Genomic DNA, 55,533 nt, shown 5'->3' with positions numbered 1-55,533 from the left:
CGGTCGTGCCGCCGCCGCTCCAGTCCACGCGCCCGCCGCGCGACCTGGTGCTGGTGCTCGACCGTTCCGGCAGCATGGGCGGCTGGAAGATGGTCGCCGCGAGGAGGGCCGCCGCCCGCATCGTCGACACGCTGACGGCCCAGGACAGGTTCGCGGTGCTGACGTTCGACTCGGTGGTGGAGGAGGCGTTCGAGGGCCTGGTGGAGGCCTCCGACCGCAACCGCTACCGCGCCGTCGAGCACCTCGCGCGGGTGGACGCCCGCGGCGGCACCGAGCTGCTGGAGCCGCTGCGCCGGGCCGTCGCCCTGCTGGGCGGCCGCGACGAGCGCGAACGGGTCGTGGTCCTGGTCACCGACGGCCAGGTGGGCAACGAGGACCAGATCCTGGAGCAGGCGGGCGGCGCCCTGTCGGCGATGCGCGTGCACACGGTCGGCATCGACCGCGCCGTGAACGCCGGCTTCCTCGGCCGCCTGGCCGGGCTCGGCGCGGGCCGGTGCGAGCTGGTCGAGTCGGAGGACCGGCTGGACGCGGCCATGGAGCAGATCCACCGCAGGATCGGCGCTCCTCTGGTGACCGACCTCTCCCTCAAGGGGCTCGAGCTCGAGCCGGACACCGTGACGCATCTCGGGTCGATCTTCCCGGGCGTGCCGCTGCGCGTGTACGGGCGCCACCGCGAGGGCTCCTCGCTGACCGTGCGCGGCCTGGCGGCCGGAGGGCCGTGGGAGGAGCAGGTCACGGGAGTGGCGGTGGACAATCCGGCCATCCAGGCTGTGTGGGCCCGCGCGCACCTGCGGGAGCTGGAGGACCGCTACGCCATGGGCGAGCACGACCTGGAGCCGCGGATCGTGCGGACGTCGCTGGAGTACGGCGTGCTGTGCCGCTTCACCGCGTACGTGGCGGTCGACACCAGGCAGGTCGCCGACGGAGGGCCGGAGCACCGCGTCATCCAGCCGGTCGAGCCGCCGAGCGGGTGGGAGCTGCCGCAGAACCCGCCGACGATGGGCTTCATGGCGCAGGCGGCGGTGATGGCCGCCCCGCCGGCCGCCCCGCGGATGCGGATGCCGGACCCCGGTCTCGGTTCCGCCGACGCGTCACCGGACTTCCTGACCGGTGGGCCGGCGGGGGGCGGAGGAGGGTTCGCCGGGCCTCCGAGGCCGGCCCCCTTCGCACCGGGCGGGCCCCGTGGTGGCAGGGCGCCAAAGTCCGCGCCGCGTCCCGGTCACCCGCTGGACTCGGTCCGGCCGCAGCTGGTGGCCGAGCTCGACCGGCTGAAGGCGCTGCCCATGGCCGACCTGCTCTACCTGGCGGACCTGGGCTCGCGGCTGGCGGCGCTGGCGGCGTACCTCGGGGGCAACGCGGAGCTGGAGACGCTGGCCCGCGAGCTGGAGGCCGCCGAGCAACCGGGCGCCGACGCCCAGGCCCTGCACGACCGGGCGGTGGAGGTCCTCACCACCCTCGTGGGCGGCTCCGGCGGGTCCGGCGGCCCTCGCCGCGGACCGTTCTGGAAGCGCTCGTAGACCTTCTCCCGGGGGCCCGGCCGGGCCCCCGGGAGAACGGGGTCACAGGATCGGGGTCCACTCATCGGCGCGGTGGTGCGCGACGTCCCCTCCCGCGTGGCCACCTGGCTGGTACGGCGCTGCGCCACCGGCCGGGTGCCGCTCCACGCGGGCCAGGCGGGCCTGGGGGCCGAGATCGGCGCGACCAGGGTGAGCGTCAACCGGGCCCTGCGCGGGTTCGAGCGGCGGGGGATGATCGAGATCCGGGCCGGCGAGGTGGTCGTGCTGGATCCGCGCGCGCTGTCCCGCCTGGCGGCCCTCCCGGCCCCGGACCAGGCGTCGTGATCATGAACGGTGGGTGGCGGGCAAGGGCCGGGAAATTCACGGGAAGGCGTCTGTCCGACCCGGTCGCGCTGTTCTATCGTCACTGAGCATGGCGACCTCTCGCGCCCCGCTCCGCTTCGCCGAAGCAGTGTCCGCCACCGTCTCGGAGAGCGCCGGATCCGGCTTCTTCTTCGACTACGACGGCACCATCGCCCCGATCATGCGCGACCCTGGCGCGGTGTTCCCCGTGGCCGGTGCGCTGGAACGGCTGCAGGTGCTGGCCAGGCTCGTGAGCAAGGTCGCGATCGTGTCCTCCCGTCCGGCCGCGTACCTGCGGGACCGCTTCTCAGACGCTCCCCAGCTGCGCCTGTTCGGCCTGTACGGCATGCAGACCGTCGAGAACGGCCGCGTGCGCACGGACGCCGAGGCCGAGCCGTGGGCCCCGGTGATGCGGCGGGTGGCCGAGGAGGCCGCCCGCGACCTGCCGCGCGAGATCCTGATCGAGGACAAGGCGCTGATCGTGGCGCTGCACTACCGCTCGGCCCCGGCGCTGCGCGGCGCGGTCGAGCGGTGGTCGTCCCGCAAGGCGGCCGAGCTGGGGCTGCGGGAGCAGTACGGGCGCATGGTCGTCGAGCTCAGGCCGCCCGTCGAACGCGACAAGGGCACCGTCGTCGCCCGCGAGATCGAGACGCTGACCCGCGCCTGGTACTTCGGCGACGACCTGTCCGACGGCCGGGCCTTCGACGCGTTGCGCGGCAGGGAGGAGCGGGACCCGGCCTTCATGGGCGTCCGGGTCGCGGTGGCGAACACCGAGACGGGCGACGAGCTGGCCCGCGTGGCGGACTTCACGGTGGAGTCCCCCGAGGACACGCCCGCCCTGCTCGACCACGTGATCAGCGCCTTCCCCGGCCGCCCACCGGTGGTGGGCGCGGGCTCACGCCACCGGTAGGCGGCCACGGGCCCGCCCACGTGCTCGTACCCTGGTGGAGTGACTGCACTTGTCCTGGACGGCGGCCTGTCCACCCAGCTCGAACGGCTCGGCGCCGACCTCGGCGACGAGCTCTGGTCGGCGCGGCTGCTGCTGGAGCGGCCCGAGGTGATCCGGCGCGCCCACGCCGACTACTTCGCCGCGGGCGCCGACGTGGCCACGACCGCCAGCTACCAGGCCACGATCGCCGGATTCGTCCGGCGCGGCCTGGACGTGGCGGCGGCCGAGCGGCTGATCAGGCTGTCGGTCGAGCTGGCTGCGCAGGCACGCGACGAGGCCGGGCACGGGCTGGTGGCGGCCTCGGTCGGCCCGTACGGCGCCTTCCTGGCCAACGGCGCCGAATACACCGGCGACTACGACCTCGACGAGGACGGCCTGTTCGACTGGCACCTGCCGCGCTGGGAGATCCTCGCCTCGGCCGGGGCCGACCTGCTGGCCTGCGAGACGATCCCGTCCTATCCCGAGGCCCGGGTGCTGGCCAGGCTGCTGGCCCGCACGCCCGAGGTGAAGGCGTGGGTGAGCTTCTCGTGCCGTGACGGCGAGCGGCTCAACGACGGCACGCCGATCACCGAGGCGGCCGCGCTGTTCGGCGGAAACCCGCAGGTGGTGGCCGTCGGGGCCAACTGCACCGCGCCGCGCCACATCCCCGGGCTGATCTCGTGCCTGGCGGGCGGGCTGCCCGTGGTGGTCTACCCCAATTCGGGCGAGACGTGGGACGCCGGGCACCGCCGGTGGCTGGGGCTGGCCGACCCGGTGGAGTTCGGGCAGGCGGCCAAGGAGTGGCAGCTGGCGGGCGCGTCGCTGATCGGCGGGTGCTGCCGTACGACGCCTGAGCACATCGCGCAGATCCGCGCCCACCTCTCCTGAGACCCTGAGACCCTGAGACGCCCTCTCCTGAGACGCGACGGGACCCCGCGCGGGCGCGGGGTCCCGGATCCCGGAGGTGAAGCCGTCAGGCGAGCGCCGACTCGGGGCGGCGGCGGGCCAGGACGTTGTCCAGGGCCAGCGCGCCCCCGCCCGTGAAGCCGACGGCCAGGCTGGCCGCGGCCAGCGCCAGGACGAACTCGTAGCCGCCCTCGCCGGCGCTGAACCCGCTCGCGCCGTGCACGAACACGATGGCGCCCACCATGTCGAGGGCCAGCAACGTGCCGGCGATCGGCAGCGCGGCGCCCAGGATCAGCGCGAGCCCGCCGGCCACCTCCAGCACGGCGACGGCGGGAGCGGCCACGGAGGCCAGCGGGATGCCCGCGGACTCGAAGAACTTGGTCGTGCCCGCGATCCCCATGGTCGCGAACTTCTGGTAGCCGTGAACGAGGAAGATCACGCCGATGGCGATCCTCGCGAGCAGCAGGACGACGGGGCGCGCCTGGCCGATCATGCGATCTCCTTATAAGAGTGGTTCAGATTTGAACAACGACCCTAGCATTGATTGTTCAAATCTGAACGACAGTAGACTGAACCGGTGACGGACCCCCGATGGCTTGACGCGACGGAGATGGCGGCGTGGCGCGCCTTCCTGTCCACCGCCCACCTGCTCGAACGGCGGATCGAGGAGCAGCTCAAGGCCGCGGCCGGGCTGACGCATCCGCAGTACGAAATTCTGACGCGGCTGTCGGACACGCCGGGCCATCAGATGCGCATGACCGAGCTGGCCAAGGGCGTCGTGGTGTCGAAAAGCGCGCTGACGTACCAGATCACCCAGCTCGAGAAGGCGGGCCTGGTGGAGCGCGCCACCTGCCCCGGCGACGAGCGCGGGGTGCTGGCGGTGCTCACCGACGCGGGCGTGCGCTGCCTGGAAAGGGTGGCGCCAGGTCACCTGGAGGTCGTGCGCGCGTACCTGATCGACCGGATCAGCCGCGAGGAGCTGTACACCATGACCACGGCCATGCAGAAGACCGAGACGGTCTTACGCGCCTCCGGGTGAGCTCACCCCTTGGCGGCGGCGCGCGCGGCGCGCTCCAGCTCGACCTTGGCGCTCGCGGCGTACTTGTCGACGTATTCCTGCCCGGACAGCTCCATCAGGGCGTACATGATCTCGTCGGTCACGGCGCGCAGCACCAGCCGGTCGTCCTCCATCCCGTAGTAGCGGGAGAAGTCGAGCGGCTTGCCGAACTTGACGCCCGGCCGGATCCCGAACTTGGGCAGCGGCCGCCCCGGCGGCATCATCTCGTACGTGTTGATCACGGCCCACGGGATGACCGGCGCCCGTGACTCCAGGGCGAGCCTGGCCACGCCGGTCTTGCCCTTGTAGAGGCGGCCGTCGGGCGAACGGGTGCCCTCGGGGTAGATGCCGAGGATGTGGCCCTCACGCAGGATGCGCAGGCCGGTGCGGAGCGCCGCCTCGCTCGCCTTGCCGCCGGAGCGGTCGATCGGCACGGTGCCGACGCCGCTGAAGAACAGCCGGGTGAAGAAGCCCTTGACGCCGCGCCCGGTGAAGTAGTCGGCCTTGCCGAGCGAGATGACCTTGCGGCGGATCTGCAGCGGGCCGAAGAAGTGGTCGGCGAACGACAGGTGGTTGCCGGCCAGGATCGCGGGCCCCTGTTTGGGCACGTTTTCCGAGCCCTCCGTCCACGGCCTGAAGATGGCGAGGAGGAACGGACCCAAGATGGCCTTGACCACCCAGTAGAACACTCCGGCACCTCTTCTCCAGCGCGTTACGTGTGAGCAGAGTCATCTTCCCACCTTGAACACGATGCTCCTACACCAGCTCTCGCACAAACACCCCGGAACGTGCGACGATCGGGCCGTTCCCGGAGGAATCTTCCCGGAATGAAACTGCATGGAGGAGCTGTTATGCCGCTCATGCCAGGCGCGGAGCCCTACCACCATCGAGCAGGCCAGGTCGGTGTGCTGCTCTGCCATGGGTTCACCGGCTCGCCACAGTCGCTGCGGCCCTGGGGGGAGTTCCTGGCCGGGCACGGGGTGAGCGTCTCGCTGCCCCGCCAGCCTGGGCACGGCACCACGTGGCAGGAGATGAACAGGACGCGCTGGGAGGACTGGTACGCCGAGGTCGAGAAGGCGTTCGCGGACCTCCAGGGGCGCTGCCCGGACGTGTTCGTGGCGGGGCTGTCGCTGGGCGGCTGCCTGGCGCTGCGGCTCGCCGAGGTGCACGGCCCGGCGATCGCCGGCGTGATCGCGGTCAACCCCTCGATCACGAACGACGTGCCGCTGCTCAAGCTCGCTCCGCTGCTCAAGTGGTTCGTGCCGTCGGTGCCCGGCGTCGCCAACGACGTCAAGAAACCCGGCGTGACCGAGCTGGCCTACGACCGCACCCCGGTGAAGGCGGCGGCGTCGCTGCCCTCGCTGTGGTCGCTGGTGCAGGCCGACCTGGCTAAAGTGACGCAACCACTGCTGGTCTTCCACAGCACGGAGGACCATGTGGTCAAGCCGACGAGTGTGGCGATCATCCGTGCGAAGGTCCCACAGGCCACGATCGAGGAGCTAAGCGATAGCTACCATGTTGCGACGCTTGACAACGATGCCGACAGGATCTTTGCCGGGAGCCTCGACTTCATCCGGACACATGCCTCGGTACCCTTGCAGAGGGACTGATCGCACCCAGGGGGAAGTCGCGATCGCTGTGGAGAGGCCCATCTAGGTGACGCCCCAGAGTGACGAGGACGAGGTCTGGCGGCAGATCGTCGCGTCCTTCAACGACAGCGCCGAGCGCGACTCGGCCGACCAGCCATGGCCGGACAGCGAGAACGTCCCCGCCGAGCCCACCCGCCGAGTGGTGAAACCCTCGGAGGAGCCCGAGCTCGACGAGGAGTCGTACAAGGACCCGGCGGACGACGAGGAGGAGGCGGACGAGGGCCACTTCGAGCCGCCCCCGCCGCCCCCGCTGCCCAAGCTCGACCTGCCCACCAAGCTGGCGTGGGTGGCGCTGTTCGGCGGCCCCGCCTATCTCCTGGTGGCCGCGATGGCGAGCTGGCACATGGAGGGCTGGGCGCTGTTCACGGCCGTGGCGGCGTTCATCGGCGGGTTCGTGGCGCTGGTGGTGCGCATGGGCGACGGCCCGCCCAACGACTCCGGCTGGGACGACGGCGCCGTGCTGTAGGGGCCCCGCCGCTAGGACTTCGCGGTGGTGGTCTTGGGCGCGAACGACTCGACCACGTCGGTGTAGCGGTCGCGGGTGTCGACCGCGTGCCCGACCGCCCACACCGTGCCCTTGCCGGGCAGGTAGGCCACCGCCTGGAGGCGTACGCTGCTGCGGCCCCGCATGGCCCCGCCGCGGATGGTCGCGCACTCGCCCTTCTCGCAGCGCAGCATGAACGGCTCGGCGGCCCGCGCCCGGTCGTAGCCGGTGATCCAGTAGCGGCCCTTGCCGTCACCGGTCACGCCGTAGAGGCGGGCGTCGGAGACGGGCGTCGGCTGCTCGCTCCAGCGCTTGCCGTTCCAGGTGAGCACGAGCGGCGAGACCTCGCCGGGCCCGCGGTAGACGCCGCCGACGGCCACCGCCCGCTTGGCGCTGTCGACCTGCAGGTCACGCAGGTAGCCGCCGGGGATCGAGGGCACCGGCATGGACTCCCACGAGCCGCCCGAGTAGTGCATGATCAGCGGCTCGGAGCCGGTGTCGCCGACGGCGAACCCGCCGGCCACCGCGTAGAGCGCGCCCTTCTCCGTGGTCTGCTGCACGGTCCAGGAGTTGCCCTGGCCGGTGAGGATGAGGCCCTGCTGGTCGCGGCTGCCGACCGCCACCACCCGTCCCGGCTTGGCGTCCACGCCGCCCAGCCAGTCTCCCGCCCGCAAGAGCGGGGTGGGGCGGCCGTCGTCGCCGGGGATGCCCTGCGGCCTGATCCGGTCGAACCCGCTGACGTCGCCGTGGGCCAGGTACGGCAGCCCGTCGTGCCCGTCGCCGACCGCCCACACGTCGGACGGCCCGGCGACGGCCAGCCCGCGCAGATTGCCGGCGGCGGTGGCGTCGCGGATGGAGACCTCGGACCAGCCGCTGCCGTTCCAGTGGCGGACGGTGCCGCGGTTCTTCCAGACGTCCCAGATCTCCTGCTGGCCGACCGCCCACACGTCGTTGGAGGAGACGGCCAGCACGTCGGACAGTGAACCGTCGGCCTGCAGGCGCGCGCTTGTCGACTGCTGCCACGCCTCCATGGTGGCGGGGCGGCGGGGTTCGGCATGCGCGGCGGGCGTGACCTGCGTCAAGGCCACGGACGTCGCCAAGATGAAGGAGAGCGCACGCCGCTGATGGCGACGGGTCATGAGCAAATGCTACGGGCTGGGGGGCCGGTCTTGCCCGTTAGTGCCCAACTCGCAACTCTGCGACAACAGGCAGATGGTCACTGGCCCCGGCCAGATCGGCGATCGGGGCGTCCACTCCCCCGCACGACACGACACGCGCCTCGCGCGCCGCGAACACGCCGTCGATGCGCACGGAGGGCCGCGCCGCGGTGAACGTCAGGCCGTCGCCCTTGGGCGCCACGGCGTGGCAGTCGGCCAGCCGTCCGGCCAGGTAGCGCCAGGCGGGCTGGTGCGCCTGCTCGTTGATGTCGCCGCCGAGCACGATCGTCGCGCCGAACCGGGTGGCCGCGCGCTCCATCAGTGCCATGGCCTCGGCGGCGTGGTGCACCCTGGCCGGGCCGTTGAGGTCGAGATGGAGCGAGCCGACGGCCAGGCGGACCTCCTCGATCTCCACCACGGCGAGCGCGAGCGCGCGCCGTTCCAGCCCCACGAAGGCCCGCAGCGCGCGGCTCTCGGCGTGCAGCACGGCGACGCGCGGCCCGGCGAGCACGGCCACGCCGCCGACCCGGCCGGGGGTGGCCACGCGCAGGCCCGCCGCGGCGGCCAGGGCCTCGCGCCTGGCCCGCCAGCGGACGACCTTGGGCGCCTCCTGCAGGCACAGCACGTCGGCGCGCATGGCGGCGATGACCCTGGTCAACGCGGGCACGCTGTCGCGCAGCCCGCGTACGTTGTACGTGCCGACCCTGATCGTCAGCGCTGCCTGGCCAGGTCGGCCGCGCCCACCACCCCCGCGGAGGCGCCCAGCTCGGCCAGCCGGATCTCGGCGAGCGGCCGGTGCCCGCGGCCGGTGAGCTTCTCGGCGAAGGCCTGGCGGGCCCGGTCGATGAACAGGTCGGCGGCCCGCGAGACGCCGCCGCCCACGATGAAGCAGCCGGGGTCGAGGACGGAGGCCAGGTCGGCCATGCCCTGGCCCAGCCACTCGGCCAGGCTGGCGAACGCCGACAGCGAGGCCTCGTCGCCCAGCCGGGCCGCCTCGGTGATCTCCTCGCCCTCGATCTTGCCGCCGGCCAGGCCGAGGAGGATCTTCGCCTGCTCCGGGTGGGCCTCGGCGATCTCCCTGGCGTCCTTGACGAGGGCCTGGCCGCTGGCGTACTGCTCCCAGCAGCCGACGTTGCCGCAGCCGCACTGGCGCCCGCCCGGGAGCACCTGCATGTGGCCGAACTCGGCGCCCATGCCCCAGCGGCCGCGGTAGAGGGCTCCGTCGACGACCAAGCCGCCGCCGATGCCGGTGCCGAGCGTGATGCAGACCACGAAGGACTGACCGCGCCCGGCGCCGAACCTGCTCTCGCCCCACGCCATGGCGTTGGCGTCGTTCTCGACCACGACCGGCAGGCCGACGAGGCCGCTGATCTTCTTCTGCAGCGGCTCCTCGCGCCAGGCGAGGTTGGGGGCGAAGCGCACAATCGAGCGGGTCTCGTCGACGAACCCCGCCGCGCCGACCCCGACGGCCTCGATCTGCCTGCCCGCGCTCAGCTCGCGAACGACATCGGCCACCGTCTCGGCCACCAGGTCGGGGCGGTCGGCGGCGGTGGGCCTGAGTGTGTGTTCGACGATCACGCCCTTGTCGTCGACCACACCGGCGGCCACCTTGGTCCCGCCGATATCGACACCGATCGTGAGCATTGGCCCCTTTTCTCCCTATCCCAGATCTATGTGTTCCACGTTGCCGCCACCCTCCGGCCGGGTGGCGCGGCGGTCCGGCGTGTCCTCGCGCGGCCCGCGGGGGGCGGGCCTGCTCAGCGAGTCAAGCGCGCCGCGGAACGCGGCGAACAGCTCCCCGCCCGCGGCCATCAGGTGCCCCGTCACGTCGGCGCCCGACTCGCGCTGGGCCGCGATGGCCCTGCACCACGGGCAGGCCCGGCAGATGTACTCGTCGTGGGGCTCGGACACCGCCTCTTCCCACACGTCGCGCTCCCTGCGGGCACCCCCGCCGGTGAACGAGTTGAACACGCTCTTGCCGACCTGGCGGGTGGCCCGCCCCTGGATCGACTCGAACAGCTTGCGTGCCTCGTCGGCGACGGTCCCGATCGGGTCTCTGTCGTTGCCGGTGTTGCTCTCGGTCATCTCGCCCTCCCTACGTATGGGTCGCTCATCCTCCTCAACTCATCAGGACGCGGATTCGCTCCCCGGGCTGAAACCTACCCGCAGCACGCCGTCGCGGAGCGCGGCCCCGGTGATCTTCCTGCGGGCCAGGGCCGCGGGCAGGGCCAGGATCCTGCGGTAGGGCCCGGCTGTCACGATCAGCTCGTCGCCCTTGCGGGCCAGGTCGACGTCGCCGCGGTCGGCGCCGGGCAGGGCCAGGACCAGCTCGTCGGCGTCCATCCGCAGCGGCGGATCGACGGCGTGGGCGGCGAACGGGTCGGACTCGGCGTACATCGCCTCGCCGACCTCGGCCAGCGCGTCCTTGCCGACGGGCTCGGCGGGCAGGTAGGGGATGACGTGGATGGGCAGCGGCGCGAACGACTGCTCCGCCTCGGCCAGCAGCCTGGACTGCGCCGCCGCCCACTGGGCGCGCCACTCGTCGGCGCCGTCGGAGGGGAAGACGCGGTTGGCGATGACGGCGTCGACGCGGTAGCCGTACAGGTTGAGCGAGGTGAGGGTGCGCCTGGCCTCGGCGAGCACCACGGACTCCGGCGTGAGCACGAGCCGCACGGAGGCGTGGTCGCCGGTGAGCAGCTCGCGCACCTCCATGAGGCCGCGGTGCAGGCGCTCGCCCGCGCTCATGACCTCCTCGCCGGGCGCGCTGACGTGGGCGACGCTGCGCACGAACGGCGAGACGAGCCTGACGAGCCTGCGGCCGACGGGCATGAGCTTGCTGACGTGCCAGTCGAGCGCCTCGGGCAGGGCCAGCAGCCGCAGCGTCTCGGCGGTGGGCGCACAGTCGACGACGATCACGTCCCAGCGGCCCTCGCGGGCGTGCTCGCGCAGCTCCAGGAGGGCGATGACCTCCTCGGCGCCGGGCAGCACGGTGATCTCCTCGGAGGTGATCTCGTCGAGGCCCAGCTCGCTCAGCACGCCCCTGGCGTACTGCTGCAGCTCGCCCCAGTGGCGCTCCAGCGACTTCTGCGTGTCCACCTGGTGGAGGTGCAGGCCCGGCGCGATCTCGCCGGGCTCGACGTCGAGCGCGTCGGCCAGCGAGTGGGCGGTGTCGGTCGAGACGATCAGCGTCTTGAGCCCGCGCCTGGCGGCGAGCGTGGCCGTCGCGGCGGCGGCCGTGGTCTTGCCGACGCCGCCCTTTCCGGTGAAGAGCAGGACCCTCGGGCTCAACTCAGCTGCCTTCGACGCGCTTCTTGAGGCCCTTGAGCGCGGTGTCCACGATCACCTTCTCGGCCTTGCGCCTGATCATGCCGATCATGGGCACGCTCAGATCGACGGTGAGCTCGTACGTCACGTCCGTGCCCCTGCCCGTGTCGGCGAGCAGGTAACTCCCCCGCAGCTCGGAGACCATCTTGCCCGGCTCGACCACCTGCCAGCTCACGTGGTCGTCCTGCCAGGTGTAGCCGAGGGTGTAGGTGTCACTGATCATCCCGGCGTCGAGGACGAAGCGCACCGTCTCCGGCCTGCCCTGTCCGTCGGTGGTGAGGACCTCGGCGCTCTTGACCTGCCCGGCCCAGTCGGGGTACGAGGGGAAGTCGGCGATGACCGCCATGACCTCGGGCCGGCCTGCGCTGATGGTGGTGCTCGAAGTGGTGCGATCAGCCATGCGACCACCGTAATGCAGAATCCCCTCGTTGCGGTGGATCGCCCGGCGCGGCCCACCGCAGGCCGGGTCACCATTCGAGGACGAAAGGCACGCCCCTTCCTCTGAAGTGGCCCACGTTCACGCATTCGGTGCGCCCGATGCGCGTGCGCGCGTAGAGCGGGTTGTGCACGTGGCCGAAGAGCGCGTAGCGCGGCTGGGTCCGCTCGATGGCCGCCAGGGTGGCCTCGCTGCCGCGCTCGAACCGCCTGGCCACCACGTCGTAGAGGAGCTCGGGCACGGCCGGCGGGATGTGGCAGCACAGGACGTCCACCTCCCCGACCGCCTCGACCTTGGCCGCGTACTCCTCGTCGCTGATCTCGTACGGCGTGCGGTAGGGGGTCTGCAGCCCGCCGCCCACGAACCCGAACCGCAGGCCGCCGATCTCCGCCACCTGCCCGTCGAGCACCTGGAGGCCGGGCCTGAGGTAGTCGCCCCACAGGCGCGGCAGGTCGACGTTGCCGTAGGTGAGATAGGCCGGGGTGGGCATGGCGGCGAAGAGGGTCTCGTACTGGGAGCGGACGTGGCGTTCGATGTGCTCGCGCGGGTCGCCGTCCAGCGTCGCCCACAGGCGCGCGGACATGGCCCTGGCCTCGTCGAACCGCTTGGCCGTGCGCAGCGCGATGAACTCGGCGGCCCGCTCGGCGCCGAACAGGGTGGGGAAGATCCCCTGCGCGTGGTCGTCGTAGTCGACGAAAAGGATCAGGTCGCCCAGGCAGACCAGCGCGTCCGCCCCGTCGCCCGCCCTGGCCAGCGCGTCGACCCTGCCATGGACATCGCTGACGACATGGACCCTCATGGGCAAATCCTACTGAGGGTGGCTGCTAGCGTGAGCTGTGAGACTACCCGCCCGTAACTTGACGCGGTAACGTCCAGGCGGTCCCCGAAGAGGAGTTGATCCGTTGCGCGAGTACAGCGTTCCCGTCCTGGTCGATGTGCCTGCCTCCGCAGGCCTGTCCGACACCGTGTTCAAGCGGGCCGAGCAGGAGCCGGGCGCCGTGATCATGCGCCGCAAGACGGACTCCGGCTGGCCCGTGGTCACCGCCTCCGAGTTCCGCGACCAGGTGGTCGAGGTGGCCAAGGGGCTGATCGCGGCGGGGATCTCGCACGGCGACCGGGTCGCGCTGATGTCGCGCACCCGTTACGAGTGGACGCTGGTCGACTACGCCATCTGGACGGTCGGGGCGGTCACCGTGCCGATCTACGAGACGTCCTCGGTCGAGCAGGTCAGGTGGATCCTGACCGACAGCGAGGCGAAGGCGGTGTTCGTCGAGCTGGACGAGCACGAGGAGACCGCCAGGGAGGCCGCGCCCGAGCTGAAGCAGGTCTGGCGGGTCGACGGCGCCCTGGAGGCGGGTGACGTCTCCGACGCGGAGGTGGATCGGCGGCGCGAGCAGGTGGGCATCGCCGACCTCGCCACGGTCGTCTACACCTCGGGCACCACCGGACGGCCCAAGGGCTGCCGCATCACCCACGACAACCTGCTCTTCACCGCCCGCAACGTGCTGCGCGGGCCGCTGGAGCCGCTGTTCGCCACCAAGGACCCGGCGGCCCTGCTGTTCCTGCCGCTGGCGCACATCCTCGCCCGGATCATCCAGGTGGTGCTGATCGAGGCGGGCGCGGTCATCGCGCACACCCCCAACATGAAGAACGTCGCCCCCGACCTGCAGGACTTCAAGCCCACGTTCCTGCTGGGCGTGCCTCGCGTGTTCGAGAAGGTCTACAACGGCGCCGAGCAGAAGGCCATCTCGGGCGGCAAGGGCAAGATCTTCGCCAGCGCGGTGGACGTGGCGATGGCCTCGAGCCGCGCCTCCGCCGCCGGCGCGCCGCTCGGGCTCCGGCTGAAGCACCTGCTGTTCGACCGGCTGGTGTACACCAAGCTCCGCGCGGCCACGGGCGGCCGCCTGTCGGCCGCCGTCTCCGGCGGCGGCGCGCTGGGCGAGCGGCTCGGCCATTTCTTCAAGGGCGTCGGCATCGAGGTCTTCGAGGGCTACGGCCTGACGGAGACCACGGGGCCGTGCACGGTCAACATGCCGTACGGCAACAAGATCGGCACGGTCGGCAAGCCGCTGCCCGGCGTGAGCCTGCGCATCGGCGACGACGGGGAGATCCTGGCCAAGGGCCGGAACGTCTTCCCGGGCTACTGGAAGAACGACGAGGCCACGGCCGAGGTGATCGACGCCGAGGGCTGGTTCCACACGGGCGACATCGGCGAGCTGGACGCCGACGGCTACCTGCGGATCACGGGCCGCAAGAAGGAGATCCTGGTGACGGCGGCAGGCAAGAACGTCGCCCCGGGGCCGCTGGAGGACGCGCTGCGCGCCCACCCGCTGGTCTCCCAGGCCATGATCGTCGGCGACGGCCGGCCCTTCGTCGCCGCCATGATCACCCTCGACCCCGAGGCGCTGCCCGACGGGGCCTCCGCCACCGAGCTGCGCACGGACCCGGCGGTGCTGGCGCAGGTCCAGGAGGCGGTCGACCGGGCCAACCTGCTGGTGTCGAAGGCCGAGCAGATCAAGAAGTTCACGATCCTGGACCGGGACATCACCGAGGACAGCGGGCACCTGACGCCCACGCTCAAGGTCAAGCGCAACCTCGTCATGCGCGACTTCGCCAAGGAGATCGACGGGCTCTACGACGGGAAGCACTGACGGCTCAGTCGCCGTCGTGGTCACGCGGGGCCGGGCGCCTCGGCGATGAGGAGCTCGCCCACGTGCCCGGCCAGCTCCTCTCTGGCCGGCTGCGGCAGGCCTGAGTCGCTGACGAGCACGTCCGCCTCGCGCAGCTCGGCGATGGTGCTGATGCCGACCGTGCCCCACTTGGTGTGGTCGGCGGGCACGACGAGCCGGCCCGCCGCCTCCACGAGGGCGCGGTCGGTCTCCGCCTCCATCATGTTCGGGGTGGTGAAGCCGGCCCTGACGGTCATGCCGTGCACGCCGAGGAACAGCAGGTCCACGTTGAGCCGGTGAATCGCGGCCACCGCCACCGGGCCGACCAGGGCGTCCGACGGGGTGCGCACGCCGCCGGTGAGCACGACCGTCTGGTCGCCCCTGCCGGCGTGGCGGAAGACCTCGGCGACGCGCACCGAGTTCGTCACGACGGTCAGGGCCGGGACGGCGGCCAGGCGGCGGGCGAGGGTCCAGGTGGTGGTGCCGGCCGAGAGCGCCACGGTGGCGCCGGGCCGTACGAGGGCGGCGGCGCGGCGGGCGATGGCCCGCTTCTCCCCCTCCTGGCGCACCGATTTGACCGCGAAACCCGGCTCGTCCGTGGAGCCGACGCTGGTGGCGCCGCCGTGCACCTTGGCCAGCAGGCCGCGCCCGGCCAGCAGCTCCAGGTCGCGGCGGATGGTGATGTCGGAGACGCCGAACGCGCGCACCAGCTCGACCACGCGGACGCCGCCGTTCTGCCTGACGAGCTCCAGAATCGCCTGCTGACGCTGCTGGGCGAGCATCGCATCACCAGATCCCGACAGGTTCCGACACCGGTTCGATCGCATCATGACACGGCGTGGCCGCTGGGCAAGGTCATAGAAATGTGCGTTGACAGTTGGAAATGTTGGGTTTTCGCTGAATGAAGGTGAGTGAAGTCGGGGGGATTTGAAGGGTCCGGCTAGGAGGAACCCATCATGGACCAACGTCTGCCGATCTCCCGTCGCCATCTCCTGCTCGGTGCCGCCGCGCTCGGCGTGCCGGCCGCCCTCGTCGGCTGCGGCTCCGACGACACCCCGGCCCCCGCCGGCGGCAAGACCGCCGGCAACCTGGGGACGGTCACGATCGGCTCCAACGCCTCCGACGAGATCCCGAAGAAGTCCCTGGATACCCAGGTGAAGGCCTTCACGCAGGCCACGGTCAAGATCAACACGGTGGACCACAACACGTTCCAGGAGAACATCAACCGCTACCTGCGCGGCACGCCCGACGACGTGTTCACCTGGTTCGCGGGCTACCGGATGCAGTTCTTCGCCGCGCAGGGGCTGGCGACCGACGTCTCGGACGTGTGGCGGGAGATCGGCGGCGACTACACGCAGGCGTTCAAGGACCAGTCGACCGGGACCGACGGCAAGCAGTACTTCGTGCCGGCCACGTACTACCCCTGGGCGGTCTTCTACCGCAAGAGCGTCTGGCAGGAGAAGGGATACCAGCCGCCGGCCACGCTGGACGAGTTCACCGCGCTGGCCAGGAAGATGAAGGCCGACGGGCTCATCCCGATCGCGTTCGCCGACAAGGACGGCTGGCCGGCGATGGGCACGTTCGACATTCTCAACATGCGGATCAACGGCTACGACTTCCACGTCTCGCTCATGGCGGGCAAGGAGTCGTGGACCGACCCGAAGGTCAAGCAGGTCTTCGACACCTGGCGGGGGCTGATGGAGTACCACCAGCCGGCCGCGCTCGGCCGCACCTGGCAGGAGGCCGGGCAGTCGCTGGCGCAGAAGAAGACCGGGATGTACCTCCTGGGGATGTTCGTCGCCCAGCAGTTCCCCGAGGCCGACCGCGCGGACCTCGACTTCTTCACCTTCCCCGAGATCAACCCGGCGTACGGGACCGACTCGATCGACGCCCCCATCGACGGCTACATGATCTCCGCCAAGGCCAAGAACGTGGACGGCGCCAAGGCGCTGCTCAAGCAACTCGCCCAGGCCTCCTCGCAGAACATCGCCACGAAGCTGGACCCGGGCACGCTGGCCGCCAGCTCCAAGGCCGACACCTCCGGCTACAGCGCCCTGCAGAAGCGCGGCGCCGAGCTGGTGTCGAAGGCCACCCACATCGCGCAGTTCCTCGACCGCGACACGCGGCCGGACTTCGCCTCCACCGTGATGATCCCGTCGCTGCAGTCGTTCGTGAGCAAGCCCGGCGAGATCGACTCCCTGCTGGCGAGCATCGAGAAGCAGAAGGCCAACATCTTCCGCTGATGGCAGTCAAAACCCGCCGCTACTCCGCCCGCGACGTGACCATCCTGGTCATCGGGCTGGGGATGGCCATCGTCGTCAACGTGGGCCTCATCTGGGGGCCCACGCTGGCCTCCGTCGGGCTCTCCGCCACCGACTGGAACGGCATCGGGCCGATCGAGTGGGTGGGCGGGCAGAACTACCACGACCTGGCGGCCGAATATCCGCCGTTCTGGTCGGCCGTCCGCAACAACCTGCTGTGGCTGGGCTTCCTCGGGCTGGTCGCGACGCCGTTCGGGCTGTTCTGCGCGGTGCTGCTGGACCGGCGGCTGCGGCTGTCGCGCGTCTACCAGAGCGCGCTCTACATGCCGGTCGTGCTGTCGCTGGCCGTCGTGGGCTTCATCGCGCAGCTCGTCTACTCCTCCGACTACGGCGTGCTGAACGCGGTGACCGGGCTGACCGTGGACTGGCTGGGCGACAGCTCGATCAACATCTGGGTCGTCATGGTCGCGGCCGGGTGGCGGCACGTCGGCTACGTCATGATCATCTACCTGGCCGGGCTGAAGGCGGTCGATCCGGCGCTGAAGGAGGCGGCGGCCATCGACGGGGCCGACGAGCGGCAGGCGTTCTTCCGCGTGGTGTTCCCGACCCTGCGGCCGGTCAACGTGATCGTGCTGGTCATCACGGTGATCGAGGCGCTGCGGGCCTTCGACATCGTCTACGCCATCAACAAGGGCAGGAACGGGCTGGAGCTGCTGTCCGTGCTCGTCACCGAGAACATCGTGGGCGAGGCCAGCAGGATCGGGTTCGGCTCGGCGATCGCGGTGATCCTGCTGGTGATCTCGCTGGGGTTCATCGTCACCTACCTGTCGCAGATGTTCAGGGAGGAACGATGACGCTCACGGCCCCGCCCGCCGCTCCCCCGGCCCAGGAGCGGCGCGCGACGTCCCGGCGTCCGGTGCGGCCGCTGCGGATCCTGCTGCACGCCTTCCTGACGCTGGTGGCCCTCGGGTGGCTGCTGCCGCTCGCGCTGGCCGTCTACGCGTCGCTGCGCCCGTACGAGGAGACCGCCCGCCTGGGCTACTTCTCGCTGCCCGAGCACCTCACGCTCGGCTACTACGGGCAGGCGTGGTCCCAGGCCGAGCTGCCCCGCTACTACCTCAACACGTTGATCATCGTCGTGCCCGGCGTGCTGATCACGTTGTTCATGGCCTCGTTCACGGCCTTCGCCATCGCGCGGCTGCGCATTCCCGGGCGCAAGGCGCTGCTGATCGTGTTCACCGCCGGGAACCTGCTGCCGCCGCAGGTCCTCATCACCCCCCTCTACACCCTCTACACCCTCGTCCCGCTGCCCGCGTGGCTGTCGGACTCGCAGTCGCTCTACGACTCCTACCTGGGGCTGATCCTCGTCCACGTGGCGTTCCAGTTCGGCTTCTGCGTGTTCGTCATGGCGAACTTCATGCGCACGATCCCCGAGGAGATCACCGAGGCGGCGCTGGTGGACGGGGCCTCGGTGTGGAAGCGGTACTGGCGGCTGACGCTGCCGCTGTGCCGTCCGGTGCTGGCGGCGCTGTCCACGCTGCAGTTCACCTGGATGTACAACGACTTCCTGTGGGCGCTGGTGCTGATGTCGTCGGGCGACAAGCTGCCGGTCACCTCCGCGCTGAACAACCTGCGCGGCCAGTTCTTCACCGACTACAACCTGCTGGCCGCCGGGTCGGTGCTGGTGGCGCTGCCCACGCTGATCGTCTTCCAGCTCCTGCACAAGCAGTTCGTCGCCGGTCTGACGCTGGGGGCCACCAAGGGCTAGAGGAGGGTGCGGAAGCGGGCGGCCACGTGCTCCCACGCCCAGTCGCGGGCGATCCAGTCGCGGCCGCCCGCGCCCATCTTGCGGGCCTTGTCAGGGTCGGTCAGCAGCTCGACGATCGCCTGGGCCACCTCGCCCGGGTCCTCTCCGTCCACGACCAGCCCCGTCTCGCCGGGCCGCACGGCGTCGGGCGCGCCGCCGGACGCGCCCGCCACCACCGGCAGCCCGGTGGCGGACGCCTCCAGGAACACGATCCCGAGCCCTTCCACGTCCACCCCCTTCCACCGGGTACGGCACGGCATCGCGAACACGTCGGCGGCGGCGTAGTAACCGGGCAGGCTCGCGGCCGGCACCGTGCCGGTGAACCTGATCGACTCCCGCCCCGCCGCCAGGCGTTCCAGCGTCCCGCGATGGGGGCCGCCGCCGACCAGCAGCAGCACCGCCTCCGGCACCGAGCGCAGCACCCGGGGCCAGGCCCTGATGAGCTGGTCCTGGCCCTTCCTCGGCACCAGCCGCGACACGCACACGACCACCGGCCTGCCGTCCAGGCCCAGCTCGGCCTTGGGCGCGTCGGGGCGGAACTGGCCGACGTCCACGCCGGGCGCGAGCCGTACGAGCTTGCCCGGCGGGACGGCGGCGACCAGGCGGCCGCGCGTGTACTCGCCCAGGTACGTCACCACGTCGGCGTGCCCGCCGATCCTGCGCAACACGGCGCGGAAGCCCGGCGCGCTCGCCCACGACGCCTCGTGTCCGTGGGTGAGCATCACCACGCGCCGCGCGCCCGCCCGGCGCAGGCGGGGGGCGAGCAGCCCGAGCGGCGCCGCCGCCCCGAACACCACGGTCTGCGCGCCGTGCTCGGCCACCAGCCTCGCCGCCCTGCGGGCGACGGCCGGCGTCGGGAGCATGAGCCGCGTCGGATGCCGCACGATCGGGAACGGCTGGAGCTCGTCGAACTCCTCGCAGCCCGGCCAGGCGGGCGCGTAGACGACCACGCCCGGCGTGCGCAGCGCGAGGCCGTGCACGAACGACTGGATGCCGCCCGGCCTGGGCGGGAAGTCGTTCGTGACGACGAGCACCTTGGGCCCCGCACCCGGCGTCGCGCCGGTCGCCGCGCTTGTCACCGCACGGGTCACCGCGCGTGTCACTGCACGTGTCACCGCACGGGTCACTGCACGGGGACGCCGTTCAGCTTGGCCCATGCACGGGCCATCGCGATGCGCTCGGGGCTGGAAGGATGGGACGCATAGAGCACATATTCCACCGCATCCGGCGACAAGTCGGAAATATTGGTGACTGCCAGGCGTTTCTGCATCGCTATGAACGTGGCCGGATCGTGCGTGAGGTCCAGCGCGTGCAGGTCGGCCCTGGCCTCGATGTGGCGGCTGATCAGGTTCTCGGCGGGGCTCATGAGCAGCGAGCCGAAGGTCATCAGGCCTATGACCGCGCCGACCGCGCGCGGATCGCCCAGGCCTGTGACGCCGGTGCGGCGGCGTACCAGGTCGAACACCCAGAACAGCAGGATCGCGCCCAGCGCGGCGCCCAGGGCGCCGATGAACGTGCCGTAGAGCACGTCGTCGGTCTTGGCGTGGCCCAGCTCGTGCGCCACGACCAGCTCGACCTCGGCCTTCGGGGCCTTGAGCAGCGTGTCGTAGACGACGATGCGGCGCGTGGCGCCGAACCCGGACACGTAGGCGTTCAGCGCCGTCGTCCTGCGGGAGGCGTCGGCGACCAGCACGTCCTCGACCGGCACGCCGTCCCGCTTGGCCATGTCCAGGAGCTCGGTGCGGAGCTGGCCCTGCTGCATGGTCGTGAAGTCGTTGAACAGCGGCTCGAACACCACCGGGTAGACGAACGACGCCAGCACCGTCAGCGCGAACGCGCCCACGGCGGCCGGGATCCACCACCGCCTGAACTTGCGGGCCAGCGCCACGAGCACCAGCAGCATCAGGCTGAGCATGAACGCGTCGACACCGATGTTCTTCAGCCGGTCGCTTGCCCATGACCCCCAGGTCTGGATGGACAGGCCGTAGCCGCGCAGCAGCGTCTCGCCCCAGATGGCGATCGGCAGCTTGATCAGCTGGGTGAAGAGGGTGATGACCACGACGCCCAGCACCACGCGGACCCACCAGGGGCCTTTGAGCCACGCCACCAGCTTCACGCCGAGCGGGGTGGCGACGAGCAGGCCGGCGATGATCAGCGTGAGGGCCAGCGAGAGGTAGCCGGGCAGGGTGCTGGCCGCGTCGAACGCCTCGGACCTGGCGATCTGCGCGGCGGTGAAGTCGCGGGCCGGGTCGGGTGGTCCGGAGGTCAGGAGGTGCCAGGGGGTGCTGAAGGCGGCCACGGCCGCGATCACCAGGCCGAGCAGCACGGCCGCCACCGCCGCCTGCCGCCTCAGCCGGTGCTCGCCGTCGGACTCCGGCGGCCCTCCCCCGTTCACGGACACACCCTCACCATGCCCCCGCCTTCCGCCGCCGCTCTCCCCCTTCACGAACACACCACCGCCGGCCACCGGACCCGCGCTCTCCCCTTTGACGGACGCGCCACCTCCGGACACCGGGCTGACGCCCTCCCCCTTTACTGACGCGCTCTCACCGTGACCGCGCGCCTCGCCACTCAGAGCCGCGGTGCCTTCGGCCTCCTCACCCTCCTTCGACGCCTCTTGCGACGCGTCGTCCACGTTCCGCCGTTCGCTCATCTGCCTCCCCCTCACGCGAGCTGGTCTCGCACGTAGTCGCGCCACCGTGCCGTCAGCGCGGCCGCGGAGAGGCCGAGCGCGGCGAGTGCTCGGTCTACGCCGCCCGCACGGGCGTCACGGTAGAGCCTCACCAGCGTCCTCTCACCGAACCGGTCAGCCAGGAAGCGACACGCCAGCCAAGCCTCCTGGTACGCCCGGGCGAGCCGGACGGGGTCCCGCCCGTCAGCCGCGAAAGCCGCAGGTCCGGGCAATTCCCTCGGCAGCCTCCCGGCCCGCACCTCGGCGGCGAGCTCGGCGGCCGCGGTCCTCACGGGGAGCCCGGAGTCGCGGTAGCCGACGTAGTCGGCGAACCCCTCATAGAGCCATGGGGGCAGGCGGTCGGTGCCGGCGACGACGTGGGTGAGCTCGTGGGTGAGTACGACGTCCTTGCCGGTGGAGTTCAGCTTGGCGAAGAACTCGGGGACGATGATCACGCGCCCGCGATCGGCCACCGCCGCCAGCCCGTCGACCCGCCCAACCCCGGCCAGCCCGGCCGCCTCGGCGGCGGACGAGGGAACGACTACGAGCGGTCGTACTGACCTTCCGAGCACGGCCGACACCCGCCGCCCCGCCCGATCAGCCCTCCGTGCGACGTCGCCGAGCTCGGCGGGTGCGGTGTGCCGGCCGACGACCACGGACCGCGCCCCACGGGCCACGACCTCGCCGTCACCCCACAGGCCGCGGACTCCGGCGGGAAGGATGGGGGAATCGGGGGTGGGGGCGCTGGCGGGGGCGACGGCGAGAAGCAGGACGGAGACGATCGCGGCCCGCCGACTCACCTGCCCTGACACGATGCCCGATCGTAGCCGCCCGCCGGCCCATGACCGGCCACTCCGCACCCCGAACTGCGCGCCCTTGAGAGCCGTCCACCCGCACCGCATGCGGTGGCTGCGTGCCAGAGGACCGCACACCGCGCCATCGGACGGGGAGCCTGGCCCGTGAGCCGTGACCCGAGCGTCATGAAACCGAGGGCCGTGAGCCGTGTGACCGTGTCGCCGAGGGGCCGTGGAGCCGAGGGGCCGTGGAGCCGAGGGGCCGTGGAGCCGTGGGTTGGGCGGCTGTGGGGCCATGTGCGGCGGGTGGTGCCGCCCGTGCTCCGCCGTAAGAAAAATGAAAGTAACAATGGGAGAGCCCCGCCCGGAGGAGCCGGGCGGGGCTTCTTCACATGCCGGGACGAACAGCGCCGACGAACGACGCCCGCCGCCATCCACCCAGCTTGTCGATGCGAACCCGTTCGCCTGTCCGAGGCGAGTGGACCATCTTGCCCTTGCCGACGTACATGCCCACGTGGCCGAGCCCTCTGAAGAACATCAGGTCGCCGGGCCGGAGGTTCCGCCACGAGATCTTGTTCTTGGTGCGGGCGAACTGGCTGGCCGCCACGCGTGGGAGCTTCACCCCGGCCTTCTTCCAGGCGAACTGGACGAGGCCGGAGCAGTCGAACGAACCGGGGCCTGTGCCTCCGTACCGGTACGGGTCACCGACCTGGTTCTTGGCCACGGCGACGGCCTTGCGGGCCTTCGCCTTCTGACGGGCGGCCTTGGCCGCCCTCAGCGCCGCGGCCGAGGTCGTCTTCGAGGTTCCGGCGGTTGCGGCCGCCTTGGTCGTCGAAGCCGAATCGGTCGTCGCAGCCTGAGCCGTTGGGGCATGGAGGATCGCACCTCCGGCCGTCACGGTCATCGTGAGCGCTACGCCACTCAGGGCAATGCGGGACAGACGGGGGTTATGCAGGGAGGTAGACAGGATTTCTCCTTGACTCTTCCACGAATGCCTACCGGGTTAGCTGACGGATTCGGGCCTGGAAGTCGCCCTACGGCGCGATGTGCGCGCCGATTCACCCCCTGATCCCTGGGGAACTGGGATCGCTGGGTCCCCGGCTCCGTGCCTCCTGGCTGCACGGATTCGGCAGGCCAACCGTCCCGACCAATGTGTTGATATGGGGACATTTGGGCGGTTGACCAGCGGATCTTTATCTGTCTCACACCGGGAAAGACCGGTGCGGGTTCGCGGGGGACATGGCTTGTTCACCGCGACGTCGCCAGAAGCTACGCCGAAGGGTCAAGGATCGGCAAAGCGGGACACCGCTTGTAAAGATCAGATAGTGGAGTCAGTAAGGAGGGAAATCCCTGCTGGAACACCAGGTTCCGTTACCAAAATGTGACGCTGCTCACATTTGTTTTCGCGCCCGTTTGTCAGGCCCCAAATGTCGCGTTTGTCACACTTGTTGTGACTCGTCAGGCGTGCTGGATCGTTCCCATCGCCCATCAACCGAACCTCGTTCGGCTGATGCGATCAACGATCCGGCGTCGTAGCTACGGGCGGATGGCGCCCACGAGGCGGCCGCCGTACGCCGAGAGTTTGACGACCTTGACCACGTCGCCCGTCTGCGGCGCGTGAACGATTTTCCCGTCGCCGGCGTAGATACTGACGTGACCCAGGCTCGAGCTGAAGATGAGGTCCCCCGGCTGGAGGGCGCTCAGTGAGACCTTGCGGCTCGCGCCCCAGGCCCACTGCTGCCAGGTCGTGCGCGGCAGCGACACGCCCGCGGCGCGCCACGACGCCTGGGTCAGGCCGGAGCAGTCCCAGCCGCCCGGACCCGTCCCGCCGAACACGTACGGCTTGCCCACCTGGGCGAAGGCGAAGCGCAGGACGGCGGCGGCGTTGCCCGAGGCCGGGCCCGTGTACTGGATGCCGACGCTGTTCGGGTTGCCGGGGTTGTAGGCGCCCAGCTTCTTCAGGAGCTTCTTCTGCTCGGAGATCAGCTTCATGATCTCCGAACGCTCCTTCTCGACCCCGTCCCGTTCCCGGTCGGCCGCCTCCAGCGCCTCTTCCGCCTTGTCGCGCTCGACCTTCAGCCCGCGGTTCTCCCGGTCGAACGCGGCCAGCTTCTCCGCCCGCTCCCGCGAGAGCTGCCCGGCCAGCGCCAGGCTCATCAGGAAGTCGTCGGGGCGGTCCGCGCTCACCAGGCCGGGCAGGGAGGTCACGTCGGTGCCGAGCTTGTAGCTGTCGACGGCCATGCCGATCACCTGGGCGCGCAGGTCCGCGACCGTCGCCAGCTTGGTCTTGTAGCGGTCGTTCAGCTTGGCGTAGGCGCCCTTGGCGGCCTTGTAGCGCTCGGTGGCCGTGTTGAAGCGGTCGACGACCTTGTCGGCCTTGTCGTTGAGCTTGTCGAGCTTGGCCTTGGCCTGTCCGAGGGTGGGCCGGGGATCAGCGACGGCGGCTCCCATGGGGGACAGGACCAGCCCGAACGCGAGACCCGCGGCCACCGGCACCCTGCCAAACCTCACTGTGTCGCCTCCCAGGGATGATATCTGGGGCGAATAGTACAGAAGTGGCGGGTGAGGTCACACGTTATCCGCCCAATTCGTAATATCCCTGGCACAGCGCGGCAAATCCGCACGTAAGGGGTGCAGGTAATCTAGGCCCGGCCCAGCCTGCGCAGCAGCAAACCAGACGGAACGGGTCTGGCTCCCATCCGCCTGACGGACTCGGCCACCTCGCGGTCCGACGACACCACGGCCATGGCCCGGCCGGGCGGCTCGGCGCGTACGAGCTGGCGGATCAGATCGTCGGCGATCTCCCCCGGCTGGCTGAACAGCACCCGCACCCCGCGCGGCGCCACGACCTGCACCGGGGAGTTGAGCTCGGCCCCGTCGAACACGACGGTGACCTCGACCCTGGTCTGCGCCACCAGCCCGCCGAGCCCGGTCATGAGCCGGGTGCGCTGGTCGGCGAGGGTGAGCGTGCCGTAGCCGGTCTTGGTCACGTTGTAGCCGTCGATGATCAGGTGGACCTGCGGCAGGGCCAGGAGCTGGTCGAGGAGCTGCGGGTCGTCGTCGGCCAGCGCCCGCGCGGGCACCCCCCGGACGCCGGGCCGCTCGCCGGTGACCGCGGCGACCGAGTCGGCGGGCCGGCTGATCATCGTGGGCAGGGCGAGCTCCCTGCGCAGCCCGGCCGAGGCGTCCTGCAGCGCGTCGAGCAGCACCCGGATGCGGGCGTCCTCGATGCTCCTGCCCTCGCGGGCGGCCCGGCGCGAGGCCTCCAGCTGCTTCTCCACGTCGGCCAGCCGCTCGCGCAGCCGCCGCAGCTCGGACTCGCCCGCGGTGCCCGCGGCCGTGGCGGCCGACCTGGCGTCCTCCGCCGCGTGCTCCATCTCGTCGGCCCGCTGCACCGCGCCCTTGGCCCGCTCGCGGGCGTCGTGGAGCTTGCGCCTCAAATCAGAATTTTCCGCCCGGGCCGCCTTGATCTGCTCGCGCAGCCGGTCGGCCTCCTCCTTGGCGGCGGTCTTCTGCGCGGCGAGCTGCTCGCGGAGCCGGGTGACGGCCTCCTCGCGCTCCGACCCCTCGGCCGCCACGGCCGACTGCACCAGGTCCGTACGGGCGACCTCGATCATCTCCGCCCAGCCGGGCGGGCGGGTGAGGTAGGCGGCCGCGGCCACGAGCACGGGGTCGGCGGCCGGTGGGACATTTCCCTCGGCCAGGGACGCCACCAATTCGGGCCAGCCGGCCTCCACCGATTCGGCCACCAGCTCGCGGAACTTCTTGTCGTTCTCGAGCTGCGCCGCGATGGGCGCGCTGCCGAGTTTGGCGCGTTTTCGGGGGTCGAACTTGGCGATCCCGCGAAGGGGCGGCGGTATGGAGGCAGCGGGCATCGTCCCGAGGACCTGGGACGCCAGATCGACGACATTGAGCCGCACCTGCTCGGGAAGCGGGCGAGACAGGCCTTCACCCGCTGAACTCATCCCACTTGTCCCTTCGTGACATGCCCTTTCAGACAAGGGTACGGCTGCCGCGTACCTGACCGTAACGGCCACCTCTCTCTAGACAAGCGCTTGGTTGGGGATATACGACTGAGCCGGGACGGGTGTTCACCCAGGAGGCCGACCATGGCAGAAGAGATCCGCACCTCCACCCGTGACCTGGTGGAACTGCGCGACAGTCTGGCCCGCTGGCTGCGCGGGAGGGTCGGGGCGAGCGCCTCGGTGTCTGAAGTGTCCAGGCCCGCCGAGAACGGCATGTCCAGCGAGACCCTGTTCTTCACCGCGACCTGGGACGAAGGGCGAACGCGCTGCGTAGCCAGGCTCGCACCTGCGGTAGAAGCCGTTCCCGTGTTCCCCTCGTATGATCTTCGGGCGCAGTTCGAGATCATGCGCCTGGCCAGGCAGAAAGCTGGGATCCCAGCGCCCAGGGCCCTCTGGTTCGAGCCGGACCCGGAACACCTGGGCACGCCGTTCCTCGTCATGGAGCGCGAGGACGGCGACGTGCCGCCGGACGTGATGCCGTACACGTTCGGGAGCTGGCTGCTCGACGCGGCGCCCGCGGACCGGCGCAGGCTGCAGGACGCCGGTGTGGCGGTCCTGGCGGCGCTGCACCGGGCGGAGTTCACGCCCGCGGAGCTGGCCCCGTTCGGGGCCGCCGGGTTGCGCGCGCACGTCGAGGCGCAGCGGGAGTACTACGAGTGGGCCCACGGCGAGCGGCCGATCCCGGTGCTGGACCGGGCCTTCCGGTGGCTCGAGTCGCACTGGCCGCAGGAGCCCGGGCCGGACGTGCTGTGCTGGGGCGACGCCAGGATCGGGAACATGATGTTCAGGGACTTCACCCCGGTCGCGGTGCTCGACTGGGAGATGGCCGCGGTGGGGCCGCCCGAGCTGGACCTGTCCTGGATGATCTTCCTCCACCGCTTCTTCCAGGACATCACGGTCTCCGCAGGCTTTCCTGGCATGCCCGACTTCATGCGCAGCGAAGACGTTTGCAGGAAATATCAGGAAATCACGGGGTACGAGCCTCGCGACATGGACTTCTACGAGATGTACGCGGCGCTCCGGCACGGCATCGTCATGGCCAGGGTGTGGCAGCGCCGGATCCACTTCGGCGAGCAGCCCAGGCCCGACGACCCCAACGACCTGGTGCTGCACCGGGCCACGATCGAGGAGCTCCTGACCCGCTGACTACGTGCCGGCGTCGTAGACCAGCAGCGCGACCTGGACCCGGTTGTTGAGGTCGAGCTTGGACAGGATGCGCGAGACGTGCGCCTTGACCGTGGGCACGCTCATGTAGAGCTCCCGCGCGATCTCGGCGTTGGACCTGCCCTGCCCCACGGCCAGCGCCACCTCCCGCTCCCGCTCGCTGAGCCGGCCGAGCAGCTTCCTCGCCCGTGAGGTACGGTCTCCCGCGGCGCCGTCGGACACGTGCGTGATGAGCTGCCGCGTCACCGCGGGCGACAGGATCGGCTCGCCCGCGGCCACCTTCCTGATGGCCTGCACCAGGTCGCCCGGCGCGATGTCCTTCAGCAGGAACCCCGCCGCCCCCGCCCGCAGCGCCCGCAGCACCTGCGCGTCGGCGTGGAACGTGGTCAGCACCACCACCTCGGGCGGCGCGGACGTGCCGCGCAGCGCCTCGGTGGCGGTGAGCCCGTCGACGCCCGGCATGCGGATGTCCATCAGCACCACGTCGGGCCGGTGCTCGGCCACCAGCGGCGGCACCTCGGACCCGTCGCCGGCCTCGGCCACGATCATGATGTCCTCGGCGCCGCCCAGGATCATCGACAGCCCCGCCCGCACCATCGCGTCGTCGTCGACGATCAGCAGCCTGATCATGCGTCCTCCCGAGTCGTCTCCACCGGCCAGGGTAGCCACGCGCGCACCACGAACTCGCCGTCCTGCGTCGCGCCGTGCTCCAGCCGCCCGCCCGCCAGCTCGGCGCGTTCGGTCAGCCCGATGAGCCCGGCCCCGGCGCCCGGGATGTACGGGACGTGGCGCACCCCCACGGGATTGCGCACCTCCGCCGACAGCCCCTCGCCCCGCGTGCCCGAGACGGCGACCGCCACGGGCGCCCCGCCCGCGTGCTTGCGCGCGTTGGTGAGCGCCTCCTGGACGATGCGGTAGACGTTGCGGCCGAGCCCTTCCGGCGCGTCGCCGCCGGCGCGCAGGTCGAGCCGGACGTCCATGCCCGCATGGCGGCACTCCTCGACCAGCGTGGGCAGGTCGGCGAGCGTGGGCTGCGGCCGGTCGGGCACCGGGTCGTCGTCGCCGCCCGGCCCCGCGTGGCGCAGCACGCCGATGACCTCGCGCAGGTCCTGCAGTGCCAGGTGGGCGTTGGTCCTGATCGCCCCGGCCGCCCTGGCGATCTCCTCGGCGGGCGCGTCCGGCCGGAACTCCAGCGCGCCGGCGTGCAGGCTGAGCATGGAGATGCGGTGCGCGAGCACGTCGTGCATCTCCCGGGCGATGCGCTCGCGTTCGAGCCGCTTGGCCTCCTCCGCGGCGCTGTCGGCCCGCTGCCTGAGCGACCAGACGAGCTGCCGCCGGGCCCTGACCACGACGCCCCACGCGAACACGGTCAGCATCAGCGCCAGGGACAAGGCCACCATCTCGCCGCGCTCCGCGTCGGTGTGGTATCGCAGCAGGATGAACGGCACGAGCGTGACGAGGGAGAACAGCATGACCGGGCCGGAGACCTTGAACGGCCGGTGCACCGCCACGGTGAACAGCCCGACGACCGAGGCCCCGCCGGCGAGCTCCAGATAGGACGAGAGCAGGGTGGCCACCAGCGCGAACCCCACCGGCCAGCGCCGCCGCAGCCACACCGCCACGCACGACAGCGCGCCCACCACCTGCTCCAGCAGCTGCAGCGGCTCCGGCTCGTCCTGGAGCTCCGGCAGGGTCATGACCGTGATGCCGCACGCGAGCAGGAACATGACGATGTCGACGATCCAGTCGCGGGTCGAGCGGCGCACCCGGCCGCCCTCCCTGCCGTCGCCGAGCAGCACCGACGGCAGCGCCCACCGGTATTCGTGCGTCACGTTCATCGAGATTAGGCCCTGCCGAGGGTACGACGACAGCGACCAAAGTAGCTGCCGCGCGAGACCTACGGCCGACGCGGCCCCCGTGACCCGTGGACGACGCTGGGGACCATGAAAATGGTGCTGACGCTGCTCGGCTGGCTGCTGCTCCTGCAGGGAGTGGGCGGCCTGCTGAACACCCTGTTCGGTTGGTGGCGGTGGGCGCACGACCTGCTCGTGGTCAACCGGCTGCCGTTCCTGGAGGGCTACGAGGTGTTCGCGGCCATCGTGATCGGCGTGCTCGGGTTCGTGCTGCTGGCCGTGGTCGACTCGGGCAAGAACGCGGAGAGCGGCAGATGAACGCGGGCACGCCGGCCGGGCTGCGGCCGCCGCGCAACCAGGCCGATCCGCGGGCGGTCGCCTGGTGGACGGTGCAGGGGCTGATCCTCTTGGTGCCGGTGGCCGCCGCCGCGGTGGCGGCGTACTGGATCCTCACCTCGCGGCCGGTCTGGCTGGGGGCGTGCGTGGCGCTCTTCGCGGCGGGCTGCGTGGCGCTGGCCGTCCTGGCGCCGCGGGCCACCTACCGGGTGGAGCGCTGGGAGGTCACCGACCAGGCGGTCTACACCCGCAAGGGGTGGCTGACCCACACCTGGCGGGTGGCGCCGATGTCGCGGATCCAGCGGGTTGACACCGCGCGGGGGCCGGTGCAGCGGATGTTCGGGCTCGCGGACGTCACGGTGACCACGGCCTCCTCCGCGGGGGCCATCAAGATCGAGGCGCTGGACCACGCGGTGGCGGCCGAGCTGGCCGAACGCCTCACCGCCCTCACCCAGGCCACGCCGGGGGACGCCACGTGAACGACGACCCCCTTCTTGAGGAGGGCTGGCGGCGGCTGGCGGGGCGGAGCCTCCTGGCCTCGGCGGTCAAGTCGCTGGCGATCGTCGCCGGCGTGGTGGCCGGTCTCCTGCGCTTCCTGACGAGCCGGGACTGGCCGATCGGCGGGATCGCGGCGGTCTGCGCGGCGGCCGCGACGCTGGTCGTCTCCGCCGTGGTGGCGTATGACGTGGCCAGGCTCCGTACGACGCGCTGGCGGCTCACCCGGGAACGCCTCGAACTGCGCTCGGGCATCACTCTCCGCCGGCACCGCTCGATCCCGCTGGACCGGGTCCGCAGCGTGAACCTGCGGGCCGACCCGGTGGCGCGGGTGTTCGGCCTGACCGTGGTCAAGGTGGGCACGGGCGAGCACGCGGCCGAGGGGACCGAGCTCGTGCTCGACCCGCTGGCCAGGCACGAGGCGGAGTCGCTGCGCCGTACCCTGCTGCGCCAGGACGAGCGGCCCGCGGCCGGCGACGGGCCGCTGGCGGAGCTGCGCTGGTCGTGGATCCGGTACGCGCCGCTGTCGCTGTGGTCGTTCACGGGGGCCGCGCTGGTGCTCGGGGCGCTCTACAAGGCGCTGAACTCGTTCGGGGCCAAGAGGCTCGTCACAGAGGCGGCCGACGGGCTGTGGGACTGGGTGACGGCGCGGCCGCTGGTGGCGGTCCCGCTGATCCTCGCGGTGAACCTGGCCGTCGGCGTCCTGGGCGCCGTCCTGCTGTTCGCCGAGTCGTGGGGACGTTACCGGCTGGAACGCGAGCCCGGCCGCCTCCGCCTCCGCCGCGGCCTGCTGACCACCCGGTCCCTGACCTTGGAGGAGCGCAGGCTGCGCGGCGTGGAGATCAGCGAGCCGCTGCTGCTGAGGCTGGGCGGCGGGGCCCGCGTCAAGACCATCGCCACGGGGCTCGGCAAGGCGGACGAGCACGAGACCGAGGACACCGCCGCCCTCACCCCTCCCCTCCCCCGCGCCCTGGCCTGGTCCCTCGCCGCCAAGATCGCCAACACCCCCGCCGCACCACCGACTCCCGTCACGCCCCGGACGGATGCGCTCGGCCTGCCCGGCCACGGCGCGGCCCCGGGCCGGCACCGGGCGACCGAGCGTGACGCGGGCGAAGCCGCCGGACCGGACGCCGCCGCGGGCGGGCCGGCGATGGGCACGCTGGTGCCGCATCCGGCGGCGGCCGGGCGGCGGCGGATCGTGCGGGCGCTGGTGACGGTGGCCGTGCTGGCCGCGGCCGCCGGCCTGGCGTCCTGGCTGCTGCCGTGGCAGTGGTCCCGGGCCGCCGTCTGGGCGATCCCCGCGCTGGCGCTGCCGTTCGGGATGTGGCTGGCCGTGGAGAGCGCCAGAAGCCTCGGCCACGCGCTCGGCCGCCGCCACCTCCTCACGAGGCAGGGCGCGGTGGTACGCAGGACGATCGCGCTCGACCGCAGAGGCGTCTCCGGCTGGACGATCACCGAGTCGTACTTCCAGCGCCGCAGCGGCCTGCTGACCGTCTCCGCCGCCACCGCCGCGGGCAAGGGCCACTACGACGTGGTGGACGTGGACCGCGACGACGGCCTGGAGCTGGCGGCGCTGGCGGTTCCGGGCCTGCTCGAACCGTTCCTGGTCCGGGAAAAGAAATGAGCCGCGTGATCCCCCTCGGTTTGCCCATGCCCCTGTACTGGACAAACGTGATCGCGCGGCTCAGGTCCTGCAAGACATAAAGGTATTTGTCGCGCTTGCAAGCGGGTTGCAGCTCCATTAACCGTTGACAGGATGCTCCGTCAGGGGGATGTTTCCCGCGCGCGGCCGTCACCGAGGAGGGGCGCCACGCCCCTCCTCGACCGGGTCTGCCTAACTGCCCGCGGGCTGCTTCGCCAGCTGGGCCATGAACGCCTCGGCCACGGTGACCACGCCGTCCATCGCCTCCTTCTGCGGCATGAACACGACCTTGGGCGAGGTGGCCGGCTCCTTCTCGGGCCGCTGGTGGCCGGAGAAGTCGATCCTGACGACCACCGGGCCCTTGCGCATCAGCACCGTGCCGGTGGACGCGGAGACCTCGCGGCTGTGCCGGTTCTGGATGAACTGCTGGTACGCCTGATCGCCCATCCCCTTGATATCGGTGAGCTTGCCCCAGGAGATGCCGCCGATGGACGACTCCTCGAACTGCTTGTCGCCGCCCCGCTCGCTGGCGTAGTAGCTCACGGCCGCGCCCTCGTCGGCGGCGCCCGCCCGGTTGGTGAACCGGTGCACGGTGATCAGGACGCTGCGGATCTTCCTGATCCCCTCGCCCGCGCCGGGCACGTCCAGGTTCAGCCAGCGGCACTCGGTCTGGGCGTCGGAGCCGGCCTCGGTGCCGCGCGCCCTGGTGGTGGGCTCGGGCACGAGCCGCGTGGCCACCTCGGTCACGGCCCCGCACTCTCCGGGGAAGGCCGCCAGGACGGTCGGCGAGGGCTCGGGGCTCGCGCTCGTACTCGTACTCGGCGAGGCGGGGGCCTGCGACGGCTCCGGCTCGGCCAGCACGTTCGGGTGCTGCGCCTGCCAGGCCGCCATGCCCTTGGCGAAGAAGCCGGCCAGCCGGCTCACCTCGCGGATCGCGTTGTCCTCGGTGATCGACTGCGTGGTCTCGCTGGTCAGGATCGCCGCGTCCTTGCGCTGCTGGCCCGCCTGGTACTTGATCTCGATCGTCATGTCGCCGACCCGGGCGTTGGCCTGGCCGTAGGAGTACCACAGCAGCTTGCCGCTGCGGCGCCAGGTGTACTGGGCGTGCGCGGCGTCACCGACGCCCTGGATCTCCTTGATCGGGGAGACGTACTCCTTCTCGTCGGGCTTGAGCGAGGGCTTGGCGGTCGCGGCGTACCTGTCGCCGCCGTAGTCGACCTCGTACGAGTTCTGCGCCATGGACCTGCCGGTCTTGGCGCCGTCGGCCTTGTGCTGTTCGATCCGGACGTCGATCTCCCTGCTGCGCCAGAACTCGCCGAACGAGATGCGCCGGTTCTCCCATTTGCAGGTGAAGGAGATCGTGTAGTCGCCTTCCCTGGAGTCCTTGGTGACGGTCGCGCCGGGCACGAGCCGGTCGGCCTCCTCCGCGGACAGCATGGCGCACACGTCCAGGCCGACGGGCGCCGAGGAGGCGGCCCGCGACGGCCGCTCGCTCTGCGCCGCGGGCGGCTGGGAGGGGCGCGAGACCTTGCTGACCACGAAGTACGCGCCCACCCCGCCCATCGCGACCAGCACCACGATGGCGGCGGCCAGCGTGGGCAGCAGCCAGGCGGGCCGCCGGGGCGGCGGTGGCGGTGGCATCGGAGGCAGGGTCGGCGGCTGGGTGGGCGGCTCGAAGCGCCTGCCCGGCACCTGGTAAGGGGTGGTGGACGGCTCCCACTCGCTGCCGGGGTTCACTGGGACTCCTGGGGTTGCCCTGACTTGCGGGGAAACATGCTAGTCATCCCCCTTGCAAGGTACTTGCAGCACTCCAGCCCATTCTGGCAGCGGCCCCTCCCCGACGGCGCCCACTTCGAACGGCACGGTGCTCCGACGGGCTCACTTCGACAGGGCGGCCGAGACCAGGCGGGCGACGGCGAGGGCGGGCTCCTTGTCCGCCGGGGCGCTGACCGGAACGTTCTCGCGGTGCCAGACCACCTCGCCGAGCACGTTGCTCGTACGGAAGAGCACCGTGCTGTCGGACGAGCCCGTCGCGTCGCTGTTGATGTAGGCCTTGAAGCTGTTCTGGATGATCGCCGACTCCCCGACCTCCGGGACGTCGGAGACCGAGCCGCGGACCTCGCGCATCACGGTGCCCTCCGCGCCGGTGCGGCCGGTCTTCTCGCTGGCGAAGCGGCGCTGCGCCACCTGGGGGCCGCCGAGATCGCCGTCGGGCCGCTCCGCCCAGGCGCGGACGACGATGCGACGGCGGCCGTCCTCCCCGCCGTCACGCAGGATCCACTGGCACTCGCCCGGCCGGGTGGCCTCGCGCGACGGCTTGGCCTTCATGATCCGGGCGGCCTGCTCGTCGGTGAGCAGCTTGCAGGGATCGGGCGCCTTGGCGAACCTCCCGGTCTCAGGCCCCTTGCCCAGTGCGCCCGCGGCGTACCAGCCGCCCGCGCCCAGCACCACGGCGGCGGCCAGCACGACGGGCACCAGCCACCGGCGGCGCCGGGGCACGGGGGCGGGCCCGGCCAGGGCGCTCAGCGCCTGGCGGACCTGGGCCGCCGTGGGGCGGGCCGCCGGGCTCTTGGCGAGCATGGCCATGAGCAGGCCGCCGAAGTCGCGGCCCGCCCTGACCGGCGACGGCGGCTCGTGCAGCAGCACCGCCGCCGTCACCGCCGCGGGCAGCGCCCGCTCGAACGGCGCACGCCCCTCCACCGCGGTGTAGAGGCTGGCGCCGAGCGACCACAGGTCGGACGCCGGGCTGGAGGGCTCCTCGTTGAGCCGCTCGGGCGCCATGTAGCCGGGCGAGCCCGCGCCGCCGAACCTGCCGCCCTGACCGCCCATCGGCGTCGCGATGCCGAAGTCGGTGAGCATGGCGGAGCCGTCGAAGTCGAGCAGGATGTTCGCGGGCTTGACGTCCTGGTGGAGCATCCCGTGGGCGTGGGCGACCTCCAGCGCCGACAGCACGCGCAGCCCGACCGCGGCCACGAACCCGGGCGGCAGCGGCCCCTGATCCTTGATCACCTTGTCCAGCGAGCGGCCGGTGACCAGGTCCATGATGATCCACGGCTGGCCGCCCTCCAGGACGACGTCGTGCACCAGCACGATCGCCGGGTCACGCAGCCGTCCGGCCGACCTGGCCTCGTGGATCGCCATGTCGGCGAACTCGGCCCGCTCCCGCGGGGTGAGCCCCTCCGGCACGCGTACCTGCTTGGCCGCGACCTGACGGTCGAGGATCTCGTCGATGGCCCGCCACACCGTGCCCGCGCCGCCCTGTCCGAGCCGCTCGATGAGACGGTAGCGGCCGGCCAGCAGATAGAGGTCATCCGGCATTGCGCAACGCCTGCTCGCTCGTCTGCGCCGCTTTCAGCGCCCGCTGCTTGATCTCCTCGTCGGTGGGTTTGTCCCCGAGGGTGGTGAACTGCACGGTGACCACCAGGTTGGCCAGGCGGTAGTAGATCTGGGAGGTGTGCACGCGGCCCGTGGGGCCCTTCAGCTCGAAGCCGAACGCCTCCTCGCCGACGCCGGCGATCTCGCGGACCGGGGTGCGCGTGGCCCGCTGCGAGGTCTTCGCGCCGATCTCGTCCCAGGTCCAGTCGACCGTGCCGGTCCTCGTCCACCAGCTCTTCTGGCCCTTGAAGAGCGCGCCGGCCGTGGCCGGGGTCATCGACCACGGGTCGACGGTGTCGGAGTCCTTCTGCACCTGCAGGCCCACACCCGTGTTGGCGAGCGTCCAGCCGCACTTGGGGCCGTCGCCGTCGGAGCTCGCCTGCGCCTTGGGCGGGCTCTGCGTACGCAGCAGCGCGCCCACCTCCTCCTGGCTGATCAGCTTGCACACGTCCATGGGCACGGTGAACGCGGCCGGCACCGCGCCCGCCCGGTCCCTGAGGACGAGGAAGGCGGTCGCGCCGCCCGCGCCGAGCACGAGCGCCGTCGCCGCGGCGATCCAGATCGCGGCCCTGCCGGGCCGCTTGACCCTGGTCGGCGCGGTCACGTCCTGGTTGACGGGCAGGTGCGGGGCATGCCCGCCGGCGGCCACCTGCCGGAGCGCGGACACGATCACCCGGGGGTCGGGGCGGGCGGCCGGCTGGTGCGCCATCATGACCGCCAGCAGCGGCCCCAGCGGCCCCGGAGCGGCCGGTACGGGCTCCGTCAGCGTGGCCCGCACCCGCTGGGCCGCCGACCCCCCGTAGGCCGGCGCGCCCGTCAGCGCGACGTAGAGCGTGGCGCCGAGCGACCACACGTCGCTGGCGGGCCCGCCCGGCTCGCCGGCCAGCCGCTCGGGCGCGATGAACCCGGGCGAACCGATCATCAGCCCCTGCTCGGTGAGCGTGGCCTGGCCCTCCTGCCGGGCGATGCCGAAGTCGGTGAGGACCACCCGCCCGCTCTCGGTCAGGAACACGTTGCCCGGCTTGACGTCGCGGTGCTGCATCCCCAGCGCGTGTGCCGCGATCAGCGCCTCCAGCACGTCGGCGCCGACCCGCGCGGCATGATCGGCCGGCATGGGTCCGAACTCGCGGACCGTCTCACCCAGCGTGCGGCCCCGCAGCAGCTCCATGACCAGCCAGGGCCGCTCCTGCTCGACGACCACGTCGTGCAGCGCCACGATGCCGGGATGGCGCAGCCGCGCCGTGGCCTGCGCCTCGCGCACGGCCCGCATCACCGAGTCGGAGCGCTCCTTGGGCGACATGCCCTCGGCCAGCGTGAGCTCCTTGACCGCCACCTCGCGGTCGAGCATCTCGTCCCTGGCCAGCCACACCTTCCCCATGCCGCCCGCGCCGAGCGGGCGCAACAGGGCATAGCGGCCGGCAAGTCTTCCCGAGGACATACAGGGAAGGGTAACTAAGGATCAAGAGCGGTGGTTATTCGTTCCTGTCGGTCTCCCTCTCTATGGTCTTGGAACGTGGACGCGGTTCAAGGCACTCTCGACGAGCTCGGCACTCCGCTGAGCGAGGTCACTTTCGTCGTTTTCGACCTCGAGACGACCGGCGGCGCCCCGTCCGACGACGCCATCACCGAGATCGGCGCGGTCAAGGTGCGGGCGGGCGAGGTGCTGGGCGAGTTCTCGACGCTGGTCGACCCAGGAGGGCCGATCCCGCCGTTCATCTCGGTGCTGACCGGCATCACCGACGCGATGGTCGTGGCCGCGCCGCGGATCGAGGCGGTGCTGCCGAGCTTCCTGGAGTTCATCCGCGGGGCCACGCTGGTGGCCCACAACGCCGGCTTCGACACCCGCTTCGTCAAGGCCGCCTGCGCCGCCCACGGCTATCCCCCGCCGGCCAATCCGGTCGTCGACACCGTCGACCTGGCCCGCCGCGTGCTGACCCGCGACGAGGTGCCCAACGCCAAGCTGGCGACGCTGGCGAGGTTCTTCCGCAGCTCCACCGAGCCGTGCCACCGTGCCCTGCAGGACGCCAGGGCCACCGTCGAGGTGCTGCACGGGCTGATCGAGCGGGCCGGCTCGTTCCAGGTGCACACGCTCGAGGAGCTCAAGTCGTTCGTCCGCGCCCCCACGCCGGAGCAGCAGCGCAAGCGCCACCTGGCCGAGTCGGTGCCGCACGCCCCCGGCGTCTACTTCTTCGAGGACGAGCGCGGCGAGGTCCTCTACATCGGCAAGAGCACCAACCTGCGCAACCGCGTACGCTCCTACTTCACCGCGGGCGAGACCCGCCCGCGCATCCGCGAGATGATCAGCATCGCCGAGCGGGTGCGCCACGTCGTCTGCGCGACCGGCCTGGAGGCGGAGGTCAGGGAGCTGCGCCTGATCGGCGGCGCCAAGCCGCGCTACAACCGCCGTTCCCGCTTCCCCGAGAAGGTGGTCTGGCTCAAGCTCACCACCGAGGCGTTCCCGCGGCTGTCGATCGTCCGCGAGCTCAAGGACGACGGGGCCACCTACCTCGGCCCGTTCGGCAGCGCCCGGCTGGCCGACGAGGCCCGCATCGCCCTGCACGAGGCGGTCCCCCTGCGCCAGTGCACCCAGCCCGTCACGCTGCGCACCCGGCGGGCGGCCTGCGTGCTCCACGAGATGGGCCGCTGCGGCGCGCCCTGTGAGGGCAAGGAGAGCCAGGAGGAATACGCGCTCCACGCGGAGAGCGCGCGCCGGGCCATGACGCTCGACGCCTCGCTCGTGTTCAGCGCCGTGTCGGCGCGCATGGAGCGGCTGTCGGTGGAGCAGCGCTACGAGGAGGCGTCGGTCGATCGCGACCGGCTGGCGTCCTTCGTCCGTACGGCGGCCCGCATGCAGCGCCTGAGCGCCATCACACGCATCCCGCAGTTGGTGGCCGCCAGCCCGGCGTTCGGCGGCGGCTGGGACATCCACGTCATCCGGTACGGGCGGCTGGCGGCGGCCGGGGTCATGCCGAAGGGCGCCCATCCGACCCCTTTCGTCACCTCCCTCACGGCCACGGCCGAGGCGGTCATCCCGGGCGCCGGCCCGATCCACGCGGCCAGCGCCGAGGAGACCGAGTGCATCCTGCGCTGGCTGGAGTCGCCCGGGGTGCGGCTGGTGGAGGTGGAGGGCGAGTGGAGCCTGCCCGCCTGGGGCGCCGCCCGGCACAAGGCCCGCATCGACCTCGCGTACCGCCATCTTGATCAGCCCCGCAATCGGGAGGGGCGACCTTTGAGGTGAAACGATAGAGTTGATGCATGGTCACGGCTATCGTCCACATCAATGCAGAGGTAGACCGGATCCCGGAGGTCGCCCAGACGATCGCCGAGATCCAGGGGGTCAGCGAGGTCTACTCCATCACCGGCGAATACGACCTGCTGGCGATGGTGCGGGTGGCGGCGTACGAGGAGATCGCCGAGGTGGTCCCCGGGCGGATCAACAAGGTGGCCGGGGTGCTGCACACGGAGACGCACATCGCCTTCCGGGCCTACTCCAAGCACGACCTGGACGCCGCCTTCTCCATCGGCTTCCCCGAAGCCGACTGACCCACACGGGCCGACCCCCACACGGACTGCCACACGCGGGCCGACCCACACCGGCTGCCCCACACCGGCTGCCCCACACCGGCTGACCTCATCGGTCGCGGCGGCCTGCCTGTCGATGCGCCGCCTCGAGACCTCTCGGGCTGAGCGCCCGCGACCGGCGCGACTTGCGGCCCCAACCGCGCCGTCTTCCGGCGAGCCCGCCTCGTGCGAGCCTTCGGCCGGGGTCCCCCACCGCGTGCGAGCGCCTGTGACGACGCTCCCAGCCCCGGCCAGGCGCGCCCGCGCATCCCAGGCACAGCACGCTCACCGGGCGCCGTAGTCCCACGGCGCGCCCCCCAGGCACGACACCCTCGCCGGGCGCCCGGCAACGCCCTCTTCCCCAGCAACGAGAACGGGATGAGACGGCGACGGGCCCGGACGAACGTGTCGTCCGGGCCCGTGCCGTATGTGGCGAGAGGTGATGTCAGTGCGTGAGGCTGCGGTCTTCCTCGCCACCGGAGCCGATGGCGGCGTGCTCTTCCTCGTGCCCGTGCCCGTGTCCCTCGTCCAGCGGGATCTTCTCCCCGCCGTACGCCTTCGACATGCGAGCGCGCAGCTTGCCGAGCGGACCGCGCATGCCCTTCGGCGGGATGCCCGCGGTGTCCTCGGCCACCGGCAGCATCGCCACCGGCTCCTTGCCCCGCATGTGGGCCTCGATGTCGTCCGCCGGCGGCGTGTGGACCTCGATGAACTCACCGTGCGGCAGCCGCTTGATGACGCCCGACTCCACGCCGTGCGACACGACCGCGGCGTCGGAACGCTGCAGGCCGAGGCAGAGGCGGTAGGTGATGATGTACGCCAGCGCCGGCGCGACGAAGATCAGCACCCGGCCGGCGTACGTCGTCCAGTTGAGGCTGACGTGGAAGAACGCCGAGATCTCGTCGTTGGCGCCCAGCAGCCACAGCACGCCGTAGAACGTGATGGCCGACATGCCGATCGAGGTGCGGTGCGGGTTGTTGCGCGGCCGGTCCGCGATGTGGTGCTCGCGGTGGTCGCCCGTCACCCAGCGTTCGAGGAACGGGTAGAGCGCCAGGCCCGTCATGACGATGCCCATCGGCACCAGCGCCGGGATGATCACGCTCAGCGGCAGGGTGCCGGCATGGGAGGTGCCGAAAAGGTTGATCTCCCACGGCACCATGATGCGCAGCGCGCCTTCCAGGAAGCCCATGTAGAAGTCGGGCTGCGAACCCGCGGACACGTCGGCGGGCGTGTAGGGGCCGAACAGCCAGATCGGGTTGATCTGGGTGAACGTCGCCAGACCCGCCACCGTGGCCAGCGTGAACAGGAAGTACGCGCCCGCCTTCGCCATGAAGGCCGGGTAGAACGGCGCGCCCACCACGTTGTGGTTGCTCCGCGCCTTGCCCGGCATCTGCGTGTGCTTCTGCACCCACATGAGGACCATGTGAGCCGAGATGAGCGCCAGCAGGATGCCCGGGATCAGCAGGATGTGCAGCGAGTAGAACCGGGCGACGACATCCTCACCCGGATATTCCCCGCCGAACAGGAAGAACGTGATGTACGTGCCGACCAGCGGCAGCGAGATCGCCACGCCCTCGGTGATCCGCAGACCGGCGCCGGAGAGCAGGTCGTCGGGGAGCGAGTAGCCGGTCAGACCCTCGGCCAGCGCCAGCGTCAGCAGCAGCACGCCGATGATCCAGTTGAGCTCGCGCGGCTTGCGGTAGGCGCCCGTGAAGAACACCCGCAGCATGTGGACCATCATGCCGGCCACGAACATCAGGGCCGCCCAGTGGTGCATCTGCCGCATGAGCAGACCACCCCGGACGTCGAAGCTGATCTCCAGCGACGACGCGTAGGCCTCCGACATCATGACGCCCTTGAGCGGCGCGTACGAGCCGTCGTAGGCGACCTCCATCATGCTCGGCTTGAACCAGAACGTCAGGAACGTACCGGTCAGCAGCAGGATGACGAACGAGTAGAGCGCGATCTCGCCCAGCAGGAACGACCAGTGGTCGGGGAAGACCTTGCGCAGGTTGCGCTTGAGGAAATTGGCCCCGCCGATGCGGTCGTCGAGGAATGTCGACGGACCGGCGATGGCCTTGGGCACGGCGTTCAGCTCGGTGCTCATGCCTGGCCTCCCTTCTCCCTGGCCGCGCGCTCGGCGTCACCGCGTTCCCAGAAGCTCGGGCCCACGGGCACCTCGAAGTCGCCCTGGGCGATGAGGTAGCCCTCGACGTCGACCGTGATCGGCAACTGCGGCAGCGGCCGGGCGGCCGGGCCGAAGATGACCTTGGCGCCGTCGGCCGCGTCGAACGTCGACTGGTGGCAGGGGCAGAGGATGTGGTGGGTGTTCTGCTCGTACAGGGCCGCCGGGCAGCCCACATGGGTGCAGATCTTGGAGTACGCCACGATGCCGTCGTGCGTCCAGTTCTGCCTGACGCCGCTCTTGATCTCCTCCGGGCGGAACTTGATCAGGATCAGCGTGGCCTTGGCGAGGGCGTTGAGGTCGTGCTGGTAGCCCTCGGGGACCACCGACAGGATGCCGCCGGGCGAGTTGAAGTCGGCGGCCCTGATCGGCTGGCCGGTGCCCTCGACGACGAGCCTGAGCGGCTTGCCCTCCTTGGTCTTCTCGCCCCAGACCGTGTGGCGCAGCAGCTTGTTGAACTTCGCGCCCGGCATCTTGCTGTTGTCGAGGTCGCGCAGCAGCACCACCGGCACGAGGCCGAGGGGCGCGGCGGCCAGCAGCAGCGTGCGGCGCATCAGCTTGCGCTTGACGAAGCCGCTCTCGTTGGCGCCCTGGACGAACGTGTCGGCGACGACCTCGCGGGACTCCTCGTCGGAGGCCATCGGGTGGCGCTCCTGGACCAGGGAGTACTTCGGCATGATCATGCGTACCCAGATCACGATGCCGATCGCCAGTCCCAGGATCGCCACGGTCAGCGAGGTGCCCAGCGCGAAGTTGGACACTCCGGTCGCCTCGGGGCTGCCGACCTGGAAGACCACGTAGGAGATGATGAACGCGATCGCGGCCAGGAACGTGATCGTGAAGCAGAGCGCCACGATCTTCTCGGCCTTGCGGGCCTTGCTCTCGTCCGGCAGCGTGACGCCGGGGACGTCCTTCTCGACGTCTGGGGCCTCCGCGGTGCCGAGCATCGAGGTGCCCGGCGCGGGGGTGCCGATGACGCGCTTGGGTACGCGCTCATCGGGCTGCTCGATCTCGTGCTCGTTGTCTGTCATGACTTCTGTCGCTTCTTCGCGGTGATCCAGATGGCGGCGAGTGCGAGGACACTGAGGCCTGCGATCCACGCTACGAGACCTTCGGTCACCGGGCCAATGCGCCCGAGGCCGAAACCTCCCGGGTCCTTCTGCGCGCGGACCTGCGTGATGTAGGCGATCATGCTGCGCTTCTCTTCGGGCGTGATGGTCGAGTCGTTGAAGACCGGCATCGCCTGCGGGCCGGTGACCATCGCCTCGTAGATCTGGGTGGGGGTCGCCGAGTTGAGGTTGGGGGCGTACTTGCCCTGCGTCAGGGCGCCACCGGCGCCGACCCAGTTGTGACACTGGATGCAGTTGGCGCGGAACAGCTCGCCGCCCTTGCCGGCGTCGCCGAGCTTGGCGTCGACCTGCTCCTGGCCCGGGACCTGCGGGCCGCCGCCGAGCGACTGCACATAGGCGCCGATCTGCCTGATCTTCGTCTCGTCGACCCAGGGCGCCATCGGCTTGCGCGGCGCCTGCGGACCCGGGTTGGCGGCGGGCATGCGGCCGGTGCCCATCTGGAAGTCGACCGCCGCGGCTCCGACGCCGACGAGCGTGGGCGCCGTCTTGGTGCCCTCCGCGTTCATGCCGTGGCAGCTGGAGCAGTGCTTGACGAACAAGCTCCTGCCCTCGGCCACGTCATCGACCTTGCCTGCCGCCAGTGCCGCGTCGGCAGGCTTACCCGCCTGGACAAAGGCGGCGTATACCATCCCGACCAGCGCCAACGCCAAAATCAGGACGGCATATCTCGCGAGGGGATGCCGCCGCCAAGCGGTGATCCTAGTCACAGAGATCCCGTTCCTTAACGAATGATGTAGATGGTCGCGAAAAGACCAATCCAGACGACGTCTACGAAGTGCCAGTAGTAGGACACGACGATCGCGCTGGTGGCCTGCTCATGCGTGAAGCGCTTCGCGGCGTACGTGCGTCCCAGCATGAACAGGAACGCGAATAGGCCACCGGTCACGTGCAGGCCGTGGAAGCCCGTCGTCAGGTAGAACACCGAGGTGTAAGGGTTGGCGGACAAGGTCGCGCCCTCTGATGCCAGCTCGCCGTACTCGTACAGCTGCCCGGCCACGAAGACCGCGCCCATGAGGAAGCTGACGATGTACCAGAAGCGGAGCTTGCCGACCTGCCCCTTCTCCGCGGCCCACACGCCCAGCTGGCACGTCACACTCGACAGAACCAGGATGATCGTGTTGGCCGTCGCGAACGGGATGTTCAGGTGAGCGCCCTCGGCGGCCTCCAGGCCGACCTTGTGGAAGGCGGGACCCCAATCGAAGCCGTTGCCCACGCTCACCGACCGGATGGTGAAGTACATCGCGAACAGCGCCGCGAAGAACATGAGCTCAGAGGACAGCCAGACGATCGTCCCGACACTGACCAGATTGGGTCTGCGGTACGACTGTGCTGTCGTCGTCGAAGTTATTGCGGATGCTGTCGCCACGGGCAGCATTATTGCGGCTTCGGTGGTCGGTCCCGCGCACGACCCCCCGGTTAGCAGGTACAAACCGGGAGGCAACCTGGGAGAATCGCCTCAAAACCCCCTGTCAGGCATGGTGGCCTGGGAATGCACACCGGCGCACCGGTACGATCCGAGGTGACCATACTGCTACAAGGAATAGCGAGCGCGACAGTGACCTCCACTGGGAGCACCGACGACACGATGAGGGTCCTCGTCTACAGCGACGACGCCGCCACCAGGGCCGAGGTGATCCAGGCCATCGGCAGGCGCCCCGCCGCCGACGTACCCCTCGTGGAGATCGTGGAATGCGCCACCGAGCCCAAGGTCCACCAGTGGCTGGGCTCGGGCGAGATCGACGTGGCCGTCCTCGACGGCGAGACGCAGCCCGCGGGCGGCATGGGCGTCTCCCGCCAGGCCAAGGACGAGGTCTACGACTGCCCGCCCATCTGCCTGATCATCGCCAGGCGCGACGACCGCTGGCTGGCCGACTGGTCCAAGGCCGACGCCGTGGTGCCGCAGCCGCTGGAGCCCATGGTCCTGGCCGACACCGTGGCCGACCTCATGCGCCGCCGCTCCTCGACCCGACTCAACGCTAAGTAGGTGCCCATGGACTCCCGGACGACCTGGCCCACCCTGCTGTCCGCTCTCCTGTCCGGAGAGCACCTCACCTCCGACGAGTCGGCCTGGGCGATGCGGGAGATCATGTCCGGCGCCGCGACGCCGTCCCAGATCGCCGGCTTCGTGGTGGCGTTGCGCGCCAAGGGCGAGACGGTGGCCGAGGTCGTGGGCCTGGCCCGCACCATGCTGGATCTGGCCACGCCGCTGAGCGTGGAGGGGCCCGTGGTCGACGTGGTCGGCACGGGAGGCGACCGCGCCCACACGGTCAACGTCTCGACGATGGCCGCCATCGTGGCCGCCGCCGCGGGCGCCCGGGTGGTCAAGCACGGCAACCGCGCCGCCTCGTCCTCGTGCGGCGCCGCCGACGTCCTGGAGCACCTGGGCATCCGGCTCGACCTCACGCCGGAGCAGACGGCGCGGGTGGCCGAGCAGGCGGGCATCGCCTTCTGCTTCGCCCCGGTCTACCACCCCGCGCTGCGCTTCGCCGGGCCGACGCGCAAGGAGATCGGCGTACCCACGATCTTCAACTTCCTCGGCCCGCTCACCAACCCGGCCCGCCCGGCCGCCCAGGCCATCGGCGTCTTCGACGCCAAGATGCTGCCCGTGCTGGCGGGCGTCTTCGCCGAGCGCGGCGTCAGCGCGCTGGTGTTCCGCGGCGACGACGGGCTCGACGAGCTGACCATCGCGGACACCTCGACGGTCTGGGTGGTCAAGGAGGGCACGGCCACGCAGACGATCTTCGACCCGTCCGTGCTCGGCATCCCGCGCGCCGACGTGGGCGCGCTGCGGGGCGGGGACGTGGCCTTCAACGCCCAGGCCGTGCACGACCTGCTGCAGGGGAAGACGGGGCCGGTGCGCGACGCCGTCCTGCTCAACGCCGCCGCGGCCCTGGTGGCCCTCAACGGGCCGGGCGACGACCTCGACGCCGCCATGACCGACGGCTACGCCCGCGCGGTCCAGGCCGTCGACTCCGGCGCGGCCGCCGCCACCCTCGACCGCTGGATCGAGGTCAGCGCCACCGTCAACGGCGCCTGACCGCCCATTTCGAGGCGCGCCCCAGCCGAGGGGCGCGCCTCCCTCCGGCAGTACGCCCTCCGCCCGCTCGCCGCTGAGGCGTGCACGCCGCCGCAGCGCCGGGGTCCGTACGACGGCGCGGGGAGCGGACCGGAGCAGCGGCCGGCCGGTAGCTTCACCCTCGCCAGGCTCTCCCCCGCGGGCGGCCGCCCCCGTCCCGTCCCTCAGCGCCACGCAGACGGCCTGGCCCTCCCATCCCCCGGGGAATGCACCACTGGGACGGCGTCGCGGCGCTGAGGCGCGCACAACGGCGCGGAGAGCGGGCCGGAACGGCGAACGCCCCTCCCCCGTGCGCGTCAGCCCAGGTCACGCAGGGCGCCGGACCCCGGTCCTTGCGAGCGCGCTGAGGCACCGCCGATCCGGGGCAGCCCTGAGCGGAGCGCCGCTGAGCCGGAGCGCCGCTGAGCCCAAGGCGTGGCGAGCCTGGGCTGTGGCGAGCCCGGGGCGCGTTCAGCCTCGTGTGTGGCGATCCGGAGCCGTGGCCGGCCCCGAGTGTGGCGGGTCGGGGCCGGTGTCGGCGGGTCGGAAGGCGGTGGTCTAGGCCGTGGTCGGCGGCGCGAATCGGTATCAGAACGTGATGGTCGGCCCGTCCTTGAGCACGCTCCACTTGAGCCACTCCTTCCAGTTCTCCTGCCAATGCCCCCATCCGTTCGTGGGCTCCAGCTTCCGCGGCGACCCCGTGATGATGATCGGATCCCCGATCAGCGTGTTCTTGACGAACCAGATCGCGTTCTCCGGGCTGATGTTCACGCAGCCGTGGCTGACGTTCGAGTTCCCCTGCGACCCCACCGACCAGGGCGCGCTGTGCACGTACTCGCCGCTGTTGGAGATGCGGACGGTGTGGTAGACCATCAGCGAGTAGTAGCCCGACTGGCCGGGCCCGATCCCGGGCGAGGTCATGAGCGTGGAGTCCTCGCGCGACATCGCCAGGTGGATGCCGCCGGTGGTGTAGTACTTCCACTGCCCGCCCTGCCCCGCGCTCATCGGCATCTCGCGGATCTTCTTGCCGTCGCGCCGGACGTACAGGACGTGCTCGTCGGTGCTGCCCTTGGTGATCTGCGAGCGGCCGATCTTGAAGTCGAGCCGTACGTCGCGCTTGCCGTACAGGCCGGGGCCCCCGCGCACGCCGGCCAGCTTCGCGTCCAGCCGCACCTTCGTGTGCGCGGGCCAGTACTCCAGCGGCCGGAAGTCCACGTGGCTGTCGTCGAACCAGTGCCAGGCGCCCTCCACGGGCCTGGAGCTGCGGACCGTGAGGTTGCGCTCGACGGACACCCGGTCGGCGACCGGCTTGTCGAAGGCGATCATGATGGGCATGCCGACGCCGACCGTCAGCCCGGTGTCGTCCTTGTTCGGGGTGATGGTCTGGATGTCGAACGTCTTGTTGCCCTTGATCGTGGAGAACGTGCTGGTGGTCTGGGTCTGCTTGCCCGCGGCGTCCGCGGAGACGGCGGTGATCGTGTAGCTCGCCCCGGGGCGGGCGGTGACGGTGCTGCGCCAGTTGGTGCCGTCGGCGCTCAGGACGCCCTTGAGCGCCCCGGACTTGCCGCCGTCCACCCGTACGCTCTTGAGCGTGCCGCCACGGGCCGAGACGACCACGGGCTGGTCTGTGGCCACGTTCGCGGCCTTGTCCTGCGGAGAGAACGTCACAGCGGGCCCTTGGGCCCCGCCGGCCATGGCGACCCCCTCAGGCTTCGGGGCCGAGGCCCCCGAGCACGCCGCCAGCAGCGCCAGCGCCAGCAGGCCGGCCGATCCATTCGCTACGCGCCCCACGTATGACTCCCTCGTCCGACAACGAACCCCTTGACCTGCTCACCACCCGGTTGTGCCCGAAAAGGCCCTTAGTGGCGGTCCGCATAGCAGACGCCTCATTACTACCCTCAGTGATCGAATAACCACATCGGATCACCGTTAAAGAACACAAAAAAACGGGCGTCCCCCCTCAAGGGAGACGCCCGTTCAGGCAGTCCGGGTCAGTGCGAGAAGTTGCCCCGGTAGTACTGGAAGACGAAGCCGATCATGGCCATGATGACCAGGAAGATCCCGATCAGGAACATCCAGAAGCCGATCACGAACCCGGCGAAGGCGAAGGCCGCCGCCAGGCACAGGAACAGCGGCCACCAGCTGCTCGGGCTGAAGAACCCGATCTCGCCCGCGCCGTCGCTGATCTCGGCCTGCTTGTCGTCCTCCGGCTGGGCGCCGATGCGCCGCGCGGTGAACATCAGGTAGTAGCCGACCATGAACGCGAACCCGACCGAGATCGCCATGGCCGTGGTGCCGACCGGCTCACCGTGACCGGTCGCCGCCTTGGTCCAGAACCAGTAGGCGACGTCGACACCGGCGAAGAACAGGCCGCACGCGAGGAACAGCCAACCCTGGACCTTCATCAGGCCTCGACCTCCGATGCCGTCGGCTTGGCGGACACGTGCGGGTAGTGCAGGTCGAACGCGGGACGCTCGGACCGGATGCGCGGCAGCGAGGTGAAGTTGTGCCGCGGCGGCGGGCAGGAGGTCGCCCATTCGAGCGAGCCGCCGTAGCCCCAGGGGTCGTCGACGGTGACCTTCGGCGCGCTGCGCCAGGTCTTCCAGACGTTGTAGAAGAACGGCAGCGTCGAGGCGCCCAGCACGAACGCGCCCACCGACGAGATCATGTTGAGGTCGGTGAAGCCGTCGGCCGGGCTGTAGTCGGCGTAACGACGCGGGAAGCCGAGCATGCCCAGCCAGTGCTGGATGAGGAACGTCGTGTGGAAGCCGATGAACAGCAGCCAGAAGTGCAGCTTGCCCAGCTTGTCGTCGAGCATCTTGCCGGTGAACTTGGGCCACCAGAAGTAGAAGCCCGCGAACATGGCGAACACGACGGTGCCGAAGACCACGTAGTGGAAGTGGGCGACGACGAAGTAGGTGTCGCTGATGTGGAAGTCGAGCGGCGGCGAGGCCAGGATGACGCCCGTCAGGCCGCCCAGGAGGAACGTGATGAGGAAGCCGACCGAGAACAGCATCGGCGACTCGAAGGACAGATGTCCTCGCCACATCGTTCCGACCCAGTTGAAGAACTTCACACCTGTCGGCACCGCGATGAGGAACGTCATGAACGAGAAGAACGGCAGCAACACCTGCCCGGTCGGGAACATGTGGTGCGCCCAGACCGTGATGGACAGACCGGCGATCGAGATCGTCGCGACCACGAGGCTGATGTAACCGAAGACCGGCTTGCGGCTGAAGACCGGCAGGATCTCGCTCACGATGCCGAAGAACGGCAGCGCGATGATGTACACCTCAGGGTGTCCGAAGAACCAGAACAGGTGCTGCCAGAGCAGCGCGCCGCCGTTGTCGGGGGCGAAGACGTGCGTGCCGAGCTTGCGGTCCGACTCCAGCACGAGCAGCGCGGCGGCCAGCACCGGGAAGGCCATCAGCACGAGCATGCTGGTCAGCAGGACGTTCCAGACGAAGATCGGCATGCGGAACATGGTCATGCCGGGCGCGCGCATGCAGATGATCGTGGTGATGAAGTTCACCGAGCCGAGGATCGTGCCGAGACCGGACAGGGCCAGGCCCATGATCCACAGGTCGCTGCCGATGCCGGGCGAGTTGATCGCGTTGGACAGCGGCGTGTAGGCGAACCAGCCGAACGAGGCCGCGCCGCCCGGCGTGAAGAAGCCGGACACGGCGATGAGGCTGCCGAACAGGTAGAGCCAGTAGCTGACCATGTTGAGGCGCGGGAACGCCACGTCGGGGGCGCCGATCTGCAGCGGCATCAGCTCGTTGGCGAAGCCGGCGAACAGCGGCGTCGCGAACATCAGCAGCATGATCGTGCCGTGCATGGTGAACAGCTGGTTGAACTGCTCGTTGCTGGTGAACTGCATGCCCGGCTGCGCGAGCTCGGCCCGCATGATCAGCGCCATGACGCCGCCGATCAGGAAGAAGGCGAAGGACGTGATCAGATAGAGGTGTCCGATGATCTTGTGATCAGTGGAGGACAGCCACTTGGCGATCACCTGGCCCTTGGTGACGGGCCTGGCCGGCGCGCGAAGGGGTTCGTGGATGGCGGTCACTGGGCACTCCCAGCCTGGTTTGTAGCGATGTACTGGTTCCACTTGTTCGAGTCGACGAGCGTCACCTTGAACAGCATGCGGCTGTGGTCGACACCGCAGAGCTCGGCGCACCGGCCCGCGAAGGTGCCCGTGCGGTCCAGAGTGGTGATCTCGAACGTGCGGCCCGGGTTGCCTTCCTTGATGCCGGGGATGACGTCCCGCTTGAACAGGAACTCCGGCACCCAGAACGAGTGGATGACGTCGTCGGTCGACAGGTCGAACTCGACCTTCGTCTTCGCCGGCAGGATCAGCTCAGGCCCCTGGTGATAGTCGCTCACCGGCGTGCCGGCGACGGGGGCCAGCGTCTTGCCGTTGACCGTCGTGGTGAAGCGCCAGCTCCACTGGAAGGCCTCGACCTTGACCTTGACGGTCGCGTCGCCGTCCACCTTGGCCAGCACCTGGCTGTCACGCGCGGTGAAGAAGAAGAACACCGACACCATGACGAGCGGGATCAAGGTGTAAAGCATCTCGATCGGCAGGTTGTAGCGCACCTGCGGCGGCAGATCGGCCGAGGACTTGCGCTTGCGGTGGAAGATGGCCGCCCACACGATCAAAAAGATGACGACCGCACCCGTGGCGAGCGCGGCGATCCAGGCCCCGTTCCACAGAGTCTGGACCACGCCCGCCTGCTCGGTGACATGGTCGGGAAGAAGACCACGAGACCAGTCGGCCTTCGGAACGTCATTAGCACACGCCGTAGCAGTGGCCAGCAGCAACGCCAAAGCGGCGGCACGCGGCACCCTGCGCCGGGCCAACGAACGCCGCATCGTACGGCGAGTCGGACTCACGGATCGCCTACCCCACAGATGAAGCCCAAGAGTCTTTCTCTTGGGCGCTCTTATTTCCAGATGCACAGCTGATTGCAGACACATTAGCGTGCAGGTGCTTCGCCCTACCGCGCGACCCCTCGATGGCGCCGCAAGTGGGACGATGAGTCTCGTGGCGTATTTCGACGCGGCTTCGAGCGAGCCGCTCCACCCTCAGGCACGCGAGGCGCTGCTGGCGGCGATCGACGTCGGCTGGGCCGACCCCGCGAGACTGTACGGCCAGGCCCGCCGCGCACACCTGCTGCTGGAGCAGGCCCGCACGGAGGTGGCCGAGGCGCTCGGCGCGCGCCCGGACGAGGTGTCGTTCACATCGTCGGGCACGCAGGCCGTGCATCTCGGCGTGCTCGGCACCCTACACGGCAGACGCAGGGCCGGGCGCCACCTGATCACCAGCGCGGTCGAGCACTCCAGCGTGCTGCACGCCGGTGGCGTGCACGAACGCGACGGCGGCACGACCGAGACGGTGGGCGTGGACCTGACGGGGCGGGTGGATCTCGACCGGTTCACCGAGGCGGTCGCCCGGCCCGGCACCGCGCTGGCCTGCCTGCAGACGGCCAACCACGAGGTCGGCACGGTGCAGCCGGTGGCGGAGGCGGCCGCGGCGTGCCGGTCCCACGGGGTTCCGCTGCTGGTGGACGCGGCGCAGACGGCCGGCAGGATGCCGATCCCGCCCGGCTGGTCGGTGCTGACGGCCAGCGCACACAAGTGGGGCGGCCCCGCGGGCGTGGGCGTGCTGGTGGTGCGCAAGGGCACGCGGTTCCGCTCGTTCCTGCCCGAGGACGAGCGGGAGCGGCGGCGGGTGCCGGGGTTTGAGAACGTGCCCGGCATCGTCGCGGCGGCGGCCGCGCTGCGCGCGATGGCCGCGGACGCGGCGCAGGAGCAGGCGCGGCTGTCGGAGCTCGTGGCCAGGATCAGGGAGACGGTGCCGAAGATCGTCCCGGACGTCGAGGTGATCGGCGACCCGGTCGACCGGGCGCCGCACATCGTGACCTTTTCGTGTCTGTACGTCGACGGCGAGGCCTTGCTGACCGAGCTGGACAAGGCTGGTTTCGCTGTTTCGTCAGGAAGCTCGTGCACCGCTAGTACGCTTCGTCCATCGCACGTTCTTGAAGCGATGGGCGTGCTGACGCATGGCAATGTCCGGGTGTCGCTGCCCAGGGGCGCCTCCGCGGCGGAGGTCGACAGATTCCTCGCCGTGCTGCCCGACCTGGTGCGCCGCATCCGGCAGGACGCAGGAGTCGCATGACCGAGGTTACCCAGCCGGCTTTGACGATCGACGCGCTCGGGAAGAAGTGCCCGATCCCGATCATCATGCTGGCCGAGCAGATCAACTACGTCCCGCTCAACGCGGTGGTGGCCGTGCTGGCCGACGATCCGGCGGCCTACACGGACGTGCCGGCGTGGTGCAGGCTCAAGTCACACCGGCACGTCGGCTCGTACGAGCTGCCCGAGGGCGGCTGGGCCATCCACGTCCGGCGCAACTACTGACATTCCCCCCGAAAGTGGGGTAGAGGCTTCCCGTACGAAGTCACCAACTTTCGGGGGAAAGCCATGACCAGAGGACATCCGCACGAGACCGCCCGTGACGTGATGCATCCGGGGGCCGAGTGCATCGGCGCGCACGAGACGCTCGACCGGGCGGCCCAGCTGATGCGCAACATGAACGTGGGGGCACTGCCCGTGTGCGGCCCCGACGAGCGGGTGAAGGGGATCATCACCGACCGCGACATCGTCGTCAAGTGCATCGCTTCGGGGCACGACCCGTCGAGGACGACGGCGGGCGAGCTGGCCGGGGGCCTCGTCTTCGTCACCCCGGAGACGTCCGTGGACGAGACGCTCACGCTGATGGAGCAGCACCAGATCAAGCGGCTCCCCGTGCTGTCGGACAACCGCATCGTCGGCATGATCACCGAGGCGGACCTGGCCAAGCACCTGCCGGACGACAAGCTCGCCGAGTTCCTGCACCACGTCTACGCGAGGAGCTGAGCCGTGCGGGCCGCCCCGGGGCCGCTCACAGCGGGCCGGGGCGGCCGAGCGGCGCCTACGGGTGGTAGCAGCGCACGTGATCGGCGATGTCCGCCGTGGCCTCCTTGCCGTACGCGGCGCCGAACCGCTCGAGGAAGACCTGCTGCCCGAGCTCGTACTCCTGGCCGCCGACGCGCTCGAGCACGTGGGTGGCGGTCAGGTTGCCGACCTGGCCGCAGCGCTCCAGCGGCAGCCCCCAGGCCAGCCCTGACAGGAACCCGGCGCGGAAGGCGTCGCCGACGCCGGTGGGATCGGCCTTGCCCAGTTCGGGGGCGGGGGCGACGTGGATGGACGGCTCGCCTCCGCGGTCGATGACGGCGCCCTTGGGGCCGAGCGTGGTGATCCGGACGCCGACGCGGTGCAGGATCTCCTCGTCGGACCAGCCCGTCTTCTGCTCGATGAGCCCCTTCTCGTAGTCGTTGGAGAAGAGGTAGGCGGCGCCGTCGACGAGCTGGCGGATCTGCTCGTCGGCCATGCGCGCGAGCTGCTGGGAGATGTCGGCGGCGAACGGGATGCCGCGCTGGCGGCACTCGTCGGTGTGGCGCAGCATCGCGTCGGGGTCGTTGGGGCTGATCAGCACCAGGTCGAGGCCGTCCAGACGGTCGGCGACGGGCTTCAGCTCGATCAGCCGGGCCTCTGCCATGGCCCCGGTGTAGAACGAGGCGATCTGGTTGTGGTGCTGGTCGGTCGTGCACAGGAAGCGCGCGGTGTGCTGGGTCTCCGAGATGTGCACGGAGTCGCAGTCGACGCCGTGGCGCTCCAGCCACGAGCGGTAGTCGGCGAAGTCGTTGCCGACGGCTCCCACGAGAACCGGCTTGAGGCCGAGGCAGGCCATGCCGAACGCGATGTTCGCGGCGCAGCCGCCACGACGGATCTGAAGGTCATCGACCAGGAACGAGAGTGACACCCGATCGAGCTGCTCGGCGATGAGCTGTTCGCCGAAGCTTCCTGGGAAGGTCATCAGGTGGTCTGTCGCGATTGAGCCGGTAACGGCGATGCGCACGGGATTCTTCTTCCTCGTTGTCAGCAGGCCTATGAGCCCCACGAGAATACGCGAAGGTCCCGCACGCACAAAGGCGAGCGGGACCCGGCGGCCACCGACTAGTTGAAGGAGTCACCACAGGCGCAGGAGCCCGTGGCGTTGGGGTTGTCGATGGTGAACCCCGACTTCTCGATCGTGTCGACGAAGTCGATCGAGGCCCCCATCAGGTACGGAGCGCTCATGCGGTCGGTGACCACGCTGACTCCCCCGAAGTCCGACACCACGTCGCCGTCCATCGACCGGTCGTCGAAGAAGAGCTGGTAGCGCAGGCCGGAGCAACCACCCGGCTGCACGGCGACCCGCAGCTGCAGACCTTCCTCACCCTGCTGCTCAAGCAGGCTCTTGACCTTGGCGGCGGCCGCGTCAGTCAGGATCAGGCCCTGCGCCGTGGTCTCGCTGCTCTCAACCGTCATCTGCTGACTCCCTAACCCGGCTGTCTGTTTCCGACGTCCTACTAATGACGCTACCAACACCTGGCCCATGCCACACATTCCCGGGGTCGCCGCCCCCCGGAATAAGTAGGTATCCCCCATATGTCATGATGAGTATCGTCACTTCGACGATAAGGGGGTTTGGCCATGGCCACCCAGACTGGGCTGCCGCTCTACGTCCTCGGCCAGGGCGCCGATCCGCACAGCGAGAAGGGGGTCGAGTGCCCGGGCGAGCTGCCGCCCGCCTCGGACCCCGACCTGGTGGAACGGGCCCGCAAGGCGAAGGAGGCGCTCGGTGACCGGCTGTTCGTGCTCGGGCACCACTACCAGCGCGACGAGGTCATCCAGTTCGCCGACGTCACGGGCGACTCGTTCAAGCTCGCCCGGCTCGCGGCGGCCAGGCCGGAGGCGGAGTTCATCGTCTTCTGCGGCGTGCACTTCATGGCCGAGTCGGCCGACATCCTGACCGGCGACCACCAGAGGGTGGTGCTTCCGGACCTGGCGGCCGGGTGCTCGATGGCGGACATGGCCACGTTCGACCAGGTCGAGGAGTGCTGGGAGGCCCTGGAGGACGCCGGCCTGGCCGATCGGGTGATCCCGGTCACGTACATGAACTCCAGCGCCGACATCAAGGCCTTCTGCGGCAGGAACGGCGGCGCGGTCTGCACCTCCTCCAACGCCCGCCGCGCCCTGGACTGGGCGTTCTCGCGCGGCGAGAAGGTCCTGTTCCTGCCCGACCAGCACCTGGGCCGCAACACGGCGGTGCTGGAGATGGGCATGTCCCTGGAGGACTGCGTCGTCTGGAACCCGCACCGCCCCAACGGCGGCCTCACCCAGGAGCAGCTGGAGCGGGCCAGGATGATCCTCTGGCGCGGCCACTGCTCGGTGCACGGCCGCTTCACGGCGGAGTCGGTCGACGACGTGCGCGCGCGCATCCCCGGCGTGAACGTCCTGGTGCACCCGGAGTGCCGGCACGAGGTCGTGCTCAAGGCGGACCACGTGGGCTCGACCGAGCACATCATCCAGACCCTGGAGTCGGCCCCCGCGGGCTCCAGTTGGGCGATCGGCACCGAGCTGAACCTGGTCAAGCGGCTGGCGCAGATGTTCCCCGACAAGAGCATCTCGTTCCTGGACAAGACGGTCTGCTACTGCTCGACCATGAACCGGATCGACCTGCCGCACCTGGTGTGGGCCCTGGAGTCCCTGGTGCTCGGGGAGGTCGTCAACCAGATCACGGTGGACGAGGACATCGCCCACTGGGCCCGGACGGCCCTGGACCGCATGCTCGCCCTCCCCTGACCCACCCCTCTAATCCGTGCGGGCCACGAACGCGCCCACCGCGGCCCGGAAACCCTCCGGATCCTCGACCCAGGGCAGGTGACCGGCGCCCGGCAGGGTCACCCGCGAGACGTCCGGCAGCGCCCGCTCCAGCGAGTCCACCGCCCGGCGGGGCCGGATGTCCTCGGCCCCGTCGACGATCAGCACCGGCACCGCCAGCGCCGCGCAGGCGTCCCGCAACGCGGGTGTGCCCCAGTCGCGCCTGCCCTCGGCGTTCAGGACGGCGTTGCACTCGAAGTTGACGCCGAGCCAGGGGGTCGCCATGCGTTCGGCGTGCTCCATGGCCCGGCCGCGGTCGGCGAAGTCCGCCGTCCACTGCAGCACCGCGAACTCACGGTCCTCGGCGGCCGTGCGTTCGCGGCTCTCCAGCGCCGCCCAGCGCTCCACGTCCCCGCTCACCGCGCCGCGCAGGCGGAGCCGGTACTCCTCGCGCCAGGTGTCGCTCGGGTCGATGCCCGTGCCGGAGACGTAGACCAGGCCGCGTACGCGCTCGGGGTGGTCCAGGGCGTACCGCAGGGCCAGCTGGGCGCCCCACGAGTGGCCGAGCAGCACCATCGACTCCAGGCCGAAGTGGCGGCGGACGGCGTCGAGGTCCGCCACCGTCCAGGCCGTCGAGTACGGCCCGAGCCGCTGCGAGCGGCCGCAGCCGCGCTGGTCCCACCGGTGGACGGCCGCGACGCCGGACAGCAGCCCGGCCACGTCCTCGAAGGTGTCCCACAGGCCCGGACCGCCATGACAGAAGACGACGGGACGGCCCTCGCCGCTCCGCACCGCCCAGAGCCGCACGCCGTCGTCGGTCAGCACTGTCTCGTCCATGGAGGGCATGATCCCGCGTGGGCGGGGCTCAGACATCCCTGGATCCGGAATGTCAAGCGGCGAGGTCGTGTCGCCGGTGTGACCATGCGGTTGCTTGGTTGTAGGTGGTGTGGGTTTTCAGGC

At 70.6% G+C, this 55,533-nt stretch carries 55 protein-coding genes and 1 riboswitch (1 of these 56 only partly in view); of the genes, 23 read left to right on the top strand and 32 right to left on the bottom strand.

Translation table 11 applies throughout. The features are described from left to right. The 4 genes from ACWDRB_RS04245 to mmuM form a co-directional block, all read left to right on the top strand. Window positions 1-1,517, top strand: partial view of a VIT domain-containing protein gene (locus tag ACWDRB_RS04245; RefSeq protein ID WP_449891813.1) — the 3' portion only. Its footprint begins 826 nt before the window's first position; only the last 1,517 of its 2,343 coding nucleotides appear in the window; its start codon lies beyond the left edge, outside the window; its stop codon occupies window positions 1,515-1,517. A 75-nt stretch (window positions 1,518-1,592) separates the two neighbouring features. Next, window positions 1,593-1,841 (top strand): Crp/Fnr family transcriptional regulator, encoded by a 249-nt coding sequence (locus tag ACWDRB_RS04240; RefSeq protein WP_449891812.1) that lies wholly within the window; start codon window positions 1,593-1,595, stop codon window positions 1,839-1,841. An 88-nt stretch (window positions 1,842-1,929) separates the two neighbouring features. Beyond that, entirely contained in the window at window positions 1,930-2,769 is an 840-nt protein-coding gene (gene otsB / locus ACWDRB_RS04235; protein WP_449891811.1) for a trehalose-phosphatase, read from the top strand. 39 nt (window positions 2,770-2,808) lie between these two features. After that, window positions 2,809-3,675 (top strand): homocysteine S-methyltransferase, encoded by an 867-nt coding sequence (gene mmuM, locus ACWDRB_RS04230; RefSeq protein ID WP_350728992.1) that lies wholly within the window; start codon window positions 2,809-2,811, stop codon window positions 3,673-3,675. 85 nt (window positions 3,676-3,760) lie between these two features. On the opposite strand, the gene ACWDRB_RS04225 is transcribed toward mmuM, so the two are convergent. Next, window positions 3,761-4,186 carry a DoxX family protein gene (locus tag ACWDRB_RS04225; RefSeq protein WP_350728991.1) on the bottom strand — a complete coding sequence of 142 codons (426 nt, stop codon included), beginning with the start codon at window positions 4,184-4,186 and terminating at the stop codon, window positions 3,761-3,763. Window positions 4,187-4,270: 84 nt separating this feature from the next. On the opposite strand from ACWDRB_RS04225, the gene ACWDRB_RS04220 reads away from it, so the two are divergent. Continuing rightward, a complete protein-coding gene (locus tag ACWDRB_RS04220; RefSeq protein WP_449891810.1) occupies window positions 4,271-4,732 on the top strand; it encodes a MarR family winged helix-turn-helix transcriptional regulator in 462 nt (153 codons plus the stop codon). A gap of 2 nt (window positions 4,733-4,734) precedes the next feature. Here ACWDRB_RS04220 and ACWDRB_RS04215 read toward each other — a convergent pair whose 3' ends face one another. Beyond that, complete coding sequence (locus ACWDRB_RS04215; protein ID WP_449891809.1) at window positions 4,735-5,439, bottom strand: lysophospholipid acyltransferase family protein; 705 nt, start codon at window positions 5,437-5,439, stop codon at window positions 4,735-4,737. A gap of 162 nt (window positions 5,440-5,601) precedes the next feature. On the opposite strand from ACWDRB_RS04215, the gene ACWDRB_RS04210 reads away from it, so the two are divergent. Together ACWDRB_RS04210 and ACWDRB_RS04205 are read left to right on the top strand one after the other, a co-directional pair. Next, window positions 5,602-6,360: an alpha/beta hydrolase gene (locus ACWDRB_RS04210; protein WP_350728987.1), complete on the top strand. Its 759-nt coding sequence runs from the start codon at window positions 5,602-5,604 to the stop codon at window positions 6,358-6,360. A 46-nt stretch (window positions 6,361-6,406) separates the two neighbouring features. Continuing rightward, window positions 6,407-6,865: a hypothetical protein gene (locus tag ACWDRB_RS04205; protein WP_449891808.1), complete on the top strand. Its 459-nt coding sequence runs from the start codon at window positions 6,407-6,409 to the stop codon at window positions 6,863-6,865. Between the two features lie 11 nt (window positions 6,866-6,876). Here the strand turns inward: ACWDRB_RS04205 and ACWDRB_RS04200 are convergent, their stop codons facing one another. From ACWDRB_RS04200 to ACWDRB_RS04170, 7 genes are all read right to left on the bottom strand, one after another. Beyond that, on the bottom strand, window positions 6,877-8,022 hold the full coding sequence (locus tag ACWDRB_RS04200; protein ID WP_449891807.1) for a hypothetical protein: 1,146 nt from the start codon (window positions 8,020-8,022) through the stop codon (window positions 6,877-6,879). Window positions 8,023-8,059: 37 nt separating this feature from the next. After that, on the bottom strand, window positions 8,060-8,707 hold the full coding sequence (locus tag ACWDRB_RS04195) for an endonuclease/exonuclease/phosphatase family protein (RefSeq protein WP_449891806.1): 648 nt from the start codon (window positions 8,705-8,707) through the stop codon (window positions 8,060-8,062). Window positions 8,708-8,751: 44 nt separating this feature from the next. Next, window positions 8,752-9,684, bottom strand: a complete 933-nt coding sequence (locus ACWDRB_RS04190) for an ROK family glucokinase (RefSeq protein ID WP_449891805.1) — start codon at window positions 9,682-9,684, stop codon at window positions 8,752-8,754. A gap of 15 nt (window positions 9,685-9,699) precedes the next feature. Then, on the bottom strand, window positions 9,700-10,125 hold the full coding sequence (locus ACWDRB_RS04185) for a DUF5304 family protein (RefSeq protein ID WP_397365956.1): 426 nt from the start codon (window positions 10,123-10,125) through the stop codon (window positions 9,700-9,702). Window positions 10,126-10,167: 42 nt separating this feature from the next. Continuing rightward, window positions 10,168-11,328: an ArsA family ATPase gene (locus ACWDRB_RS04180; RefSeq protein ID WP_350728977.1), complete on the bottom strand. Its 1,161-nt coding sequence runs from the start codon at window positions 11,326-11,328 to the stop codon at window positions 10,168-10,170. A gap of 1 nt (window position 11,329) precedes the next feature. Next, complete coding sequence (locus ACWDRB_RS04175; protein WP_350728975.1) at window positions 11,330-11,764, bottom strand: SRPBCC family protein; 435 nt, start codon at window positions 11,762-11,764, stop codon at window positions 11,330-11,332. Between the two features lie 67 nt (window positions 11,765-11,831). After that, window positions 11,832-12,599, bottom strand: a complete 768-nt coding sequence (locus tag ACWDRB_RS04170; protein ID WP_350728974.1) for a metallophosphoesterase family protein — start codon at window positions 12,597-12,599, stop codon at window positions 11,832-11,834. Between the two features lie 103 nt (window positions 12,600-12,702). On the opposite strand from ACWDRB_RS04170, the gene ACWDRB_RS04165 reads away from it, so the two are divergent. Then, window positions 12,703-14,451: an AMP-dependent synthetase/ligase gene (locus tag ACWDRB_RS04165; protein WP_449891804.1), complete on the top strand. Its 1,749-nt coding sequence runs from the start codon at window positions 12,703-12,705 to the stop codon at window positions 14,449-14,451. Window positions 14,452-14,471: 20 nt separating this feature from the next. Here the strand turns inward: ACWDRB_RS04165 and ACWDRB_RS04160 are convergent, their stop codons facing one another. Then, window positions 14,472-15,251: a DeoR/GlpR family DNA-binding transcription regulator gene (locus ACWDRB_RS04160; RefSeq protein WP_449891803.1), complete on the bottom strand. Its 780-nt coding sequence runs from the start codon at window positions 15,249-15,251 to the stop codon at window positions 14,472-14,474. 174 nt (window positions 15,252-15,425) lie between these two features. Between ACWDRB_RS04160 and ACWDRB_RS04155 the strand changes: the two genes are divergently transcribed. Genes ACWDRB_RS04155 through ACWDRB_RS04145 form a run of 3 tightly spaced genes read left to right on the top strand, consistent with a single transcriptional unit; the run spans window position 15,426 to window position 18,498 of the window. After that, window positions 15,426-16,712 (top strand): ABC transporter substrate-binding protein, encoded by a 1,287-nt coding sequence (locus ACWDRB_RS04155; protein ID WP_449891802.1) that lies wholly within the window; start codon window positions 15,426-15,428, stop codon window positions 16,710-16,712. Continuing rightward, window positions 16,712-17,584 carry a carbohydrate ABC transporter permease gene (locus tag ACWDRB_RS04150; protein WP_364251226.1) on the top strand — a complete coding sequence of 291 codons (873 nt, stop codon included), beginning with the start codon at window positions 16,712-16,714 and terminating at the stop codon, window positions 17,582-17,584. The genes ACWDRB_RS04155 and ACWDRB_RS04150 overlap by 1 nt, the downstream gene beginning before the upstream one ends. Beyond that, window positions 17,581-18,498 (top strand): carbohydrate ABC transporter permease, encoded by a 918-nt coding sequence (locus tag ACWDRB_RS04145; RefSeq protein WP_449891801.1) that lies wholly within the window; start codon window positions 17,581-17,583, stop codon window positions 18,496-18,498. The genes ACWDRB_RS04150 and ACWDRB_RS04145 overlap by 4 nt, the downstream gene beginning before the upstream one ends. Here ACWDRB_RS04145 and ACWDRB_RS04140 read toward each other — a convergent pair. The 6 genes from ACWDRB_RS04140 to ACWDRB_RS04115 form a co-directional block, all read right to left on the bottom strand. Next, window positions 18,495-19,616, bottom strand: coding sequence for a glycosyltransferase family 4 protein (locus tag ACWDRB_RS04140; protein ID WP_449891800.1), 1,122 nt, complete (start codon window positions 19,614-19,616; stop codon window positions 18,495-18,497). The genes ACWDRB_RS04145 and ACWDRB_RS04140 overlap by 4 nt on opposite strands. Before the next feature lie 44 nt (window positions 19,617-19,660). Then, on the bottom strand, window positions 19,661-21,190 hold the full coding sequence (locus tag ACWDRB_RS04135; RefSeq protein ID WP_449891799.1) for a M48 family metallopeptidase: 1,530 nt from the start codon (window positions 21,188-21,190) through the stop codon (window positions 19,661-19,663). Between the two features lie 11 nt (window positions 21,191-21,201). Further along, window positions 21,202-22,020: a hypothetical protein gene (locus ACWDRB_RS04130; RefSeq protein WP_449891798.1), complete on the bottom strand. Its 819-nt coding sequence runs from the start codon at window positions 22,018-22,020 to the stop codon at window positions 21,202-21,204. A gap of 370 nt (window positions 22,021-22,390) precedes the next feature. Continuing rightward, entirely contained in the window at window positions 22,391-22,906 is a 516-nt protein-coding gene (locus ACWDRB_RS04125) for a C40 family peptidase (protein ID WP_449891797.1), read from the bottom strand. Between the two features lie 73 nt (window positions 22,907-22,979). Beyond that, window positions 22,980-23,144: riboswitch (cyclic di-AMP (ydaO/yuaA leader) on the bottom strand. Window positions 23,145-23,538: 394 nt separating this feature from the next. After that, window positions 23,539-24,513, bottom strand: a complete 975-nt coding sequence (locus ACWDRB_RS04120) for an NlpC/P60 family protein (protein WP_449891796.1) — start codon at window positions 24,511-24,513, stop codon at window positions 23,539-23,541. Window positions 24,514-24,644: 131 nt separating this feature from the next. Then, complete coding sequence (locus ACWDRB_RS04115; RefSeq protein WP_449891795.1) at window positions 24,645-25,967, bottom strand: NYN domain-containing protein; 1,323 nt, start codon at window positions 25,965-25,967, stop codon at window positions 24,645-24,647. Between the two features lie 144 nt (window positions 25,968-26,111). Between ACWDRB_RS04115 and ACWDRB_RS04110 the strand changes: the two genes are divergently transcribed. Next, the gene (locus ACWDRB_RS04110) at window positions 26,112-27,173 is read left to right on the top strand and encodes a phosphotransferase family protein (protein ID WP_449891794.1); all 1,062 of its coding nucleotides are present in this window, start codon (window positions 26,112-26,114) and stop codon (window positions 27,171-27,173) included. On the opposite strand, the gene ACWDRB_RS04105 is transcribed toward ACWDRB_RS04110, so the two are convergent. After that, a complete protein-coding gene (locus ACWDRB_RS04105) occupies window positions 27,174-27,821 on the bottom strand; it encodes a response regulator (protein WP_397365943.1) in 648 nt (215 codons plus the stop codon). After that, window positions 27,818-29,029: a sensor histidine kinase gene (locus ACWDRB_RS04100; protein ID WP_449891793.1), complete on the bottom strand. Its 1,212-nt coding sequence runs from the start codon at window positions 29,027-29,029 to the stop codon at window positions 27,818-27,820. Before ACWDRB_RS04100 ends, ACWDRB_RS04105 begins: the two co-directional genes overlap by 4 nt. 105 nt (window positions 29,030-29,134) lie before the next feature. On the opposite strand from ACWDRB_RS04100, the gene ACWDRB_RS04095 reads away from it, so the two are divergent. From ACWDRB_RS04095 to ACWDRB_RS04085, 3 genes are read left to right on the top strand one after another with little or no spacing between them, the layout of a single operon-like run. Continuing rightward, window positions 29,135-29,362 carry a hypothetical protein gene (locus ACWDRB_RS04095; protein WP_350728950.1) on the top strand — a complete coding sequence of 76 codons (228 nt, stop codon included), beginning with the start codon at window positions 29,135-29,137 and terminating at the stop codon, window positions 29,360-29,362. Beyond that, the gene (locus ACWDRB_RS04090; protein WP_449891792.1) at window positions 29,359-29,859 is read left to right on the top strand and encodes a PH domain-containing protein; all 501 of its coding nucleotides are present in this window, start codon (window positions 29,359-29,361) and stop codon (window positions 29,857-29,859) included. The genes ACWDRB_RS04095 and ACWDRB_RS04090 overlap by 4 nt, the downstream gene beginning before the upstream one ends. Then, a complete protein-coding gene (locus tag ACWDRB_RS04085) occupies window positions 29,856-31,499 on the top strand; it encodes a PH domain-containing protein (RefSeq protein WP_449891791.1) in 1,644 nt (547 codons plus the stop codon). The genes ACWDRB_RS04090 and ACWDRB_RS04085 overlap by 4 nt, the downstream gene beginning before the upstream one ends. 210 nt (window positions 31,500-31,709) lie before the next feature. Here the strand turns inward: ACWDRB_RS04085 and ACWDRB_RS04080 are convergent, their stop codons facing one another. From ACWDRB_RS04080 to ACWDRB_RS04070, 3 genes are all read right to left on the bottom strand, one after another. Next, window positions 31,710-33,254, bottom strand: a complete 1,545-nt coding sequence (locus tag ACWDRB_RS04080; RefSeq protein ID WP_449891790.1) for a hypothetical protein — start codon at window positions 33,252-33,254, stop codon at window positions 31,710-31,712. Between the two features lie 141 nt (window positions 33,255-33,395). Continuing rightward, entirely contained in the window at window positions 33,396-34,835 is a 1,440-nt protein-coding gene (locus ACWDRB_RS04075; protein ID WP_449891789.1) for a serine/threonine-protein kinase, read from the bottom strand. After that, a complete protein-coding gene (locus ACWDRB_RS04070) occupies window positions 34,825-36,330 on the bottom strand; it encodes a serine/threonine-protein kinase (protein WP_449891788.1) in 1,506 nt (501 codons plus the stop codon). The genes ACWDRB_RS04075 and ACWDRB_RS04070 overlap by 11 nt, the downstream gene beginning before the upstream one ends. A gap of 75 nt (window positions 36,331-36,405) precedes the next feature. Here ACWDRB_RS04070 and ACWDRB_RS04065 point away from each other — a divergent pair, with 75 nt between their 5' ends. Continuing rightward, complete coding sequence (locus ACWDRB_RS04065) at window positions 36,406-38,130, top strand: DEDD exonuclease domain-containing protein (RefSeq protein ID WP_449891787.1); 1,725 nt, start codon at window positions 36,406-36,408, stop codon at window positions 38,128-38,130. Window positions 38,131-38,147: 17 nt separating this feature from the next. After that, window positions 38,148-38,435, top strand: a complete 288-nt coding sequence (locus ACWDRB_RS04060; protein WP_080041188.1) for an Lrp/AsnC family transcriptional regulator — start codon at window positions 38,148-38,150, stop codon at window positions 38,433-38,435. Window positions 38,436-38,898: 463 nt separating this feature from the next. On the opposite strand, the gene qcrB is transcribed toward ACWDRB_RS04060, so the two are convergent. Genes qcrB through ctaE form a run of 4 tightly spaced genes read right to left on the bottom strand, consistent with a single transcriptional unit; the run spans window position 38,899 to window position 43,143 of the window. Next, entirely contained in the window at window positions 38,899-40,560 is a 1,662-nt protein-coding gene (gene qcrB, locus ACWDRB_RS04055) for a cytochrome bc1 complex cytochrome b subunit (RefSeq protein ID WP_449891786.1), read from the bottom strand. Next, window positions 40,557-41,669, bottom strand: a complete 1,113-nt coding sequence (gene qcrA, locus ACWDRB_RS04050) for a cytochrome bc1 complex Rieske iron-sulfur subunit (protein WP_449891785.1) — start codon at window positions 41,667-41,669, stop codon at window positions 40,557-40,559. The genes qcrB and qcrA overlap by 4 nt, the downstream gene beginning before the upstream one ends. After that, a complete protein-coding gene (gene qcrC, locus ACWDRB_RS04045) occupies window positions 41,666-42,475 on the bottom strand; it encodes a cytochrome bc1 complex diheme cytochrome c subunit (protein WP_350728936.1) in 810 nt (269 codons plus the stop codon). The genes qcrA and qcrC overlap by 4 nt, the downstream gene beginning before the upstream one ends. Before the next feature lie 14 nt (window positions 42,476-42,489). Continuing rightward, window positions 42,490-43,143, bottom strand: a complete 654-nt coding sequence (ctaE, locus tag ACWDRB_RS04040) for an aa3-type cytochrome oxidase subunit III (protein WP_350728934.1) — start codon at window positions 43,141-43,143, stop codon at window positions 42,490-42,492. Between the two features lie 210 nt (window positions 43,144-43,353). Here ctaE and ACWDRB_RS04035 point away from each other — a divergent pair, with 210 nt between their 5' ends. Next, complete coding sequence (locus ACWDRB_RS04035) at window positions 43,354-43,752, top strand: hypothetical protein (protein WP_090930538.1); 399 nt, start codon at window positions 43,354-43,356, stop codon at window positions 43,750-43,752. 6 nt (window positions 43,753-43,758) lie between these two features. Beyond that, window positions 43,759-44,805 carry an anthranilate phosphoribosyltransferase gene (trpD, locus tag ACWDRB_RS04030; RefSeq protein WP_449891784.1) on the top strand — a complete coding sequence of 349 codons (1,047 nt, stop codon included), beginning with the start codon at window positions 43,759-43,761 and terminating at the stop codon, window positions 44,803-44,805. 606 nt (window positions 44,806-45,411) lie between these two features. Here trpD and ACWDRB_RS04025 read toward each other — a convergent pair. The 4 genes from ACWDRB_RS04025 to ctaC form a co-directional block, all read right to left on the bottom strand. Then, window positions 45,412-46,614, bottom strand: a complete 1,203-nt coding sequence (locus ACWDRB_RS04025) for an Ig-like domain-containing protein (RefSeq protein WP_449891783.1) — start codon at window positions 46,612-46,614, stop codon at window positions 45,412-45,414. 200 nt (window positions 46,615-46,814) lie between these two features. Further along, window positions 46,815-47,228, bottom strand: a complete 414-nt coding sequence (locus ACWDRB_RS04020) for a cytochrome c oxidase subunit 4 (RefSeq protein ID WP_350728931.1) — start codon at window positions 47,226-47,228, stop codon at window positions 46,815-46,817. Then, complete coding sequence (gene ctaD / locus ACWDRB_RS04015) at window positions 47,228-48,892, bottom strand: aa3-type cytochrome oxidase subunit I (protein WP_449891782.1); 1,665 nt, start codon at window positions 48,890-48,892, stop codon at window positions 47,228-47,230. The genes ACWDRB_RS04020 and ctaD overlap by 1 nt, the downstream gene beginning before the upstream one ends. After that, window positions 48,889-49,686 carry an aa3-type cytochrome oxidase subunit II gene (gene ctaC, locus ACWDRB_RS04010; RefSeq protein WP_449891781.1) on the bottom strand — a complete coding sequence of 266 codons (798 nt, stop codon included), beginning with the start codon at window positions 49,684-49,686 and terminating at the stop codon, window positions 48,889-48,891. Before ctaC ends, ctaD begins: the two co-directional genes overlap by 4 nt. A gap of 175 nt (window positions 49,687-49,861) precedes the next feature. Here ctaC and ACWDRB_RS04005 point away from each other — a divergent pair, with 175 nt between their 5' ends. The 3 genes from ACWDRB_RS04005 (at window position 49,862) to ACWDRB_RS03995 (ending at window position 51,744) form a co-directional block, all read left to right on the top strand. Then, window positions 49,862-51,004 carry a cysteine desulfurase family protein gene (locus tag ACWDRB_RS04005; protein ID WP_397365929.1) on the top strand — a complete coding sequence of 381 codons (1,143 nt, stop codon included), beginning with the start codon at window positions 49,862-49,864 and terminating at the stop codon, window positions 51,002-51,004. Further along, on the top strand, window positions 51,001-51,246 hold the full coding sequence (locus ACWDRB_RS04000; protein ID WP_043638353.1) for a sulfurtransferase TusA family protein: 246 nt from the start codon (window positions 51,001-51,003) through the stop codon (window positions 51,244-51,246). The genes ACWDRB_RS04005 and ACWDRB_RS04000 overlap by 4 nt, the downstream gene beginning before the upstream one ends. 63 nt (window positions 51,247-51,309) lie before the next feature. Next, window positions 51,310-51,744 carry a CBS domain-containing protein gene (locus ACWDRB_RS03995; protein ID WP_350728925.1) on the top strand — a complete coding sequence of 145 codons (435 nt, stop codon included), beginning with the start codon at window positions 51,310-51,312 and terminating at the stop codon, window positions 51,742-51,744. A 55-nt stretch (window positions 51,745-51,799) separates the two neighbouring features. Here ACWDRB_RS03995 and ACWDRB_RS03990 read toward each other — a convergent pair whose 3' ends face one another. Then, window positions 51,800-52,786, bottom strand: coding sequence for a carbohydrate kinase family protein (locus tag ACWDRB_RS03990; protein WP_449891780.1), 987 nt, complete (start codon window positions 52,784-52,786; stop codon window positions 51,800-51,802). A 98-nt stretch (window positions 52,787-52,884) separates the two neighbouring features. Next, a complete protein-coding gene (erpA, locus tag ACWDRB_RS03985) occupies window positions 52,885-53,238 on the bottom strand; it encodes an iron-sulfur cluster insertion protein ErpA (RefSeq protein WP_192792115.1) in 354 nt (117 codons plus the stop codon). A 165-nt stretch (window positions 53,239-53,403) separates the two neighbouring features. Between erpA and nadA the strand changes: the two genes are divergently transcribed. Continuing rightward, window positions 53,404-54,555: a quinolinate synthase NadA gene (gene nadA / locus ACWDRB_RS03980; RefSeq protein ID WP_449891779.1), complete on the top strand. Its 1,152-nt coding sequence runs from the start codon at window positions 53,404-53,406 to the stop codon at window positions 54,553-54,555. Window positions 54,556-54,564: 9 nt separating this feature from the next. Here nadA and ACWDRB_RS03975 read toward each other — a convergent pair whose 3' ends face one another. Beyond that, window positions 54,565-55,410: an alpha/beta fold hydrolase gene (locus tag ACWDRB_RS03975; RefSeq protein ID WP_449891778.1), complete on the bottom strand. Its 846-nt coding sequence runs from the start codon at window positions 55,408-55,410 to the stop codon at window positions 54,565-54,567. Window positions 55,411-55,533 lie beyond the last annotated feature (123 nt).

The sequence above is a fragment of the Nonomuraea sp. NPDC003707 genome (assembly GCF_053587055.1).
This window is presented reverse-complemented; position numbering and strand designations above follow the sequence as displayed.

Bases quoted from the DNA above. Each gene is read 5' to 3' on its own strand.
- otsB (WP_449891811.1), top strand. From the start codon at position 1,930: ATGGCGACCTCTCGCGCCCCGCTCCGCTTCGCCGAAGCAGTGTCCGCC.
- ACWDRB_RS04225 (WP_350728991.1), bottom strand. From the start codon at position 4,186: ATGATCGGCCAGGCGCGCCCCGTCGTCCTGCTGCTCGCGAGGATCGCC.
- ACWDRB_RS04210 (WP_350728987.1), top strand. From the start codon at position 5,602: ATGCCGCTCATGCCAGGCGCGGAGCCCTACCACCATCGAGCAGGCCAG.
- ACWDRB_RS04200 (WP_449891807.1), bottom strand. From the start codon at position 8,022: ATGACCCGTCGCCATCAGCGGCGTGCGCTCTCCTTCATCTTGGCGACG.
- ACWDRB_RS04190 (WP_449891805.1), bottom strand. From the start codon at position 9,684: ATGCTCACGATCGGTGTCGATATCGGCGGGACCAAGGTGGCCGCCGGT.
- ACWDRB_RS04185 (WP_397365956.1), bottom strand. From the start codon at position 10,125: ATGACCGAGAGCAACACCGGCAACGACAGAGACCCGATCGGGACCGTC.
- ACWDRB_RS04175 (WP_350728975.1), bottom strand. From the start codon at position 11,764: ATGGCTGATCGCACCACTTCGAGCACCACCATCAGCGCAGGCCGGCCC.
- ACWDRB_RS04170 (WP_350728974.1), bottom strand. From the start codon at position 12,599: ATGAGGGTCCATGTCGTCAGCGATGTCCATGGCAGGGTCGACGCGCTG.
- ACWDRB_RS04160 (WP_449891803.1), bottom strand. From the start codon at position 15,251: ATGCTCGCCCAGCAGCGTCAGCAGGCGATTCTGGAGCTCGTCAGGCAG.
- ACWDRB_RS04155 (WP_449891802.1), top strand. From the start codon at position 15,426: ATGGACCAACGTCTGCCGATCTCCCGTCGCCATCTCCTGCTCGGTGCC.
- ACWDRB_RS04150 (WP_364251226.1), top strand. From the start codon at position 16,712: ATGGCAGTCAAAACCCGCCGCTACTCCGCCCGCGACGTGACCATCCTG.
- ACWDRB_RS04145 (WP_449891801.1), top strand. From the start codon at position 17,581: ATGACGCTCACGGCCCCGCCCGCCGCTCCCCCGGCCCAGGAGCGGCGC.
- ACWDRB_RS04135 (WP_449891799.1), bottom strand. From the start codon at position 21,190: ATGAGCGAACGGCGGAACGTGGACGACGCGTCGCAAGAGGCGTCGAAG.
- ACWDRB_RS04125 (WP_449891797.1), bottom strand. From the start codon at position 22,906: ATGACCGTGACGGCCGGAGGTGCGATCCTCCATGCCCCAACGGCTCAG.
- ACWDRB_RS04115 (WP_449891795.1), bottom strand. From the start codon at position 25,967: ATGAGTTCAGCGGGTGAAGGCCTGTCTCGCCCGCTTCCCGAGCAGGTG.
- ACWDRB_RS04110 (WP_449891794.1), top strand. From the start codon at position 26,112: ATGGCAGAAGAGATCCGCACCTCCACCCGTGACCTGGTGGAACTGCGC.
- ACWDRB_RS04105 (WP_397365943.1), bottom strand. From the start codon at position 27,821: ATGATCAGGCTGCTGATCGTCGACGACGACGCGATGGTGCGGGCGGGG.
- ACWDRB_RS04100 (WP_449891793.1), bottom strand. From the start codon at position 29,029: ATGAACGTGACGCACGAATACCGGTGGGCGCTGCCGTCGGTGCTGCTC.
- ACWDRB_RS04095 (WP_350728950.1), top strand. From the start codon at position 29,135: ATGAAAATGGTGCTGACGCTGCTCGGCTGGCTGCTGCTCCTGCAGGGA.
- ACWDRB_RS04090 (WP_449891792.1), top strand. From the start codon at position 29,359: ATGAACGCGGGCACGCCGGCCGGGCTGCGGCCGCCGCGCAACCAGGCC.
- ACWDRB_RS04075 (WP_449891789.1), bottom strand. From the start codon at position 34,835: ATGCCGGATGACCTCTATCTGCTGGCCGGCCGCTACCGTCTCATCGAG.
- ACWDRB_RS04070 (WP_449891788.1), bottom strand. From the start codon at position 36,330: ATGTCCTCGGGAAGACTTGCCGGCCGCTATGCCCTGTTGCGCCCGCTC.
- ACWDRB_RS04060 (WP_080041188.1), top strand. From the start codon at position 38,148: ATGGTCACGGCTATCGTCCACATCAATGCAGAGGTAGACCGGATCCCG.
- qcrB (WP_449891786.1), bottom strand. From the start codon at position 40,560: ATGAGCACCGAGCTGAACGCCGTGCCCAAGGCCATCGCCGGTCCGTCG.
- qcrA (WP_449891785.1), bottom strand. From the start codon at position 41,669: ATGACAGACAACGAGCACGAGATCGAGCAGCCCGATGAGCGCGTACCC.
- ctaE (WP_350728934.1), bottom strand. From the start codon at position 43,143: ATGCTGCCCGTGGCGACAGCATCCGCAATAACTTCGACGACGACAGCA.
- ACWDRB_RS04035 (WP_090930538.1), top strand. From the start codon at position 43,354: ATGAGGGTCCTCGTCTACAGCGACGACGCCGCCACCAGGGCCGAGGTG.
- trpD (WP_449891784.1), top strand. From the start codon at position 43,759: ATGGACTCCCGGACGACCTGGCCCACCCTGCTGTCCGCTCTCCTGTCC.
- ACWDRB_RS04020 (WP_350728931.1), bottom strand. From the start codon at position 47,228: ATGAAGGTCCAGGGTTGGCTGTTCCTCGCGTGCGGCCTGTTCTTCGCC.
- ACWDRB_RS04005 (WP_397365929.1), top strand. From the start codon at position 49,862: ATGAGTCTCGTGGCGTATTTCGACGCGGCTTCGAGCGAGCCGCTCCAC.
- ACWDRB_RS04000 (WP_043638353.1), top strand. From the start codon at position 51,001: ATGACCGAGGTTACCCAGCCGGCTTTGACGATCGACGCGCTCGGGAAG.
- ACWDRB_RS03995 (WP_350728925.1), top strand. From the start codon at position 51,310: ATGACCAGAGGACATCCGCACGAGACCGCCCGTGACGTGATGCATCCG.
- erpA (WP_192792115.1), bottom strand. From the start codon at position 53,238: ATGACGGTTGAGAGCAGCGAGACCACGGCGCAGGGCCTGATCCTGACT.
- nadA (WP_449891779.1), top strand. From the start codon at position 53,404: ATGGCCACCCAGACTGGGCTGCCGCTCTACGTCCTCGGCCAGGGCGCC.
- ACWDRB_RS03975 (WP_449891778.1), bottom strand. From the start codon at position 55,410: ATGGACGAGACAGTGCTGACCGACGACGGCGTGCGGCTCTGGGCGGTG.